The organism is Vibrio sp. R15-SG3-ISO1B, assembly GCF_059833835.1.
The window spans coordinates 1-57,671 of the sequence record NZ_JCBDGG010000055.1; the positions used below are offsets into that span (position 1 = coordinate 1).

A 57,671-nucleotide genomic window follows, 5' to 3' on the forward strand; every position below is an offset into this window, starting at 1 on the left:
AGGAACTCTCGTTTTCGAACTTTTTGACTAACCAACACGTCACGAAATATCGATAACTAGCGTTCGGAAAGCCAAGCTTGCTAAAAGCGATATTGCCTTTAACCAGCATGCTGATGGGGATATCTATCGTTAGATACAAAAAAGCCCACTCGAGGAGTGGGCTAGAAATAGGGTGAAGTTTCGGTTACTTCAGGATAGCTTCGTTACCATTTTCACGGATGTGCTTAAGCATACCTTTCACGCCACGTGCGCTTGATGCCACAACGTTGCCTGACTTCATGTACTCTGTGCCGCCTGCAAAGTCTGTCACGATTGCGCCAGCTTCACGAGCAATCAGTTCACCTGCAGCGATGTCCCAAGGTTTCAGTCCTAGCTCGAAGTAACCGTCTACGCGGCCGGCAGCCATGTAGCATAGGTCCAACGCAGCTGAGCCAGTGCGACGGAAGTCTGAACAGTCAACAAAGAGCGCTGAAAGAATTTTTAGGTAAGATTCAGAGTGCTGTTTCTGCTTGAATGGAAAACCCGTTGCAAGCACAGTGCCTTGTAGATCTTTTAGCTGTTTCACACGGATGCGCGCATTGTTGAGCTGTGCACCTGCGCCACGTTGCGCTGTAAACAGTTCATTAAGCATAGGATCGTAAACACACGCTACTTCCGTTTTACCTTTAAAACGAACAGCGATAGAAACGCAGAAATGAGGCAAACCTTTCACAAAGTTTGTGGTGCCATCCAGTGGGTCGATGATCCATTGTACGTCTTTATCTTTACCTTCAATAACCCCATTTTCTTCTGCAACAATGCAGTGCTCTGGGTATGAAGCCTTGATGGTATCGATAATGATAGCTTCTGCTTCTTTGTCGACGTTAGTGACAAAGTCGTTCGTGCCTTTCTGAGTTGATTCGATCTTCTCAGCATTTTCTAAAGATTTAGCAATATGGTTGCCAGCTTTTCGTGCAGCACGAATAGCGATATTAAGCATTGGATGCATACTAATTTCCCAACGGATGTTAAAGAACAGAAAAACGGGCGGGAGTATATCAGATTGCTCGATAAATGGAAGTGGTTATTTTTTGAACTCTTAACTTTTATGCTCTTAAGGGTCTGACCATTTTACTCAGGTATATGTTAATATCTCGCAGCGGTTTTTATCTTGGTACGGTTTGATGTTAAATAACGTTAAGGTTGTCTTAGTTGGCACCTCACATTCGGGCAATATTGGTTCTGCAGCGCGTGCGATGAAAGTCATGGGCTTATCCAACATGGTGTTGGTCGATCCTCAATGTGAAGTTGATGAACAAGCGATTGCGTTGGCGTCGGGGGCATCGGACATTGCGTTGAACGCCGAAGTGGTCAGCACCTTAGAAGAGGCAGTAAAAGAGTGTGTGCTCGTGGTGGGTTCGAGTGCCCGCTCCAGAACCCTTGAATGGCCGATGTTGACACCAAGAGAGTGCGGCAAAAAATTTGTCGCTGAAGGGCAGCAGGCACCTGTAGCCCTTGTCTTTGGGCGAGAACGAACTGGTCTAACTAACGAGGAGTTGCAAACGTGTCACTATCACGTGTGCATACCTGCTAACCCGGAGTACAGCTCTCTCAACCTCGCTATGGCAGTGCAAACCCTCAGCTACGAAGTCCGAGTGGCTTATCTCGATGCCGAGCAAGCGCAATATGCCCCATCTGAAGCTGAATACCCCAAGCATAAAGAGTTGGAAATGTTCTTTGAGCACCTTGAAAAAGTCGCGACCGAGACCCAGTTTATAAATCAGCAGCAGCCCGGTAAAGTGATGAACAAGGTTCGCCGGTTGTTCAATCGAGCGAGGCCAGAGGCCCAAGAGCTCAATATTTTACGCGGTATGTTGAGCGCTATCGAGAAGCAGCTTTCCAAAGGGTAAAGCCACAGTAAGCTTAGGGATGAATACCTGAGTAAATTAGTCAATTAAATACTTGACCATTTTGGTCAAGTATGAAAAACTTCCTACCACATAAACGATGTGGATATGGTGTTATATGAGACTTACATCTAAAGGAAGATACGCAGTGACAGCCATGTTAGATGTGGCTCTGCACTCACAACAAAATCCAGTGCCGCTTGCGGACATTTCTGAGCGTCAAGGCATCTCCTTGTCTTACTTAGAGCAACTGTTTTCTAAGCTACGTAAAGCTGGCCTAGTGGCGAGTGTACGTGGCCCTGGTGGTGGTTACCGTCTTGGTGCAGAAGCGAATACTATTGCTATTGGTACTGTTATCGCAGCGGTCGATGAGTCGGTCGATGCGACGAAATGCAATGGTAAAGGTGACTGCCAAGGTGGTACTCGCTGCCTAACTCATACGCTATGGCGTGACCTGAGTTCTCGAATTAGTGATTTCCTCAACAACATCACACTCGGTGAGTTGATGAATGACAATGAAGTATTAGAAATTTCAGACCGTCAAGATATCGATCTTGCTGTCAATCATGGGTTTACCAACAAAAATACAAGCACCGCACCCATCGGTGTCAACGTCCGCTCTTAAGCGGTCTGCCTGTTACATTGGAGTAGAGAATGAAACTGCCGATTTATTTAGATTATTCAGCGACTTGCCCAGTTGATCCACGTGTTGCTGAAAAAATGGTTCAGTACATGACAATGGACGGTACGTTTGGCAACCCTGCATCACGTTCACACCGTTACGGTTGGCAGGCTGAAGAGGCGGTAGACACGGCCCGTGAGAACATTGCAGATTTGCTCAATGCAGATCCTCGTGAAATCGTCTTTACGTCAGGCGCGACTGAATCTGACAACCTCGCTATCAAAGGTGCTGCACACTTCTATGAGAAGAAAGGTAAACATATCATTACCTGCAAAACCGAGCACAAAGCAGTTCTTGATCCTTGCCGTCAATTAGAGCGTGAAGGCTTTGAGGTGACATACCTAGAGCCAGAATCAAACGGCATCATCGATATGAATAAGCTTGAAGCGGCGATGCGTGACGACACGGTTCTTGTATCTATCATGCATGTGAACAACGAAATCGGTGTGATTCAAGATATCGCCTCTATTGGTGAGTTGTGTCGTGAGCGCAAGATTGTTTTCCACGTCGATGCAGCGCAGTCTGCGGGCAAAGTGCCTATCGATGTTCAAGAGATGAAAGTTGATCTGATTTCTCTTTCAGCGCACAAAGCGTACGGTCCTAAAGGCATTGGCGCCTTGTACGTTCGTCGTAAGCCTCGTATTCGTCTAGAAGCGCAAATGCACGGTGGTGGTCATGAACGCGGATTCCGTTCTGGCACACTGGCAACACATCAGATTGTCGGTATGGGCGAAGCCTTCCGTATCGCAAAGGAAGAGATGCAGAAAGATCACGACCATGCTTTGGCATTGCGTGAGCGTCTACTCAATGGTGTGAAAGACTTAGAAGCCGTGACCATCAATGGTGACTTAGAGCAACGTGTACCACAAAACCTAAACATCAGCTTCGCGTTTGTAGAAGGTGAATCTTTGCTTATGTCGCTGAAAGATCTTGCGGTGTCTTCAGGCAGTGCGTGTACCTCTGCTAGCCTAGAGCCATCTTATGTACTGCGCGCTCTCGGTTTAGATGATGAACTGGCACACAGCTCAATTCGCTTCTCATTTGGTCGTTTCACCACTGAAGAAGAAATTGATTACGCAATTGAACAAATTCGCGTAGCGGTAAACAAGCTACGTGACATGTCTCCTCTATGGGATATGTACAAGGAAGGGGTCGACCTAAGCACTGTTGAGTGGGCGCACCACTAATAGATAGGTTTCCCCAGGGAATGAGATAGAGGATTCGAGGTAAATATCATGGCATACAGCGAAAAAGTAATTGATCACTACGAAAACCCACGTAACGTTGGTTCGTTTGATAAAGAAGATCCATCGGTTGGTAGCGGCATGGTTGGCGCACCAGCGTGTGGTGACGTAATGAAACTGCAAATCAAAGTGACCCCAGAGGGCATTATTGAAGACGCGAAATTTAAGACTTACGGTTGTGGTAGCGCGATTGCGTCTAGCTCTCTCGTCACAGAGTGGGTAAAAGGTAAGAGCATCGATGAAGCCGCGGCGATTAAGAACGCGGAAATTGCTGAGGAGCTCGAGCTTCCACCGGTAAAAGTACACTGCTCTATTTTGGCGGAAGACGCCATTAAAGCAGCCGTTGCTGACTATAAGAAAAAACACCAACAATAAGTTACAATGGGAGGCTCGCTCTCCCATTATCATCGTCAAATAAAAAACTAAGGTGCAGTATGGCCATCACAATGACAGAGACAGCGGCAAGCCGCGTAAGAACCTTCTTAGAAAACCGAGGTAAAGGCATTGGCTTGCGCTTGGGTGTGAAAACGACAGGTTGCTCTGGTATGGCGTATGTGCTCGAGTTTGTCGATGATCTCAATGAAGAAGATGAAGTATTTGAGCATTCTGGTGTCAAAGTGATCATTGACAAGAAAAGCCTCGTTTACCTAGATGGCACCGAACTTGATTATGTTAAGGAAGGGCTCAACGAAGGTTTCGAGTTCAACAACCCGAACGCAAAAGGCGAGTGTGGTTGTGGTGAGAGCTTTAACGTTTAATTGATGATATGGGTAGGGCATGTCCCTACCGATTGACGACCAAGGACAGAATTCTTAATGAATTACTTTGAATTATTTGGGCTACCAAGTCAGTTTAATCTGGATGGTAGCCTTCTTTCTTCACAGTTCCGTGAACTCCAGAAGCGTTTTCATCCAGACAACTTTGCCAGTGGTTCTGAGCGTGATCGTTTAATGGCGGTACAGAAAGCTTCTGAGATCAATGACGCTTACCACGTGCTAAAAAATCCCATCAGCCGGGCGGAGTATATTCTGCAACAGCAAGGGGTGGACATCCGCTCGGAGCAGCAGACGATGCAGGATCCGATGTTTCTCATGGAGCAAATGGAGCTGCGTGAAGAGCTAGAAGAAATGAGCCAGAGTGGCGATGTGGAGACGGCGCTGTTTGACTTCGATGCGAAAGTCAGCCGCATGCATCAGCAGCAGTTGGAGAGTATGCAGCAGCAACTGGATGAACAACGCTGGATAGAAGCAGCGGACAGCGTCAGAAAACTTAAATTCATTGCGAAATTAAAACACGAAATTGAGCGAGTCGAAGATAACCTCCTCGGCTAGTGAGTAACAAGGATCCATCATGGCATTACTTCAAATTGCAGAGCCTGGCCAGAGTTCTGCTCCCCATGAGCACAAACTCGCGGCGGGTATTGATTTAGGTACAACCAACTCTCTGGTGGCTTCGGTACAAAGTGGCCAAGCCAAGACATTAAAAGATGAGCAAGGTCGAAGCCTATTGCCTTCGATTGTGAACTACTCGGGTGACAACATCGAAGTAGGCTATGACGCCGCTGCTCTAGCTGAGGCGGATCCGGAAAACACCATTATTTCCGTTAAACGCTTGATTGGACGCTCTTTATCCGACATCCAAACGCGTTACCCCAACTTACCTTATGAGATGCAAGCCAGTGACAATGGATTGCCAGTACTGCGCACTGCAATGGGGAACAAGAACCCAATTGAAGTTTCGGCAGATATTTTGCGCTCACTGGGTCAACGCGCAGAACAAAGCCTAGGTGGCGAACTGGCTGGCGTTGTCATTACTGTGCCAGCCTACTTTGATGATGCGCAGCGCGCGGGCACAAAAGATGCGGCAAAACTGGCTGGTCTGCATGTGCTACGTTTGCTCAATGAGCCAACCGCCGCCGCGATTGCGTATGGTTTGGACTCCGGGCAAGAAGGCGTGATCGCGGTTTACGATCTTGGTGGCGGCACTTTTGATATCTCAATTCTCCGCCTCTCTAAAGGCGTTTTTGAGGTATTGGCGACAGGCGGTGATTCTGCGTTGGGCGGCGATGATTTCGATCACTTGCTCGCTGATTATCTGATCGACAAAGCCGGGATAACCACGCGCCTTTCCAGTCATGATTACCGCGTAGCCCTTAATGTGGCCACTCGAACCAAAATTGCTTTTTCAGATCAAGAGGCCGTTGATGTCTCGCTGCTCAATTGGCAAGGTACGGTGACGCGCGCAGAATTCGAAACATTGATTCAACCGCTAGTGAAAAAAACACTGCTGACTTGTCGCCGTGCACTGAAAGATGCGCAGGTTGAAGCCAATGAAGTGCAAGAAGTCGTGATGGTTGGCGGTTCCACACGAACGTTGCTAGTGCGTGAAATGGTCGGTGAGTTCTTTAACCGCACTCCGCTGACCAGCATCAATCCAGATGAAGTGGTGGCGATTGGCGCAGGTATCCAAGCGGATGTGTTGGCAGGCAACAAACCGGACTCTGAAATGTTGCTGCTGGATGTGATTCCATTGTCGCTCGGCATCGAGACAATGGGAGGATTGGTTGAAAAAATCATTCCACGCAATACGACGATTCCTGTTGCTCGTGCGCAAGAATTTACGACTTTCAAAGATGGTCAAACAGCGATGAGTGTGCACATTGTGCAAGGTGAACGTGAAATGGTGGACGATTGTCGCTCATTAGCTCGTTTCTCCCTAAAAGGCATTCCGCCGATGGCCGCTGGTGCAGCGCACGTCCGTGTGACCTACCAAGTCGATGCAGATGGTTTGCTCTCAGTGACTGCGATGGAAAAGAGCACGGGCGTTCAGTCTGAAATTCAAGTGAAACCGTCATACGGTCTCAGTGACGATGAAGTCGCGAACATGCTACGTGACTCCATGACGCACGCCAAAGAAGACATGATGGCTCGCGCATTGGCAGAGCAGCGTGTAGAGGCTGACCGTGTGATTGAAGGTCTACTCGCCGCCATGCAAGCGGATGGCGATGAGCTACTTTCAGAACAAGAGCGCCAACAACTGTTGCACGTTATCGAGCAATTGATAGCGCTACGTAATGGTGATGATGCCGATGCGATTGAGCAAGGTATCAAAGAAACAGACAAAGCGAGCCAAGACTTCGCCTCTCGTCGTATGGACAAATCGATTCGCGCGGCACTGTCTGGTCAGTCCGTGGACGAACTATAAGAGAAACACGTTATGCCTAAGATTATTGTATTGCCTCACGAAGATTTGTGCCCTGAAGGGGTGGTGCTAGACGCCCAATCGGGCGAAACGGTACTGGATGTGGCATTAAAAAACGGAATTGGAATTGAACATGCATGCGAAAAATCGTGTGCATGCACGACGTGCCACGTTGTGATCCGTGAAGGCTTTGATTCGCTCGAAGAGAGCGATGAGCTGGAAGATGACATGCTAGATAAAGCGTGGGGTTTGGAGCCAGAATCACGCCTGGGCTGTCAAGCGAGAGTCGCGGATGAAGATTTGGTTGTGGAAATACCAAAGTACACATTGAACCACGCATCAGAAGATCATTAATCACTGTACCCCATGTGAGTTGAAACAGGAAGGTAAGCAATGAAATGGACAGATTCACGCGATATTGCCATCGAGCTGTGTGACAAATTTCCAGATACGGATCCTAAAACCGTGCGCTTTACGGATCTTCATCAGTGGATTTTAGAGCTCGATGACTTCGATGATGAGCCCAACCGCTCCAATGAAAAAATCCTCGAAGCCGTCATCTTATGCTGGATGGATGAGATGGATTAACGCGGGTTGAGAGAAAACCTTGCAGAGTTAACAAAACTTACTAAAAAAAACGGACCCTATGGTCCGTTTTTTTATCAAGTTGACACTTTAACCCTACAAAATGCTAACATCCGTCAAAGCATAGAATAAGAGCGTAGGCAGCGCTCAGATAAGACAAGGAGAAACCATGTCTACAACGATGTCTGTTTTTTTAAGCCAACAAGCCGCCGCACCACAATGGGGTGAAAAAGCCATCCTTTCATTCGTGGCGAATGGCGCAACGATCCACCTTAGCGACAGTCATGATTTAGGCGCGATTCAGCGTGCTGCGCGCAAGTTAGAAGCGCAAGGTATTCGAGAAGCTTCACTCGAGGGCGAAGGATGGGATCTAGAAAGCATTTGGGCTTTCCATCAAGGCTTCCGTGCCCCGAAGAAAACCAGCCTGCTTTCCTGGGGCGCTCTGTCAGATGCGGATCAAGCTGAGCTCGATGCGCGCATCAAAGCGACAGAGTTCACCCGAGATATAATCAATAAACCCGCTGAAGAGGTGGCACCACGTCAGCTGGCCACTATGGCGGCAGAGTTCATTAAATCCGTTGCACCAGAAGGGACAGTGACGGCACGTATTGTTAAAGACAAAGACCTTCTCGCTGAAGATTGGCAGGGTATCTATGCCGTCGGTCGTGGCTCAGAGCGCACATCCGCAATGCTGCAATTGGATTACAACCCGACCGGTGATGAGAATGCACCCGTCTTTGCTTGCCTTGTAGGTAAAGGCATCACGTTTGACTCAGGCGGCTACAGTCTAAAACCTTCGAACATGATGACGGCAATGAAGTCAGACATGGGCGGCGCTGGGACGATCACTGGCGGTCTCGCCCTCGCGATCATGCGTGGCTTGAACAAACGTGTGAAGCTTATCCTTTGCTGTGCAGAGAATATGATTTCAGGCCGAGCACTTAAACTGGGTGACATCATTACCTACAAAAATGGTAAAACCGTTGAAATCATGAATACGGACGCTGAAGGCCGTCTGGTATTGGCGGATGGTTTGATTTATGCGAGCGAGCAGCAGCCCGAGCTGATTATTGATTGCGCGACCCTCACTGGTGCAGCCAAACATGCGCTTGGTAATGACTACCATGCACTGTTTAGTTTTGACGATGAGCTAGCGCATCAAGCGCTGACCTCTGCGAAAGCAGAGAAAGAGGGATTGTGGCCGCTACCATTAGCGGACTTCCACCGTGGCATGTTGCCGTCTAACTTTGCCGATCTTTCTAACATCAGCAGTGGCGACTATGCACCAGGTGCGAGTACCGCAGCCGCGTTCTTGTCCTACTTCGTTGCTGATTACAAAAAAGGTTGGTTGCATTTTGACTGTGCGGCCACTTACCGCAAGGGTCCTACGGACAAGTGGGCCGCAGGCGCTACGGGCGTCGGCGTACGAACCTTAGCGCGTGTACTGCAAGAGCAGGCTGGCGAATAGTGACATGGCCGTAAGGCCATGTTCTATTGTGATTACACAACACCCTATATTTTCATATAACTATACTAATGACTGAAGGATGACTTATGGCTCTAGAAAGAACCTTTTCCATTATCAAGCCCGATGCGGTAGAGAGAAATCTGATTGGTGAGATTTACCATCGCATTGAAAAAGCGGGGCTTCGTATCATTGCTGCGAAAATGGTCCATTTAACCCAAGAACAGGCCAGTGGTTTTTACGCTGAACACGAAGGGAAGCCTTTTTTTCCTGCATTGAAAGAGTTTATGACTTCAGGCCCGATTATGGTTCAAGTTCTAGAAGGGGAAAATGCGATTGCCCGTTACCGTGAGCTGATGGGAACAACAAACCCTGAAGAAGCCGCTTGCGGCACGATTCGTGCTGACTATGCGCTGAGTATGCGTCACAACTCGGTTCACGGTTCTGACAGCCCTGAGTCGGCAGCGCGCGAGATCGAGTTCTTCTTCCCTCAGTCAGAAATCTGCCCACGTTAATTGTTATTCGGGCAGAAAATGATCAATGCTGTTTGCCTTGGCAAGCAGCATTTTTTATCGCGAGATATCGAATCAATCCGGTTGAGATTAGTAAGAAAGACTGAAAATTCCTGCTAAGATTGATGGGAAAAGTTTTTTTGAACACAAGTGCACACGAGGGTATCAGTCTTGACAGATTGTGATATACTCTGCGCGCAATTTATACCTTATAAACAGAGTAAGACAATGGCAGATTTATCAAAGTACAGAAACATTGGTATTTTCGCGCACGTTGATGCGGGTAAAACTACCACCACTGAGCGTATCCTTAAGCTTACTGGTAAAATCCACAAAACTGGTGAAGTACATGACGGTGAGTCTACGACTGACTTCATGGAGCAGGAAGCTGAGCGCGGTATTACTATCCAGTCTGCTGCGGTAACTTGTGAGTGGAATGGCCACCGCCTAAACGTTATCGATACTCCGGGACACGTTGACTTTACAGTTGAAGTATACCGTTCACTAAAAGTTCTTGATGGTGGTATCGGTGTTTTCTGTGGTTCTGGTGGTGTTGAGCCTCAGTCAGAAACGAACTGGCGCTACGCGAACGAATCAGAAGTATCTCGTCTGATCTTCGTAAACAAACTAGACCGTATGGGCGCAGACTTCTTCAACGTTGTTGACCAAGTTAAGAACGTTCTAGCGGCTAACCCACTAGTGATGGTTCTTCCAATCGGCCGTGAAGATGACTTCGTTGGTGTGGTTGATCTGCTATCTCGTAAAGCGTACGTATGGGATGACTCTGGTCTTCCTGAGAACTACGAAATCTTAGACGTTCCAGCTGACATGGTTGATGACGTTGAACAGTACCGTGAAGAGCTAATCGAAACGGCTGTTGAGCAAGACGACGACCTAATGGAAGCGTACATGGAAGGTGAAGAGCCTTCTATCGAAGACATCAAGCGTTGTATCCGTAAAGGTACACGTGACCTAGCATTCTTCCCTACATTCTGTGGTTCTGCATTTAAGAACAAGGGTGTTCAGCTAGTACTAGACGCAGTGGTAGATTACTTACCATCGCCAACAGAAGTGGAGCCTCAGCCTCTAACTGATCCAGAAACTGGTGAGCCAACTGGTGAAGTTGCAACAGTATCTGCAGACGAGCCTCTACGTGCTCTAGCGTTTAAGATCATGGACGACCGCTTCGGCGCACTAACCTTCATCCGTATCTACTCAGGTGTGATGAAGAAAGGTGATACGATCCTTAACGCGGCAACAGGTAAAACTGAGCGTATCGGCCGTATGTGTGAAATGCAAGCTGATGACCGTAACGAGATCACTGAAGCGCAAGCGGGTGACATCATCGCTGTTGTTGGTATGAAGAACGTTCAAACAGGTCACACTCTATGTGATCCTAAGCACGAATGTACTCTAGAGCCAATGATCTTCCCTGAGCCAGTAATCTCGATTGCTGTATCACCAAAAGACAAAGGTTCAACTGAGAAAATGGGTATCGCGATCGGTAAAATGGTTGCAGAAGATCCATCTTTCCAAGTAGAGACTGACGAAGATTCAGGCGAAACTATCCTAAAAGGTATGGGTGAACTTCACCTAGACATCAAGGTAGACATCCTTAAGCGTACTTACGGTGTTGAGCTAGAAGTCGGTGCACCGCAGGTAGCTTACCGTGAGACTATCACTCAAGCAGTTGAAGATAGCTACACGCACAAGAAGCAGTCTGGTGGTTCTGGTCAGTTCGGTAAGATTGACTACCGTATCAAACCAGGTGAGCCAAACTCTGGCTTTACGTTCAAGTCAACAGTTGTTGGTGGTAACGTACCTAAAGAATTCTGGCCTGCAGTAGAGAAAGGCTTCGCGAGCATGATGGAAACGGGTGTTCTAGCTGGCTTCCCTACGCTAGACGTAGAAGTTGAGCTATTCGACGGTGGCTTCCACGCAGTTGACTCATCAGCAATCGCTTACGAAATTGCAGCGAAAGGTGCATTCCGTCAGTCTATGCCTAAAGCAGGTGCTCAGCTTCTAGAGCCTATCATGCACGTTGACGTATTCTCACCAGATGACAACGTAGGTGATGTAATCGGTGACCTCAACCGTCGTCGTGGCATGATCAAAGATCAACAAGCTGGTGCAACAGGTGTTCGTATTAAAGCTGACGTTCCTCTATCTGAGATGTTCGGCTACATCGGTCACCTACGTACTATCACTTCTGGTCGTGGTCAGTTCTCTATGGAGTTCGCTCACTACGCACCATGTCCAGCAAACGTTGCTGAGCAAGTTATCGCTGAAGTGAAAGAGCGCAACGCTAAGAAGTAATTCTTAACCGCGTATCACTTGTGTGATGATTACAAACCTTCGATGCGAAAGCATCGGAGGTTTTTTTATGCCTATTTTTGACCACGTTTTCTCTTTAGACCAGCAGTTATCGGCGCTCGCTAAGCGATAACAAATATTGTTCATAACGATTAATTAATTTCCCTTTCAATTGATTAACAATTAAATAATTATGCACCCGAATCCCAGCGCGTTGCTGGACAGGTTGGATCGCATACCATGAAAGTGTTTTCTAAAGTAGTGGGTCTGAGCGCATTGTTACTCAGCCTTTCTTCTCACGCAGATAATAAAGTTTTGAACGTTTACGCTTGGGGTGGCTACTTGCCAGAAGCGTCATTAAAAGCGTTCGAGAAACAAGAAGGCGTAACGATTAACTATTCAACATTTGAAAATAATGAATCAATGTACACCAAGTTAAAACTGGTGAAAGGCTCAGGTTACGATGTGGTATTCGCTTCGGCCTACTTTATCGAGAAAATGGGACGTGAAGGACTACTGGCTGAGATAGATCATGCGCAAGTCCCGAATATGGGCGACGCGATGGAAGGGTTATTGGGCCAAGCTCATGATCCTGACAACCGTTACTCTTTGCCTTACATTTGGGGCGTGACGGGCATCAGCTACAATGAATCCCTTGTTGACGAGCCTGTCACCAAATGGGCACAGCTTTGGGATGCGAAATACGCACAACAGGTGATGCTGATCGACGATATTCGTGACGTATTTGGTATGGCGCTGAAATTGAACGGTCATAGCATCAACACGAAGAACGAAGACGAGATCAAGCAGGCCTACGAATCGTTAGTAGCCTTGAGAGATAACGTCCTACTCTATAACTCAGATGCACCACAAATGCCTTACGTTTCCGGTGAAGCCTCTGTTGGTATGCAGTGGAATGGTAATGCCTACCAAGGCCAAGTCGAAATGCCAGAGCTGAAGTTTGTGATGCCAGAAGAGGGCGCGGTATTGTGGATGGATAACTTTACTATTCCATCAGGCAGCCAAAACAAAGCATTGGCACACAAGTTCATTAACTTTATGTACCAAGCTGAGCAGCAAGCTGAGATCGTCAATAGCCTAGGCTATGCGTCCGCAACGAATGCAGGCCGCGCATTGCTAGCTGACGAACTTAAGAATAACCCGACGATTTTCCCAGCGGTGGAAGACATCAAGAAAGGGGAGTTCATTAACGATGTTGGTGCTGAGACCTTAGCGGTGTATGAGAAGTACTGGCAACGTCTAAGAACCCAATAATCGGGTCGGCTCTAAGCTTAAACGTAACACACCCCTAGCGAGATATCGCTGGGGGCGATGTCATTCACAAGGGGCAATTTCATTACTCAGCCAGTGGGCGAAAGCTTGAATACGATCGCGCCTTGTCGATTCTCTATCATAGAAGAGATTAAATTGAATGCCCGGGGTCATGCCGATATCGAAGGGCTTCATGAGTAGTCCACGTTCGACGTAATCAGCCGCGAGTGAGTCAGAGACTAAGCAGGCGCCATGCCCGGCCATGACGGCGTTCATTGCGTGATCGAAGGTACTGACATCCATCCAACGAACCGACTCTTTTTCCATCTTTATACCGGCTTTAGCAAACCAACTTTTCCAAGGGTAACCGCCAGACTCATAGTGAATTAACCAACTGGCGAGCAGCTGTTCGGGTTGAGTCAGGTTAATGGACTTGGCTAAGTGAGGGGAGCAAAAAGGATAAATGATCTCTTCAAACAGGAACTCTTTGTGAAGTTTCGATGGGCACTCTTCACCCAGCGTCTCACCTTGCCAAATGACCACATCCGCTTCACCTTGTTTTAAGTTTGGCGCGTCACAGCTAGTGATGATCCGAATGGGGATGTTGGGATGCTGGCTTGAGAACTTCCATAGACGTGGCAATAACCAGCGAGAGGCAAATGAAGGCGTAGAGCTGACACAGAGCAATCCTTCGACCGGCTCAGCTTGAATCTGATTGAGCCCCGAAATGATCTGTTCGAACCCATGAGAGACATGCTTATACAGCACCTTGCCTTGCTCTGTGAGACGCATTTCCCGACCATCACGCACGAACAGTTTGCATCCTAAGCCATCTTCAAGTTGACGTATTTTTTGGCTCACCGCCGCCTGACTGACGAACAGCGCTTCAGCCGCTCGACTGTAGCTGTTGTGCCTCGCCGCGACTTCGAAATACCGTAACCCCGGAAGATGATGCAGCCTTGCATCCATAGACGATCCTTTTCAATCACATTTTGCTCGTCACTATACATGACGAAAAAAAGGAGAACCATGTTCTCCTTAACTTCTCGATAAGATAGCGCGACTAGCGTTACTCTTCCCAGACAACGAGTTGACCTTTCGGCCAGTTGTGGCCCTCGTCGTGGTACTTCTGTTCCAGTACATGGCGTTTGATCTTGAGTGTGGGCGTTAGAATGCCATTTTCGATGCTCCACGGCTCTTTGATCATCAGTACCCCTTTGATTTGCTCATGCGATTCGAGCTCTTGGTTCATCCGCGCAATCACTTTTTTGGTGGTGCGTTCATAGCGAGCACGGTCAAAGTTAGGAAAGTCATGCGGGACGACGAGCAAAATCGGGGCGGGCAGACCGAGGCCAATTAAACACATCATTTCAACGCGGCTGTATTCGAACAATTTCTTCTCAATGGGCACTGGCGCGACAAATTTACCTTTGGCGGTTTTGAAGGTGTCTTTCTTGCGTCCTTGAATGGTCAAGTAGCCTTCAGCATCGATAGCGCCGATGTCGCCAGTATGTAGCCAACCTTCGCTGTCGAATGACTCCTGACTGGCAATGTCATTTTTGTAGTAGCCAGAGAACATCCCTTTACTGCGTACCATGATTTCATCATCGTCGGCAATTTTGAGTTCGATTCCGGGGCCAGCATTGCCGACACTGCCAATCTTATCAGCGCGGAACGGGTAGTTGAGTGTGCTGTAGGCAAAGGACTCAGTCATCCCCCAAGCCTCAGTAATATTGAGGCCGACACTGTGATACCAATCGAGCAAAGCAGGTGACACCGGCGCAGAGCCACAGCCGAGCACGCGTGCTTGATCTAAGCCCAAGCCATCGGCGAGCTTTTTCTTGATAAGGGAATTAACGAACGGAATCTTGAGCAGAATATTGAGCTTCCTCTGTGGCAATTTATCTTGGATACGCTGTTGGAACAGAGTCCAGAGTCTGGGAACAGAGATAAACAGAGTCGGGCGCTGCATTTTGACATCTTCGATAAAGGTATCAAGTGACTCTGGGAAGGCCGTTTGGACGCCACCCATGATGGAGGACCCAAAGATGTACACACGCTCGGTAATGTGCGCCAAAGGGAGGTAGGAGAATAGGCGATCGTTCTCTTCAATGCCGATATGATTGATCAACTGCTGCGCAGACCAACTGAATGCGCCATAAGTCAACATTGCCCCTTTCGGTAGACCCGATGTCCCTGATGTATACACCAGCGACATTAACTTATCATCGCAGTGCTCGGCACGAAAATCCGTTGGAGCATGCTGCGCCATTAAGTCGTTGAACTGATGTTGGCACTTTGGCGCAGTGTCATAGGGCAGCGCGATAGTGATCAAGCCTGCTTGACCATCAATCACTTCCTGAGTGGCGCCAGCATCATCGAGTTTGCCGCCAATCAGAGCTTTACTTTCACTATGGGTCACACAGTATTCAATCGTGTCAGCACCGGCGGTCGGGAAGATGGGCACGCTGACAAAATCGCCCAACATCATCGCCAAGTCACAAATGAACCACTCGGCGCAGTTTTTCGATACCAGTGCGACTTTGTCACGTGGTTTAAGACCTAGCGCTTGCAGTGCTGAGACTAATCTGAGCGCTTTGTCTGCAACCTCGGCGTAAGTGTATTCGACAAACTGGCGGTTGATGATCTGTTTTAGATAGACCTGATTAGGGCGTTCCTCTGCCCATTTCAAAATCATCTCGTTCGGTGGGGGGAGAGCACAGGACGGTTTGCGTAACTCGTTAGGCTGAATCATTCTCTAACTCCGTGTTATTGGCAAATGGGTACATTATTTTTATTGTTAACAGCTTGTTAACTTTAGCATGTAAATGAAAAGTGAGTGAAGCGAATCCTAGGGGGCAAACTGGTAAGATGTGATGAAACAGAGGATTTCAAGGTGAAGCGAACGGTGTAGATGTGAGCCGTCTGGCATTGTGTTGTATGTAGCGATACATTTGCGAGCGCTTTGCACGCTCGCAAACCCTGTGAGAACGACTAGAGGGTCAGGTGGCCGACCACCGCGCCTAAAAGCATAAAGAGCACCACCATCCATACAATCGGTAGTTTGTATTGTTTCATCAAGTAAATACCGAGCACGACGAGCGCCAGATCCACCGAAGATAAAACCGCGCTACTAAACACAGGTTGATACAAGGCCGCCAACAATAATCCCACCACGGCGGCATTCACGCCTTGCAACGCGCCTGACACGGCGGGCCTTTGCGCCAACGATTGCCAGTTTTTCAGTACGCCTAAGAGCAGCAGAAACCCGGGTAAGAAGACCGCGAGGGTGGCCAGTAGAGCCCCAAAAATCGGCGCGTTCGGCAGTAAGGCGTAGCCGATGTAAGTGGCAAACGTGAACATCGGACCCGGGACGGCTTGTGCGGCGGCGTACCCGGTGAGGAAGAGATCTTGTGACAGCCTATCACCGACCAACTCTTGCAGCAGTGGCAGAACCACATGACCGCCACCAAAAACCAAACTACCCGCTTGGAAAAAGTCATTAAATAGCTGCAATGCATCAGAACGTGCTGCGACTAAGGGTAAACCCATGAACAGCACAGCAAAAAATGCGAGAGGCCATAGGCTTGGAGTAAAGGCACTCGGCGGCGTTGACGTTTCGCGGCCTAAGAACTTTACGCCAATCGCAGCGGCCAGCAACAAAACCATCACTTGGGTGACAATGCTCGGCATAACGAGCAGTGCGATCGCAGTCGCCACGCAGAGGCTGACGCTTAGGCGAGTTTGGCAGAAGTTCTTGTACATCCCTAAGGTGGCATCGGCGACCACAACCACTGCCAGTAACTTCAGTCCGTGGACGATATGTTGAAACAACGTGGCATCGGTGACTTGGCTGCTAACCAATGCGAGCGCCAACATGATCACGATAGAGGGGGTGGTAAAGCCGATAAAGGCGGCAAGGGCACCAAGCAATCCGCCTTTTTTGTAGCCTAACGCGAAGCCGACTTGGCTTGAACCTGGGCCGGGTAGAAACTGACTGAGCGCGACGATTTGCGCGTATTCCTCATCACTGAGCCATCGGCGTTTTTCTACAAAGGTATGACGAAAATAACCGATATGGGCGGCAGGGCCACCAAAGCTAATCCAGCCTAGCCAAAAGAAGGTTTTGAAAATCGCTAGCATTGCTCAACGCATCCTTAGTGTGATTGAAAAACAAGGCATTATAGAGAGAGGAAGGTTGGCCTTGTCAGTAAGGGCGTCATGGTCTCAATGGAATATGTCACTTTTATGACAAAGATTGGCACTGAAAAGCTCAGTAACAAATTGGGTGAGTGAATACGAGTGACAAAGAGAGGGGATAACAAGCAAGGCCAGCCAAAGGGCTGACCTGTTCAACGTGAGGAGTTAAAACGCCTTACTCTATGCGAAGGCCTTGCTCATCGAAGAGGTGACAATCGCTCTGTTTGCAGCTTAGCGCCATAGTTTGGAATTTAGTGACCTCTTGATCGCCGGGTAGGTGCACTTTGAACCCATCAAAGCCACAAGATTGACCAAACATGTAGGTGCTGTTGCCCAACCGTTCGACTACTTCACTTTGGAACTCAATCTGCACTGGGTTGTCATTGTTGATCTCTAAATGTTCAGGACGAATACCGAGAGTGACTTTATCGCCAGCGTGCAGTGCGCGCTGCACCGCGGGCAGATGGAATACCTTGCCGTCTTGACTTACCAAGGTCAGGCCAGAGCTATTGGCTTGCTCGACTTGGGTTGGAATGAAGTTCATTTTCGGTGAGCCGATGAAGCCAGCAACAAATTCGTTTTGCGGTTTGTGGTAGAGCTCTAGCGGCGAGCCCACCTGCTCAACACGACCATCGCGCAGGACGACGATTTTATCGGCGAGCGTCATGGCTTCGACTTGATCGTGCGTTACGTAGATCATGGTGTTTTGCAGATCTTGATGCAGCTTGGCGATTTGCAGACGCATGTCGACGCGCAGTTCTGCATCGAGGTTGGAGAGGGGCTCATCAAAAAGGAACACTTTGGGGTTACGTACAATGGCGCGGCCAATAGCGACACGCTGACGCTGACCGCCAGAGAGCTCTTTTGGTTTACGCTGCAACAAGTGATCAAGCTGTAGCGTTTTCGCCGCGCCGTTCACTTGCTTGTCGATGTACTCTTTAGGGTGACCGTTCATTTTCAGGCCAAAGCCCATATTCTCTTCAACAGTCATATGAGGGTAGAGGGCGTAAGATTGGAATACCATCGCCACGCCTCGCTCGGCAGGATCAACGTCATTGACGATGTGGTTGTCGATACTGATTTCGCCTTCGGTGATCTCTTCTAAACCAGCCACAAGACGAAGCAGGGTCGATTTACCACAACCGGATGGTCCAACAAAAACCACAAACTCTCCATTGTCGATCTCAAGATCCACACCATGGATGGTTTGAACGTCACCGAAACGCTTGATGACTTTCTTTAAGCTGATGTCAGCCATAAATACTCCTTGCCCATATGGCTTAAAAATTTCGTTTTATGAGCGAATGCGCTCGTTTAACGTGAGTTGTTTTTTGTTTCTGTCTAAAACATACGCTTTTCCGCGATTTTTGTTAGTTGCTCAATGGCAATAGTTGATCCTTGTCATGGTTTTTGGAGGAAAATAGGTGAATTTTGTGGAAACGTTTACAAAATCAATTTCTCTCCCTATATAAAATAAAGTGGATGGCTAATATGTATTCGTAGATGCGATAAAACTTCATCTTTTGGTTTCTTTTTGTCTACTTTATATAAGTGAAACTTTAACGAACAGAAACGACGAGATGTGACAAGGAGTCACACAAAATGGAGCAATCTGTGAAAACGATATACCCAGAAAATCGTCTCCCCTCAGCCAGACGTAAATCTCGGGTGAGTGCCAAGCTCTCCCCTTGGCTGTTTTTAGCGCCTGCGATGGCGATTTTTGCCGTTTATGTTATCTATCCGATTCTAGACAGTATTTGGCTCAGTTTCTTTGAATGGGATGGGCTAGGTGAAAAAACATGGGTCGGCCTAGACAACTATCGTGAGTTGTTTGATTCCGATGCGTTTTACACCTCATTGAAAAACAACTTCCTTTGGCTAGTGTTCTTTATGCTCGCCCCGCCGATTGGTTTAGCTATCGCGCTCTTTCTTAACCAACAGGTGAGAGGGATTCGTGTTGTTAAATCGCTGTTCTTCTTCCCCTTTGTTATTTCGCAAGTGGTCGTCGGTTTGGTGTTTGCTTGGTTCTATGACCCGTCGTTTGGCTTGTTCAATATTGTGTTGGGTGGTCTCGGTTTCGAGCCGGTTTCTATTTTGGCCAACGAAGATTACGTCACCTACGGCATCATTGCCGCCGGTCTGTGGCCGCAGATTTCTTACTGCATGATTTTGTACCTCACGGGGTTGAACAACTTGGACCCAGAGCAGCTTGAAGCGGCGCGTCTTGACGGTGCGAAAAAGTGGCGCATGTTGTGGTACGTGGTGTTGCCGCAGCTTCGCCCTGCGACCTTCATTGCGATTGTGGTCACCGTGATTGGTGCGCTGCGCTCATTTGACTTGGTTGCCACCATGACAGCCGGTGGCCCGTGGGGCAGCTCGACGGTATTGGCTTACCAGATGTATGAAGAGTCCATTTTTAACTACCGAATGGGTTATGGCGCGGCAGTTTCCGTTGTGTTGTTCCTCATCATGGATGTGTATATCGCGTACTTCTTATGGCGTATGTTGAGGAGTGAAAAATAATGTACCCACAACCGATTCAAAAATCTGGCCGTTTTGTCAATATCAGCTATCGCGTCGCGTTGCCACTGTCGATCGTGATGTGGTTACTGCCATTGATTGCGGTGATGATGACCTCGATTCGCTCGATAGAAGACATCAACACTGGTAATTACTGGGGCTGGCCAAGCGAAATCCAGTTTCTCGAAAACTACACTCAAGTCTTTACCTCAACCGCAATGGGCCAATACCTGATCAACAGTTTGATGATCACTTTGCCTGCGGTTGCCGGGGCGGTGGCGCTGTCAACGTTGGCGGGCTTTGCTTTGGCGAAGTACAACTTCAAGGCGAACATCTGGATCTTCGCGATGTTCATCGCGGGTAACTTTGTACCCTTCCAGATCCTGATGATCCCAGTGCGCGATTTGACCATCAGCTTTGGTCTCTACGACACCCATTGGGCGCTTATTTTCTTCCATATCGCGTTTCAAGCCGGATTTTGTACCTTGTTTATGCGCAATTTCATCGTCGGTATTCCGGATGCCTTGATTGAAGCCGCGCGCGTGGAAGGGGTCACCGAATGGAAGATCTTCTGGCACGTAGTATTGCCCTTGGTTCGCCCAGCATTAGCGGCGTTGGCGGTGCTGGTTTTCACCTTCATCTGGAACGACTTCTTCTGGGCATTGGTCTTAGTGCAAAGTGATGAAGTCCGTCCGGTTACTGCGGGGCTTAGCTCACTGCAAGGTCAGTGGCTGGCGTCTTGGCAGCTGATGTCGGCAGGCGCGATCGTTGCGGCGATTCCACCTGTGGTGCTGTTTTTTACCATGCAGCGTCATTTCATCGCCGGCTTAACCCTAGGTGCGACCAAAGGATAATAGGATCAACAAATTGCTGGTGGGCGAAACCCCCATTTGGCTCACCAGCAGGTCTATGCAGTAACAGACTCTACACAGCAACAAAACAATAAATTGGACCAAGAGCCTTAGGCTCAATAACAAGGACCTGAATATGAAATACGTGAAACACCTTGCTGCTACCGCAATACTCGGTGCAACTCTTTCGACATCCGCATGGGCAGGCACTTTGGTGATCAACTCTGACGCCTCAGACCCTGCACCTAAAGAGGCGTGGGCTGAAATCATCAAGCGATTTGAGCAAGAGTACCCGGATGTCACAGTCAAATATAACCTCTACGATCATGAAGCGTACAAAACGACCATCCGCAACTGGTTGGTCACTTCGCCGCCGGATGTGGTGTTCTGGTATGCGGGTAACCGTATGAAAACCTTCGTTGATCGTGGCCTGTTTGAAGATGTGAGTGACATCTGGACAGACAACAACATGAAGCAAGACTTCACCGCTTCGGCGCCCGCGATGACGGTCAACGGCAAGCAATACGGTGTGCCTTACACTTATTACCAATGGGGTATCTACTACCGCCAAGACATCTTTGAGCAGTACGGTATTGCTGAGCCAAAAACGTGGGACGATCTACTTAAAGCCTCGGCGACATTGAAAGAGAATGGCGTGGCACCGTTCACCATCGGTACTAAATATCTTTGGACGGCGGCGGGTTGGTTTGATTACATCAACTTACGTACCAACGGCCTCGATTTCCATATCCAGTTGATGGACGGCAAAGTGCCTTACACCGATGAGCGAGTGAAGAAAACCTTCGCGAACTGGGCACAGTTGGTGGAGCCTGGTTATTTCCTAGAAAACCATGCGTCTTACTCTTGGCAAGAGGCGCAGCCGTTCCTCTACAACGGTCAGGCGGCGATGTATCTGATGGGTAACTTCATTACCCCTAACTTCCCGAAAGAGTTGGATGGCAAAATGGGCTTCTTCCAATTCCCGGTGATCGACCCTTCGGTTCCGATGGCGGAAGACGCGCCGATGGATACGATTCACATCCCATCAAAAGCGAAAAACAAAGAAGACGCACGTAAGTTCCTTCAGTTTGTTGCTCGTGCGGAAAACCAGCAATTGATCAACGAGATGTTATTGCAGATCCCAACTAACAACAAAGCGAAAGCGAAAGCGGATCCGTTCCTAGACAAAGGGGTGGAAATGCTGGCGAACGCGGAAGGTACGGCGCAGTTCTATGACCGAGATACCGATCCTGCAATGGCGAAAGAAGGGATGAAGGGTTTCCAAGAGTTCATGGTTCACCCTGATCGCATCGACGACATTTTGCAAAAACTGGATAAGGTCAGCAAACGCACCTTCAAATAAGGTTTTGATACGCTGACGGCGAGTCTATTCCCCTGTACATAGACCTGCCAGAGTCAGCCGACTGAGCGCACTGCTCCACTCGTGGCCTCTCGAGTCAGTGCGCTCTTTTTTATCACTGAGATTAAGAGTGTTGTTATGAGAACTTTTGCCGATATTCTGGCAGCGCGAGAGTGGGAAAATCATCACGTCACCCACCATCATGTTCTGCCCGCACATGCCCCTTTCCATGCTTACCAAAACGAAGACGATGCCTTGCAAGGGAGAGGGTCTGCCCAGCAAATGTGCTTGAATGGTCAATGGCAGTTTATGCTATTCTCGGCGCCGAGTGAGGTGCCAGAAGCGTGTATTGAGAAAAGTTTTGATGACAGCGCTTGGTCGCCAATCACGGTGCCATCCAACTGGCAGTTACAGCCGCAGGTTGACGATCGGCCAATTTACACCAATGTGAAATATCCGTTTGCGGACACGCCGCCAATCGTACCTAAGCACAATCCGACCGGCGTTTATCGCACCACGTTTGAGGTGTCGCCACAGCCCAATGAGTTAACGTGGATCACCTTTGATGGCGTTAACAGTGCCTTTCACCTGTGGTGCAATGGTGTGTGGGTCGGTTATTCGCAAGATGCCCGTTTGCCCGCCGAATTTGATTTAACGCCTTATCTTCAGGAGGGGCGCAACCAGTTGACGGTCATGGTGATGCGTTGGTGCGACGGTTCCTACTTGGAAGATCAAGATATGTGGTGGCTAAGCGGCATTTTCCGTGATGTCACCTTAACCCGAAAACCGCGACTGCACATTCAAGATGTGGAGATTCGCACTGAGTTGGCGCTAGGGTTTCACCAGGCCACGCTTGGTGTGACGACCACTTTATCGCAAAAAGAGGTCGCCAATCGCGTACGTGTGCGTCTGTTTGATGCCGAACAGCAGCTGGTCGCAGAGCAAGTCAGCACGGTGGGATTACAGTTTGTCGATGAAAAAGGGCCGTGGAGCGATAAAGCGCAGCATGCCCTTGACGTTCAAGCGCCGATACTGTGGAACGCAGAGCGCCCTTACTTGTATCGCGCTGTTGTCAGCTTGCTTGATGAGCATGACACGGTGATAGATTGTGAGGCGTATTCGGTCGGTTTTCGTGAGGTACGTATTGAGCACGGTCAGCTGAAAGTGAATGGCGAAGCGGTGCTGATCCGCGGCGTCAATCGTCATGAGCATCATCCAGAGCTTGGTCATGTGATGACAAGAGAAGATATGCTCCGCGACATCCAGCTGCTCAAGCAGAACAATTTCAATGCGGTACGTACCGCGCATTATCCAAACCACCCTCAGTGGTATCAACTGTGTGATGAGTATGGTCTCTATGTGGTGGATGAAGCCAACCTTGAAACCCACGGCCAGTTTCCGATGTGCCGCTTGTCCGACGACAGTGAATGGCTACCGGCCTACCTGCGCCGTATCACTCGGCTGGTGGAGCGCGATAAGAACCATGCGTGTGTCATCATTTGGTCGCTTGGCAACGAGTCGGGGATCGGGAATAACCATCATGCGATGTATCAATGGGTCAAACAGCGTGACCCTTCTCGACCTGTCCAATATGAAGGCGGCGGCGCGATGACCGCCGCGACCGATATCCTATGTCCGATGTACGCACGGGTCGATTGGGATCTGCCAGTCGTCAAGCATCAGCCACAGGTCACGCCGCGTGTCGGGATTCGTAAATCGATTGCACTGCCTGATGAGACGCGTCCCCTGATTTTATGTGAATACGCTCATGCGATGGGTAACAGCCTCGGCAGCTTTACCCACTACTGGCAAGCGTTTCGAGATAACCCGCGCTTGCAAGGGGGATTCATTTGGGATTGGGTCGATCAAGGTCTAACTAAGATAGCGCCGGATGGCCAAACGTATTGGGCTTATGGCGGGGATTTTGGTGATGAAATCAATGATCGTCAGTTTTGCATCAATGGTCTGCTATTCCCGGATAGAAGCGCGCATCCCACCCTGCAGGAAGTCAAAAAAGCGCAGCAGTTTTACCAGTTCCGCCTGCTATCGACTCAGCCACTAGTGATCGAGGTAGAGAGTGAGTACCTGTTTAGCGCCAGTGACAACGAGATACTTGATTGGAGTGTCACTTGTGAAGGAGAGGTGCTGCACCGTGGTCAGCTTGATCTCAATTTGGCGGCAAAATCGACGCAAAGCGTAACCTTGAGCGAGCAGCCCATCAGCAGTGGTCGCTGCGCCCCGTATTACCTCAACCTAGAGGTGCGCCTTCGTCAAGAGACCGCTTGGGCAAGCGCCGGCCATGTGACCGCCATCGAGCAACTGGAACTCTCAGTTGAAACGGCGCTACCGAGCCCGAACATCAAGCCTGTTGGCGCTATCAATACCTCTGACAGCGCAAAAGCCTTGCTGGTCTACAGTGATGATTTTGCGCTCGAGTTTGACAAATCAATAGGCGCGATCGGCAGTTGGAAAGTCAACGACAGCGAAAAGCTGACCGCACCGATCATCGATAACTTCTACCGGGCTCCACTTGATAATGATATTGGCACCAGTGAAGCCAACAAGCTCGACCCCAATTCTTGGTTTGCTCGTTGGCAGTCGATAGGGCTCGATTCATTGACCCGAGAGCTTGAGCAGTTTGAATGGTATCAAGCTGAGCAAGGAATTGTGGTGGTGAGTCAGCAGCGTTATTCCCATCAAGGTAAGGCGCTGATCCGCTCGACGTGGCGCTATACGGTGGCCAGTGATGGCAGTGTGAGTTTGGATGTCGATGTGACGCTTGCTCAGCATCTACCCCCACTGCCGCGTATCGGCTTAGAGGTGGCGTTGTACGATGGCGAGCATCACGAGTCTATAGAACAGGTCTCTTGGCTGGGCCGCGGCCCACATGAGAACTATCCGGACCGATTAGCGTCTGCGCACATCGGACGCTATCAACAATCGCTGGATGCGATGCACACGCCGTACATTTTCCCAAGTGACAACGGCTTGCGCTGTGATGTCACACAGGCCAAAGTGGGTGAGTTGCTTATCGAGGGGCAATTTCATTTTGCCGTCAGTCGCTACGGTTTGCGCAACTTAGCCAGTGCCAAACATACGCACGAGTTAACCAAAGGGGACACCTGTTACGTGCGAATTGATGGTGCGCATATGGGCGTGGGCGGTGACGATTCGTGGACGCCTAGCGTGCATCAGGCTTATCTTCTGAGTGATAAACGCTATCGCTATCAGGTGACACTGTCGTTGAGCCACGCTCAAGCTGACGAGGTGTAGGGGATAAATATGAATAGGGATAGCGAGCGCTATCCCTGTTGTTTAACGACGGTCTGGTTACTGATGACAAATGGTCGATCACTGAAGGGTGTAGCGTGTCCACACTTTTGAGCGCCAGCGCCTTGCCATGATGATGCCGCGAAACCACTCGTCGAGTGCAATCGCCATCCAGGCACCGAGCACGCCATAGCCCCAGTAGACGCCAAATACATAGCTCATGCCGACACCGAACCCCCACATACTGATGATGCCCATTTTAACCGGGAACTTGATGTCGCCAGCCGCTTTGAGCGCCGAGATAAAGATGAGGTTAAAGACGCGCCCCGCTTCGAGCACGATCGAACCGGCAATCAAGGTCGCGGTTAGGGCGGCGATCTCCGGCTCTGTGGTAAAGAGGGCGATGATGGGATCGCTCAGCAAGTAGACGATGACCGTCAACAGCGTCGAGACGCAAAAGCCAACCACAAAATACTTTTGCACTAGAGACAAAATCGAGTCAATCCAACCGCGGCCTATGTAGTAGCCCGCTTGAATCTGACTGCCTTGCCCGAGGGCAAGCGCAAAAGCAAAGGAGAGGCGAGCGATGTTCTGTGCGTAGGTGAAGGCGGCCAATGAGGCAGTACCCATCTGGACGATAAAAAAGGTGATGCAGATTTGCGCCATGTTGTAAGAGAGCACTTCTCCGGCATTCATGGCACCAATTTTGATGATGCGTGAGTAGATAACGCGAGGGATGGCTCGGTACTCGGCAAAAGGTATCTCGATGCCAGAGCGTTTAACCGCCGCCCAGAGGATCACGGTGCTGAGCACCTGACTAACGACAGTGGCAATTGCCACCCCTTGCACCCCATAGACCGGCAAGCCAAAAGGCTGATAGAGGGCGATGTAGTTACCGATGATATTGAGCACGCCGCACACCAAGTTGACCACCATCGGAGAGCGGGAAAAGCCGTTACTGCGCAAAATAGTGGTCAGCACGATGCCGAGGGTGACGTTAAAAGTCATCGCGCCGCTGATCAGCAGGTACTCTTGGGCGTATTGTTCGACCTGAGCTTCTAATCCATAGAGCGGCAGAAACGCGTAAGCGCCCCAGATAGACAGTCCACTCAGGCAGATACCGACCAGGGCAGAAAGAAAAATACTGGCGACGCTAACATGGGCGGAATCTTGTACACGGCCTGAACCATTGTATTGCGCAATCAAAATACCCGTGCCGCTGCTGACCATCGACGAGACGATGATCAAAAAGAACGACAGTTGAGAGATGACGCCTACCGCCGAAACGGCTTTATCAGAGAAACCACTGAGCATGAAGACATCGCTGGTATTGAGCGCTGTTCGCAGCAAGATCTCGACAAATAGCGGCCAAGTGAGTGCGACGATCTTCATGCGTTTATCTATCGTATTTGGCATGGGTGGTCCTAACTGTGGTGCCCCGGTGGCGAGTTTGCAGGGTGCGGTAGGGCTGGCAAAGGCAAAGTCGCAAATTGTCCGGTGCTGGGCTGGATATGCAAATCAGTTTCTTCGTTATGATTCTTACTTGATGAGAAAATGTCCATAATTTTTCGCTTCTGTGAAAACGTTTCACAAAGTTTAGCCAGGGATTGTGACCTTGATAGAGATATTGATGGCTTTGGCTTCCTTAGCCTGCTGCCCTCTTTCTGATGGGCTAAAGAAAAGGGTCGGATAGCAGTCAAATCCATTATTGGTGAGCAATTTGTGGAAACGTTTACACAATGAGAAATTGATCACGGAAACTAGGCGCAAATGATTGCTAGACTTTTGAGCAAGCAGAGTCATTTCTGAGCGATTGCGAACCAGAGCGAGGCAAACAGTGAAAGTATTAGTAACGGGTGGAATGGGTTACATCGGTAGCCATACATGTGTACAGATGATCGAAGCAGGCATGGAGCCTGTGATTATCGACAACCTCTGCAATGCCAATCAAGAAGTGTTGAACCGTATTGAAGCACTCACCAAGGTGAAGCCGATTTTTCATCAAGGTGATGTGCGCGATGAGGCGTTTCTCGATGGTGTTTTTGCTCAGCATGACATTGCCGCCGTGATTCATTTTGCCGGATTGAAAGCGGTCGGGGAGTCGGTAGCCAAGCCACTCGAATACTATGACAACAACGTGAATGGCTCCTTGGTGTTGGCGCGCTGCATGCGTAAAGCGGGCGTGAAAAGCTTAGTGTTTAGCTCTTCCGCGACAGTGTATGGCGACCCGGCTAGCGTTCCGATCACCGAAGAGTCACCGACAGGCGCGACGACCAACCCATACGGTCGCAGTAAGTACATGGTCGAGCAGTGCTTATCGGATCTCTTTGCGGCGGAAAACGATTGGAGCATTACCTTGCTGCGCTATTTCAATCCGGTCGGCGCCCATCCATCAGGCTCAATGGGAGAGGACCCACAAGGCATTCCAAATAATTTGATGCCTTTCATCGCTCAAGTTGCGGTGGGGCGGCGAGAGAAATTGTCGGTCTTTGGCAGTGACTACCCAACACCCGATGGCACCGGAGTGCGTGACTACATTCATGTGATGGATTTAGCGGATGGGCACATCGCAGCGTTGAAATCGGTAGGCGCGCGCGCTGGGTTGCACATTTTTAATTTGGGGACCGGCCAAGGCTCCAGTGTGCTTGAGATGGTCAATGCCTTTAGCCAAGCCTGCGGTCAGCCGATTGCGTATGAGCTGTGCCCAAGACGCCCAGGAGATATTGCCCAGTGCTTTGCCAGCACCGAGAAAGCAGAGCGAGAGCTGGGTTGGAAAGCGAGCCGCAGCGTCGCGGATATGACGGCCGATACATGGAAATGGCAGTCCACAAACCCTCAAGGTTACGGCGCGTCATAACGCGCAGCGAGCCGAGCTGGGCATGAGTTAGGCAAAGGTTAAGCAAACAGTTAAGAGTTTTTGTGTTTAAGGTTGAGTAAGTAAGATGTCGAATATTGAATTTAATCCTGTGGATCACCCACATCGTCGCTATAACCCATTGACTGGGCAGTGGATATTAGTCTCGCCTCATCGAGCAAAACGCCCTTGGAGTGGCGCGGATGAAAAGCCCGCGCAGGATGCATTGCCTCGTTACGATGCGCACTGTTTTCTTTGTCCTACCAACACTCGTATCTCTGGCGATGTGAATCCTGATTACCGCGGCACCTACGTGTTCAATAACGACTTTGCCGCTCTGATGGTTGATTCTCCTGACGCACCAGAATCTGACAATCCGCTATTTAAAACCCAAGGTGTGCGAGGCTTGAGCCGCGTGATCTGCTTCTCTCCCGATCACAGCAAAACCTTGCCGGAATTACCCGTGGCTCAAATTCGTGGGGTGATTGACACTTGGAATGAACAGATTGAAGAGTTAGGCCAAGAGTACCTCTGGGTTCAGGCGTTTGAAAACAAAGGCGAGACCATGGGCTGCTCTCAGCCACATCCACACGGTCAAATCTGGGCCAACAGCTTTCTGCCGAATGAAATCGAACGCAAAGAGCGCCACCTTAAAGCTTACTGCGAAGAGCACGGGCGCAATTTGTTGGTTGATTATGTCCAAGCAGAGTTGAAAGACGGATCACGCATTGTGGTCGATACTGAGCACTGGGTCGCTGTAGTGCCTTACTGGGCAGCTTGGCCGTTTGAGACCATGCTGTTACCCAAAGCGCACATCCGCCGCATGAGTGAACTCAGTGATGCTCAGCGTGATGATCTCGCGCTGGCGATCAAAAAGTTAACCAGTCGCTATGACAACTTATTCCAGTGCTCCTTCCCTTATTCGATGGGCTGGCATTACGCGCCATTTTTTGAACAAGGAACGGACATTGAGCACTGGCAACTGCACGCACTCTTCTACCCACCGTTGCTGCGCAGCGCCACGGTAAGAAAATTTATGGTCGGCTATGAGATGCTGGCAGAAAGCCAGCGTGACTTAACTGCAGAGCAAGCCGCGCAGCGTCTAAGAGACGTCAGTGACGTGCATTACAAAGAGGCCTAAGCCGAGTCTGTTACGCGTGAACGCCGCACGTGGCGTTGACCCACCGAATGCTATTTTTTAAGAGAAGAACCTTATGTCTGAACTGATCCAAAATGTGAAGAGCTCGTTCGAGAAGGTGCTAGGCTATGCGCCATCGCACATTATTCAAGCGCCGGGGCGCGTCAACTTGATTGGTGAGCACACCGACTACAACGACGGCTTTGTTCTCCCTTGTGCGATTAACTATCAAACGGTGGTGGCGGCGTCAAAGCGTGACGATAACCTCGTGCGCGTGGTGTCGGTTGATTACGGCAACGCCGTGGATGAGTTCGATATCACCCAAGCCATCACCTTTACGCAAGACAAAATGTGGGCCAACTACATTCGCGGTGTGGTCAAGTGTTTGTTGGCGCGAGGGTACACCTTCAACGGCGCGGACATTTCGGTCAGTGGTAATGTACCTCAAGGTGCGGGTCTCAGTTCTTCAGCCGCGTTGGAAGTGGTCATTGGTCAGACGTTTAAAGAGTTGTACAAGCTTGATATTTCTCAAGCCGAAATCGCACTCAACGGTCAGCAAGCGGAGAATGAGTTTGTGGGGTGTAACTGCGGCATCATGGATCAAATGATCTCCGCTGAAGGGCAAGAGAATCATGCGATGTTGCTAGATTGCCGTACGCTAGAGACTCAATCAGTATCGATGCCTGCAGAGATGTCAGTGGTGATCATCAACTCGAATAAAAAACGTGGGCTGGTCGATAGTGAATACAACACTCGCCGCGAGCAGTGTGAAGAGGCCGCACGTATTTTTGGTGTGCCTGCGCTGCGCGATGTCACTATTGAGGAGTTCAATTCCAAAGCATCCGAGCTTGATGCCATGGTGGCCAAACGCGCACGTCACGTCATTACCGAAAACGATCGCACTTTAGAAGCGGCACAAGCGCTGAGAAACAATGACATCAAACGCATGGGTGAGCTGATGGCCAAATCGCACGCCTCGATGCGTGACGATTTTGAAATCACCGTCAAAGAGATCGATGTGTTAGTCGAGATGGTCAAAAAGGTCATCGGTGACCAAGGCGGCGTACGGATGACCGGCGGTGGTTTTGGTGGCTGTATTGTAGCGCTTGTTCCGCCCGCGCTGGTGGGAGATGTTCGCGCCGTCGTTGAGGCGCAATACGAAGCGCAAACGGGGCTCAAAGCGTCGATCTATGTTTGCCAAGCCAAGCAAGGCTCTGGCCTGGTTACAGCGGAATAAGGAAAACCCATGACTCATGCTCTATTTGAGACCATGACGGCGCAGCCAGCCTATGATGGTGAGGCAGCGCAGTTGGTCGAATTGAACAACGCAGTGGGGACTCGCGTTGTGCTGATGGACATCGGAGCCACTTGGCTCAGTTGTCGTTTGCCTTTGGCGAGCGGGGAGCAACGTGAAGTGTTACTTGGTGTAGGGGCCATGGAAGACTTCCAGCACCAACAAGGTTACTTGGGGGTAACCGTTGGACGTTATGCGAACCGTATCGCCAATGGTTTTTTTCAGATAGAGGGTGAGTCCTATCAAGTGTCGACCAATCAAGCGGGTAATTGTCTGCATGGCGGCGCCGAAGGGTTTGATAAGCGACGCTGGCAGATCGTTGAGCGCAGCGAACAGCACGTTTTGTTTGCGTTGCACTCGAAAGATGGCGATCAAGGCTTTCCCGGCAATGTCACTGTTTCGGTGCGTTATCTGCTCAGCGACGACAATGCGCTGCACATTGACTATTTGGCGACCAGTGATAAAACCACGCCAATCAATCTCACCAATCACGGTTACTTCAATCTCAATGGCACCACTAGCGGGCTGGATGCGCGCGCGCATACCCTCTCTATTGAAGCTGACTACTACCTACCTACCACCGAGGTCGGGATTCCTTTGGGTGATCTGGTGAGCGTCGAAGGCACCAGTTTCGATTTTCGCCAACCAAAATCGGTTGCGGTAGACCTATTGGCTGACACGCAGCAGCAACAAGCCAAAGGTTACGATCACAGCTTCTTTCTCGCGCCAGAACGAGAGGTGAAGGCGCCGATCGCAACCTTAACAAGTCAAGATGAGCGCGTCAGCGTCAGTGTCATCACCACGCAGCCAGCGATTCAACTTTATACTGGCAACTGGTTAGGCGGCGCGCCAAGACGAGAAGGAGGCGAATATCAAGATTATGCGGGCATTGCGCTGGAAACTCAGTTTTTGCCTGACTCGCCCAACCACCCAGAGTGGCCGCAACCAAGTTGCTTGTTAAAGCCGAAAGAGCAGTATCGTCAGCAGACCATTTATCAGTTTATGTGTCATTAATACAACCGCCCTCAATGGAGGGCGGTCTCATAAGGTTTATCTCGCGGACAAGGTGCTGCTTATGACAGCCGCTCTACGGAATTTCTGCGCACCACCGTGGGCGAAAAAATGATGGTGTCGCTCTCTTCCGGTTCACCTTTGGCGAGTGCAAGGGCGAGCCTTGCGGCCTTCTCGGCCATCATCTGAATGGGGTAACGCACTGTCGTCAGCCTTGGATGAACATAGCGAGCAATCAAGCCATCATCGAACCCCATCATCGAAACCTGCTGCGGCACAGCAATGCCATTTTCATCGAGTACCGACAATGCGCCCGCCGCCATGTAATCGTTGTAAGCGACGACGCCAGTGATGGTCAACGACTTGGTGAGTAGGTTGGTCATTGCGATTTCACCGCCATCACTATTGGGCTCACCGTACTCAATATACGCCTTGGACAGATCGATCTTATGGTCTTTGAGCGCCGCTAAATACCCTTCAATACGTTGGCCCGAGTCTTCAATTTGATGCGAGGAGGCGATGCAGGCGATGTGTTTGTGGCCGTTACGAATCAGGTATTCCGTTGCGAGGTAGGCGCCTTTGTGGTTATCCAAAGAGATGCAACGTTCTGCGAGCGCAGGGATATGACGATTGATGATCACCATGCCTTTCACTTCTTTGGCATAGCCCTGAAGCTCTTCATCAGATAAGGCTTTTGAGTGGATGACTAACGCATCGCAGCGGTTATTGATCAAAAGCTCAATGGCTCGGCGCTCATCCTCTAAGCTGTGGTAGCCGTTGCCGACCAAGATATGCTTGCCATGCTCATGAGCAACGTTGTCGACCGCTTTGACTAACGTACCGAAAAACGGATCAGAGACATCCCCCACCAAAACGCCGACCGTATTGGTGCTTTGGCTCACTAAGGCTCTGGCTGCCGCGTTTGGGCGATAGCCCAGTTTGCTCATTGCTTGCGTGACGGCCGCGATGGAGGACTTGCTTGCTTTGGGGGATTTATTAATGACGCGTGATACCGTGGCGACCGACACACCGGCTTCTTTTGCGACGTCTTTGATTGTTGCCATCTTGAACCTCGTTTTCTGATGCGTTCATTAAACACCCATTGTGAAAATGACGCAATCATTGCGCGGTTTTAACGATGCAAATACGAGCCCTAGCGCTTGTTTTTACTGCTTTTAGGCTAGGTGTAAACGTTTCAAAATATCGCGCTTATTTCACCTGACGATAGCCACCAACGCATCGATATGCGGATGGTGCGCTTGGGTGACGCCCGCTAGGTTGCCATACTTCGGCTGGTGGCGATCATTTTCCAGTGGATGATGCCAGCCAAACGTTGAGTGGATAAACTGCTCGGCAAAGTTCTCGGAGATCTCCAAACAACCAGCCAACACGGTATCGACGTAGGTTTGCATGATGGGCATCAGTGAGCAAGGGGGGGCGGGCGCGTCTTTTATGTAGACCCAAACGCTGTCTTCGCGAGTAAGCGGTTGCGTCGTTTCAATATTGGCGTGGTGGATCGCCACGCGATGATAGCCGCGCTCACGGCGATCAAATTCGCTTATCTCGCCCGGTGAGATGGCGAGCAAAACGCCATTCACTAAGCCTTCCCCTCGATCAACCACCAAGGGGGAGAGGGTGTAACTGTCGTCCACTTTTCCCCAATAGCGTTTAAACCCGTGCACGACACTGGGAATAGCTGGAGCGGTTTTGCCTGTGAGTTGGCGTGAGGCGGAATTCATCAAACTGCCGTAACCGAAAATGTAGTGCGCCATGACTTTCTCCTCTGTTTTTTCTTTTAAGCTACCTTGCTCGCATACAAATGAAAAGCATCAATGTTGCGCATGTCCAGTTCGATTTGATGTAACTAAGACATCGTCACATGTGTCATTTAGACATCAATGATTGAGCTAATTACGTTTATCTTATTGATTCTATTAGATTGATTAAATGGTCTAATTATTGCTGTTAGTGGAGTCTTACTGATAGGGCCGCGTGTGGAGATTTAGGCTTGATTACGATTACAGATAAACAGCAGGAAGAGCGCATTACGCCCATTTGGCGCTTAGGGTTTCGTCCATTTTTTCTACTCGGCAGCGTCTACGCCATCGTGGCAATCGTTGGCTGGGTGTGGATGTTTCAGACTGGCCAGCCAGAAGCTCTGCAAGTGCCAGCTTTGTGGTGGCATGTGCATGAAATGGTGTTTGGCTTTGCAATGGCGATTGTGGCCGGTTTTCTGCTCACCGCGGTGCAAAACTGGACGGGAATCCAAGGTACAAAAGGCCCCTGCTTGATGCTACTGAGCCTACTTTGGCTTGTGCCGCGTGGCCTGTTTTGGGCGCCTGTGCCTCTGTGGTTCACTGCCACTATTGAAGCGCTATTTTTGCTGCTATTGGCCTATGAGGTCGGAAGGCGAGTGGTCAAAGCGAAAGGGTGGCGAAACTTGTTCTTTGTGCCGCTTATCGTGTTGGCGCTGGTGGCGAACTTTGCAAGTTATGCCGCAGTCAAAGGCGTTGCGCCATTTGCGTCAAGTAGCGTCTGGCAGGCGATGCTGTGGTGGTTCACCTTGCTGTTATCGGTCATGGGCGGCAGAGTGATCCCTTTCTTTACGGCGCGGCGTTTTGAGTTTACGCAAAGTGAACGTCTAGTGTGGCTAGAGTGGTGTGCCAATGGGCCACTCATAGCCCTGTTCATATTGAGCTTCTTCCCTTTAACTATGGCGCAAGTTGGTGCGCCGCTGATGGGGTTGGCCGGAGCTGCGCAGTCGATTCGGTTATACCGCTGGCGACCTTGGCGCACGTTTAGTGAGCCCTTGGTGTGGTCGCTGCATGCTGGCTACGCGTGCATACCGCTGAGCTTGTTACTGCGCGCCGCAATGGACGACCCTTTTGCCACCCATACGCTGCTGCATTTGTTTGCCATTGGCGCGCTTGGCGGCGTCATTCTGGCAATGATTGCACGCGTTGCCATGGGGCATACCGGTCGCTCGATTTATCAAGGGCCCAATATGTGCTGGGCTTTTTCTGCGCTGTTGTGCGCGGCGTTAGTGCGTGCGGTGCTGGTCGTGATATGGCCGGAGCATATGATCGGTTGGGTTAACCTCAGCGCCGGGTTATGGGTATTCGCCTTTGGGCTTTATGTGGTGAAGTTTGTGCCGATGTTACTCAAACCAAGAGTCGATGGTCACCCCGGTTGAGCGCATTCATACAAAGAGTGTGAGAATAAACAGAAGAGACGAATAGAAAAAGGGTTGGCATGGTGCCAACCCTTCATTGTCGTTGATGACCTAGTGCATCATTAGTTGTTGCTGTGCAGTTCTGAGTTAAGCTCTACCGCAGTTTTGTTGGCAAGGCACTCGATTTGACCGGTCACCGAGTTGCGGCGGAACAGCAGATCCGAAACGCCTGCGAGGTCACGAGCTTTCACCACTTCGACTTCGTTACCTTGTGAATCGAGCATGCGCACTTTAGAACCCGCCGTCACGTAAAGACCAGACTCAACCGTACAACGATCACCCAGTGGGAAACCAAGACCCGCGTTCGCGCCAAGTAGCGAGTTCTCACCAATCGAGACCACGACAGTACCGCCGCCTGATAGGGTACCCATGATAGACGCACCGCCACCGATATCCGAACCGTCACCCACAACCACACCCGCAGAGATACGGCCTTCTACCATGCTCACACCTGTGGTACCGGCGTTGAAGTTAATAAAGCCTTCGTGCATCACGGTGGTGCCTTCACCGACGTGTGCGCCAAGACGAACGCGTGAGGTGTCTGCAATACGAACGCCCGCAGGCACAACGTAATCCACCATTTTCGGGAACTTGTCGACACAATCGACCGTCAAAGTACGACCTGCTAGGCGCGCATCCATTTGACGCTCAGCCAATTCTGGTAGATCGATTGGGCCTTCGTTGGTCCATGCGATGTTGTGCAGTAGGCCAAAGATGCCATCCAGCACCGTGCCGTGCGGCTTAACTAGGCGGTGAGAAATCAGCTGTAGCTTGAGGAAACCTTCCGCCACGGATGCTGGTTTGTCATCTGTCGCAAGTACCACAAGGACCAATGGTTGGGCAGACTGTGCCGCTTTCTCTGCAAACGAGGCGTTCGCCACATCACCGTGAGCAGCAAAGGCAATGGCAAGCTCTGCACTTTGCGCCGCAGAGATTTCGATGGCCTGGTTACCTTGCTCGTAACCTGCCACGGTCGCTACTGCGTCAACCAGCGCATCCGCTGGGTTGAGCACTGGGTTTGGAAAAAACGCTTCGATGATTTTTCCGTCACGGTTTTTAGTCGCGCTACCAAACGCAAGTGAGAAGTAAGCCATGTTGAATCTCCATTGTCTAAATTAGGCATTAGCGGGGGTGCCGCTATCAATTGAATTCATCATAAAGAGAGCGACCCAGAACTTAAAGACCGAGGATCGATAAAGTCCGTAAGTCGATATTTTTTGTCTCTTTAGCGATATGTAGTCTCTTTAGAGATATATGGCTTCTTTAGCCATATAAGCTAATCCTGAATGAAAAAAGCCCACACCTAAGTGTGGGCTTGCTTTGAGACTTTACTAAACTGATTGGCGTTGCGCTTATTGCGCATTATGCGTTGTCGCTTTATATCGTCCAACCATAGCGTCCAGTGAGCTTGGACGCCGGAGGCAAAATTACTTTTTGCCTAGGTCTGAAGAGTGCTCAGATAGGAATGCTGCCACACCTTTTGGTGATGCATCCATACCTGCTTTACCTTCTTCCCATTGTGCTGGGCATACTTCACCGTGTGTTTGGTGGAAGTTTAGTGCGTCTACCATACGTAGCATTTCGTCGATGTTACGACCTAGAGGAAGATCGTTCACAACTTGGTGACGAACAAGACCGTCTTCATCGATTAGGAACGAACCACGGAAAGCCACACCTGCTTCTGGGTGCTCTACGTCGTACGCTTTACAGATTTCGTGTTTCACGTCTGCAATCAGTGGGTATTTCACCTGACCGATACCGCCATCTTCGATAGCAGTGTTACGCCATGCGTTGTGAGAGAATTGAGAATCGATAGAAACACCGATCACTTCAACGCCTTTCGCTTTGAAATCTTCGTAGCGGTTATCAAAAGCGATCAGCTCAGATGGGCAAACGAATGTGAAGTCTAGCGGGTAGAAGAAAACAACCGCTTTCTTACCTTTTGTAAACTCTGCAAAGTTGAAGTTTTCAACGATTTCACCGTTACCTAGAACAGCTGCTGCAGTAAAATCAGGGGCTTGACGACCTACTAGTACCATTTTTATTGCTCCTAAAAGTATGGTTTGTTCCAAGCATTGGAGTGGTCTCCTTTGCTTAGTCCGTGTTTTTGCGAGACAAAGTGTAGTACAAATTGTAGTATTGAAATAAATGAATTAATTAGATTAAGTTAATCGAAAAAAGCGATAATGCCAAAAGGGTTAACTGGATCAATGCCTAGCTAGAAGTTATCAATAAATCTATGAATAAGTGGCCTAGCCTCAAGCAGTTACATTATTTGGTGACTCTGCATGAAACCCGTCATTTTAGCGATGCCGCTGAAAAATGCTTCGTCAGTCAATCAACCCTAAGTAAAGGCATTCAGAATTTAGAAGATCTGATTGGCTGCCCCCTCTACGAAAAGAAAGACAAAAAAAGCCCGTTAGTGTTCACCCATGTTGGCGAGCAAGTGGTCAAGCATGCACGTGAATTGCTTGCTCGTGGCCAAGATCTCGCCGAGCTTGGCCGTCTTTGCCAAGAAGATGAGATGCATGGGCAGTTAAAAGTGGGCTGCATACCGACGATTGCGCCCTTTCTTCTCTGTGACTTGGTGCAAGAGGTCAACACACGCTTTCCCAACTTGCATCTTCTATTACGTGAAGATACCACGACCAATTTGCTTGCCGCGCTGCGTCAGGGAGAGTTGGATGTGCTGATTCTCGCCATGCCAGTGGACATTGGTGAGATGGAAAGCAAAATTGTGGGCAGCGATCCATTTCGTATGATCATCAGCCGCCATCAAGCGGACGCGATCCGCACTCCGATTAAGTACGCAGATCTGCCCGACGAATCGGTCTTCTTACTAGAACGAGAGCACTGCCTGACCGAACATGCTGTCTCTGCCTGTCAATTAACCGACAAAGAGAAGATCAATCCGTTCTCTGCCACCAGTCTACATACGTTAGTGCAGATGGTGGCGAATGGACTCGGTACTACTTTTATTCCACAAATGGCCATCGACCACGGTCTTATCGACAACCAAAACTTGGTGGTGGTGGATGCCCCTGGGCAGCAAGCCCATCGTCATATCGGGCTGGTTTGGCGCCCAAGTTCGTCACGTGTGGCGACTTTTCATCGTCTAGCTGATGTGGTTTCACAACTGCTCTAGCAAATAGTCGTAAGGCTATTGCGTTCTGTTGTTGCGATTTCTCGCTAAAATGCACACTGCTTTTTCGGGTAAAGTTAGCATTTTATTCTGTTCGTAAACTTTGACGTGTAAAATTTCACAACAAAACTTTGATGAAGCTTTCATTAAATTGTGAAATTTCACACTGTCAATTTTACAGCCCAAACAAAAGGGGCTGTTTAATCTTTGTCCTTCTAGGGCGCTCAAAGTCATCTGAGACAGGCGTTACCCCTTTCTATAAAAAATCAAACGTTCGTTTGAAACGCGTTCACATGCCTAATTTTACTGTAATTAAATTACGTAATTTGTTACGAGTTTGACACAGAAATAGGGCCTTTATCTCGATCGGGATAAAACTTTGAATTTAACGTTTTGTTTACTTTAGGTCTTTTACTCTATCCAGGTTTGGTATAGCTTAAATGCAGGCCTAGTAAGACTTATGTCTAGATTGCAAACCCAGAGAAGGTTAGTGAAAGTAGAGCCGGACAAGAAAAAATAAGCGGATAAAAACAGCAGCGACACTGAGCAAGTCGGAATGCAAAAGTGTTGTTTAATAGTTACAAATGAACATTCGCTAAGAAACGTGAATCATACAAGAGAGCAAAAATAAGGGACATCACTATGCTTGCAAACACACCAGACAGAGACACCCTATCACAGGACCCAAATGGTCAAGCTCGTCGCAATAAAATGAGCGCCCAAGAAGGCATGCTTGAGGTTACTGGCTCCCTTTCGCCACAACATCAGGCAATTTTCCCTGTTGAAGCCCAAACCCTATTATCTCTGTTGTGTGAGCAGTTTGCGCCGCGTGTGGATGAGCTGCTGGCGGCACGTGAAGTACGCCAAGCGGCCATCGATGGTGGGCAACTCCCAGACTTTTTGCCTGAGACGCAAGACATCCGTGAAGGCAGTTGGAAGATCTTAGGGATTCCTGACGATCTGCAAGATCGCCGAGTAGAAATCACCGGCCCGACAGACAGAAAAATGGTCATTAACGCTTTGAATGCCAACGTTAAAGTGTTCATGGCCGACTTCGAAGACTCTATGTCACCTGCTTGGGATAAAGTGTTGGACGGACAAATTAACTTGCGCGACGCGGTAAGAGGGGAGATCAGTTACACCAACCCTGACAATGGCAAGCACTACCAATTGAATGACGATCCAGCGGTGTTGATTTGTCGTGTACGTGGTCTCCATTTAAAAGAGAAACACGTGACGTTTAACGGCCAAATTATCCCCGGAGCTCTGTTTGATTTCGCGCTCTACTTCTACAACAACTACCAAGCGCTTCTTAAAAAAGGCAGCGGCCCTTACTTCTACATTCCCAAGTTGCAATCCCACAAAGAAGCGCAGTGGTGGAGTGAGGTGTTCCATTTCACCGAAGATTACTTTGGTCTGGATACGGGCACCATTAAGGCTACCGTTTTGATTGAAACCTTGCCTGCGGTATTCGAAATGGACGAGATCCTCTTTGCGCTCAAAGAGCACATTGTTGGCCTCAACTGTGGCCGTTGGGACTACATCTTCAGTTACATCAAAACATTGAAAAAGCACCCAGATCGCGTGTTGCCAGACCGCCAAGTGGTCACGATGGACAAGCCGTTTTTGAACGCCTACTCACGCTTGTTAGTGCGCACTTGTCACAAACGCGGTGCCTTTGCGATGGGGGGAATGGCGGCCTTTATTCCAGCCAAAGATCCAGTACAAAACCAGCGCGTGCTAGACAAAATTCAAAACGACAAATCGCTAGAGGCGAATAATGGTCACGATGGCACTTGGGTCGCTCACCCAGGTCTTGCGGATACCGCAATGGCGGTGTTTAGCCAAGTGCTTGGCGAGCGCCGAAATCAATTGGATGTCACACGAGAAGACGATGCGCCTATCACGGCAGAGCAGCTACTTGCCCCGTGTGAAGGCGAGCGCACCGAAGAAGGGATGCGACACAATATTCGCGTCGCGCTGCAATACATCGAGGCGTGGATCTCGGGCAACGGCTGCGTTCCCATCTACGGCTTAATGGAAGATGCCGCGACCGCTGAGATCTCTCGCGCCTCTATCTGGCAATGGATAGCGCACGGCAAAACTCTTGATAACGGTCAAGTGGTCACCAAAGCCTTGTTTGAACAATATCTCGCTCAAGAGATCGAGGTGGTGAAACAGGAAGTGGGCGAAGCGCGTTATCAAGCAGGGCGCTTTACCGAGGCGGCTGACTTGATGGCCAAGATGACCACCAGTGATGAGTTGGGGAATTTCCTCACCATCCCAGGCTATGACTACTTAGATTAACCACGGATTTACCCATAACTATCGTTTACCGGTAACTATCGTTTTATTAATAACAATAACGTGAATGCAGATGGCGGGTAAGGTTGTACCGCCACACCATCTAACAAAAGAAACAAAAGGATCGTGCGCCGCCCCTACCGGCAAGCACTCAAAACAAGAGGGATAGACCAATGACAAACTTAACTCGTCGCCAACAGATCGAAGCTCTAGAAAAAGACTGGGCAACCAATCCACGCTGGAAGCATGTGAAACGTCCATACACGGCTGAAGAAGTGGTCGAACTACGCGGCTCTATGGTGCCGGCTAACACCATCGCTCAGCGCGGTGCAGATAAATTGTGGTCATTGGTCAATGGCAGCGCCAAAAAAGGCTACGTGAACTGTTTGGGTGCACTGACCGGTGGTCAAGCAGTACAACAAGCCAAAGCTGGGATTGAAGCGATTTATCTCTCAGGTTGGCAGGTGGCAGCGGACAACAACACCGCGTCTACCATGTACCCAGACCAATCGCTCTACCCGGTGGATTCTGTCCCTTCAGTGGTGAAACGCATCAATAACTCGTTCCGTCGCGCTGACCAGATCCAGTGGTCAAACGGTAAATCACCCGAAGATGAAGGCGGCATTGATTACTTCTTGCCTATCGTTGCTGACGCAGAAGCTGGTTTTGGTGGTGTACTCAACGCGTATGAGTTGATGAAGTCGATGATCGATGCGGGCGCCGCGGGTGTGCACTTTGAAGACCAGCTAGCGTCAGTGAAAAAATGTGGCCATATGGGCGGTAAAGTATTAGTACCGACTCAAGAAGCGGTGCAGAAATTAGTGGCAGCGCGCCTGGCCGCCGACGTTTCGGGCACGACTACCTTAGTGATTGCCCGTACCGATGCGAACGCCGCCGATTTGTTGACCTCTGACTGTGACCCATACGATGCGGACTTTATTGTTGGAGAACGTACACAAGAAGGCTTCTACCGAGTACGCGCTGGCATCGACCAAGCGATTGCGCGTGGTCTTGCTTACGCTCCGTATGCGGATCTCATCTGGTGTGAAACCGCCACGCCGTGTCTTGAAGAAGCGCGTAAGTTTGCTGAAGCGATTCATGCCGAGTACCCAGATCAACTGTTGGCGTACAACTGCTCGCCATCATTTAACTGGGAGAAAAACTTGGATGCAGAGACCATCGCCAAGTTCCAACAAGAACTGTCGGATATGGGCTACAAGTACCAGTTCATCACTCTAGCGGGTATCCACAACATGTGGTTCAACATGTTCGAACTGGCGCACGACTATGCGAAAGGCGAAGGCATGCGCCACTACGTGGAGAAAGTGCAGCGTCCTGAGTTCCAAGCGGCAGAAAAAGGCTATACCTTCGTTGCGCACCAACAAGAAGTGGGCACCGGGTACTTTGATAAGATGACCAACACCATCCAAGGTGGTCAATCATCAGTGACTGCATTAACCGGCTCAACCGAAGAAGACCAATTCTAGTAGTCCCCACCCTTATGAGTCTTATGTGGGATAACAAAATGCAGGCTGTTATCCCCATGACTCAACTGTTTAGGCATTTGTATTGACATGCTTTTGAGCGGCCATCGGTCGCTCTTTTTTGTTTTCCATCATCAAGTCACCAGTGGTACTCTGCGCATCTTACCCCTTATCAACTGATCGTCATGGAACTCACCTTAGATATTTTCACCCTGCTGTTTTTTGTCGCGGCATTCGCTGGCTTTATTGATGCGATGGCAGGGGGAGGCGGGCTTATTACGCTTCCGGCTTTGTTGGCCGTAGGCATCACGCCAGCACAGGCGTTGGCGACCAATAAGCTACAAAGCTCATTTGGGAGTTTCTCCGCAACTTGGTATTTTGTTCGGCGCGGCATTGTTAATTTGAAAGCGATGCGCCTTGCGATTCTCTGCACCTTTGTCGGCGCTGCACTTGGCGCCCAAGTCGTGCAATACATTGATGCTGGCGTCTTAACCAGTTTGATTCCGCTGCTGCTGGTGGCGATCTCGCTCTATTTTCTTTTGATGCCAAAGACCAAGGCGCAATCGGGCGAGCCTCGACTCTCTGAAGCGATGTTTGCACTCTCGGTCGGTGGGGGCGTGGGGTTCTACGACGGTTTTTTTGGGCCGGGGACAGGTTCGATTTTTACGGTTTGCTTTGTCGCGTTAGGCCACTACTCCTTAGTGGATGCGACGGCAAGAACCAAAGTCCTGAACTTTACTTCGAACATCGCCGCGCTGTTACTATTTGTTCTGGCAGGTTTACCGATTTGGGAGCTAGGGCTAGTGATGGCGGTCGGCGGTTTTCTCGGCGCTAGATTGGGGGCGAAAGTGGTAATCGCGCAAGGTCAGAAGTGGATTCGCCCGCTGGTCATTATTATGTCGATGTTGATGGCGCTGAAGTTACTCTGGGAACAGCATCAGAGTACCATTTTGGCTTGGTTTTAGAGCGCAGAATTCAATCAAAGCACTGTGAATAGATTAGAAAAAAAAACAGTCGATTAGAGAATAAAAAACGGCGCGAGATGCGCCGTTTTTTTATGATGGTGTCGAGCTTACAAAGACTCGGTAAATGTACGAGCAATAACGTCGCGCTGCTGTTCAGGCGTCAGCGAGTTAAAACGTACTGCGTAACCAGAAACACGAATCGTTAGCTGAGGGTATTTCTCAGGGTGAGCAACGGCGTCTTCAAGGGTTTCACGCTTAAGAACGTTGACGTTTAGGTGTACCCTTGTTTATCCAGTATGACTAGAAACCTTAATTTTTTGACCTTTGAAAATTATGACTTAAATCACTGTATATGCATACATTGCCGTATAGGCTAGGTGTATCGGTTAATAACAAATGCAGTGGTCTGCCTATGGAAAGTGAAGACAATCTCTTTGGATGGGGTAATCAATACAACTACTTTATTACCAGCCTGACGTGTGACTTGTACCCAAGGCTAAAAGTAAAACTCTCTGATGATGGTGAGTTCACTCCATGCGCTCCTGCTAGGTCAACCAACAAGGTTAATGATCTTCCTCAAATTGTAAGTGCTGATGGGAGGCTGGTCTATCCCATGAACTTGTACTTAACAGTGTGTGCACGCAAAACACAGAACATTAATACAAGCGCTAAAGCACTTCTTATGTATTGTCGATGGCTTGATTTTAACAATCGGTCTTACAAGGATGTATATGCGGAACCAGAAGATGGCTCCCCTCACCTTTTTGGAAGGTTTTTGATTCGATGTATCAAAAACCGAAATAAAGATCCATATAAGCCCACATTAGCCTTGTCTACTGCCAAAACGTATATGCGAATCATCATCGATTTTTACAAGTGGATGCATAAGGAAGGGGTATTCATTTGGACTGATAACGTAAAGCCGTTCATCTTTTCATATAAGCGCATATTTAGAAACTCGAAGAAGCATGTTGACATGCTATCCCATACTAGAAGAAATCAAGAGATCGTGGTTCAAACCACACACTTAATGAAGGAGTTTCCTAAGAATGCCGAGGTGGAGGAATTCAAAAAGCTTAAGCCGCTAACAAGAGACTCGTTGGACATACTAGAGGGTTATATTCAATCTGTAGAGTTTCCAGTGAGAGATAGGTTAGTCATAGAGCTTGCCTATTATGGAGTGTAGTGGTCAACTAAATCCGGACACTTTGTTAGGCCGATTCTCGGCTTTAGCGGGCGGCAGCCCATCATTGTGCTGGTGCGGGCGCTGCCAGTTGTAGTAATCCATCAAAAACAGACCCACGTCTCGCCTCGCTTCACAAGCTGTCATGTAGCCTGTTGATGGGCTCCATTCTGTCTTTAAGCTACGGAACAAGCGCTCCATTGGCGCATTATCCCAACAGTTGCCACGGCGACTCATGCTCTGTGTTATCTGATAACGCCATAGCCGTTGTCTGAACTTCCGGCTCGCATATTGGCTGCCTTGGTCTGAGTGAAACATGACTCCACGAGGGCATCCTCGTTGCTGGTAAGCCATATCTAGGGCTTTCACAACCAAGTCTGCATCAGGCTTTTCTGACATCGCCCAACCTATGACTCGCCGGGTATGAAGGTCGATAACAGCAGCCAAGTAGTGCCAACGACTGCCAGCCCAGATATATGTGATATCCCCGCACCAGACTTTATTAGGTTTGACAACGTCGAACTCCCTTTCTAGTCGATTCGGGATATCCGGTCGTTCCATCTGCGCTGATTTATAAGAATGAGAGCCAGGTTGCTTAGACAACAACCCTGCCTCTTTCATCAGGCTACGCACTTTGAAACGACCAACCTGATATCCCAGCTCCTGCATCATTGACTTTAGCGAACGACTCCCTGCAGAACCACGACTCGCCTTGAATAGGCGACGAAGCTCACTTCGGAGTTTTAGTCGCTCAGGATCGACACTACGTTTTCGGGCCTTGTACTCATAGAAACAGGACGTGGAAATACCAAAAGCGGAGCAGACCAGTTCAGTGGACTCTTGCTCTCTTAACTGGTCTATCAGTGCGTACGTTCGAACTCGTCCGCCATCAAGAGAGCTGTTGCCTTTTTTAGAATCGCTTTTTCTCGTTCTAGCCGGTTGATGCGGGCCTCAAGCTCTTGAATCTTCTGCTGCTCAGGCGTCAAAGCCTTGCTGCTGGGAGTTTTACCATCACGCTCGGCCTGAAGTTGACTGACCCAGCGGCGGAGTACTGTCTCCCCAACATCCAAAGATCGACTGGCTTCAGCAACCGAATAGCCTTGATCCAGCACTAGGCACGCGGCCTCTAATTTAAACTCAGCAGTAAATGAGCGACGCTTTCTAGTCATTAAACACCTCTTGTTACGGTGGCAAGTTTACCACCTAAAGTGATGTCCGGGATCATTAGACCACTACATTGGGAAATCAGCGCCCTTGGACAAGGGTATCAATATCAAAGACTATTGTTTAACCACTCTACGAGAAAAGGGTTTGAGGGCTACATTCTTCCCAGAGACCTCCGTAACGAGATTAAGTGTTTTGCTGCTCTGGAGCTGCTAACCGAACAGGGGAGGTACGGTTATGCTTCCATTGTTGATACTGTAGGAAAGTTGACGCAAATAGCACTAATAGCAAGTGAAGTTGGCATATCTAGCTTCTCTCAAATAGATGAAGAAGCCATACTTATGATGATTGACCATGGTTTGAAAGTAGATGATAAAGGTAATAAAAATCTATCTGCGATCAATAGAATGGTTCAAGTTCAAGACCACTTACCAATTGATATAGAGATCAATAGAACTCTCAAACCATCCCATTTCAGCAAAGTGAGTCAACAAACTGATCAGCACTTAACAATTCCCTACAAAATCTACTTTGATTTGCTACGTGATGCGATCTCAGATATTGAGGAAGCCTTTGATGACAGAAAAAGTTTAGAGGAGGCTGTTAGAAAGTACATCCTTCATTCCAAACTAGTTAATGAAGAATGTGCACGAAGAGTTAGGTATGGAGAGCTTGAGCTTGAAAGTGTAATTCTAAGTGATGAGATAATAAAGAAACTGTCCGACGCTTTTTGTGAACATAACGTCCCAATTGTAGATAATGGCAAGAACTCGCAATGGCTCTCTGTCTGGAGTAGCTGTGAAGTCACCAGTATTCATGGTGCTCAGACAGGAGAGGTGTGGAGCAGCTTTGAAGTTAAGGTCGGTAAAAGGTTATTTACCAGCCGCGCTGATTTTGCAGAATATATCCGCAACCTTAATTCTAAGGCCGCGTTTTTGGCTATGGCTTTGAGCGCTATGAGAATTGGTGAGCTATTTGAACTTTCGCCAGTTTATGGTGCTCAAGACCACATCAAAATTGGTGCTGGCACAGTCTATTGCTTTACGACTAAGCAAGAGAAGTTGACTTTAGACTCACAGACAGCAGATGATGTTTATGTGACTAACCTTGCAGGCTTTAAGTCTTTTCATGTGCTTAATGCGATACACCGCCCCTACAGAAAAATGTTTGTAAAAGGTTCGAATAGTAAATTCTTCGCCGCCTTGTCTGAACCATATAACCCAAAACCAATAGATAAAACAGGATTGGGTAAAACTATTAATGACACCATAAAGCGCATTTACAAAGGAAAATTAACATTAACCATTGAAGATGTTGATGCTCTTAGAGTTTCAGAACCATCACACAGCAACCTACCAAGTGTTGGTGAACAATTCCCATATACTAATCACCAATGTCGTCGAAGTTTTGCGTTTTACGTAATTGGTTTAGAGCTAATGGACTTCCCACAGCTCAAACAACAATTAGGGCACATTTCTAAGGCAATGACTCGTTGGTACGCAAGGAATGCCCATTCATTTAAAACTTTGTATAGCGAACTTTCTGAAGAACGTGCAAACCGCTCATCTCGGACTCTAGCTCGTATTTACAATAGATTGGCGAACAAAGAGCGTTTGGCAGGAGGCTACGGTAAGAGCTTATCCAAAGAGGTGATTGAAAATAATAATTATTTTAGCGAGGGAGTTAATGGCAGAAAGCTGTCCGCTGAATATTGGAAGGAACAGATTCAAGCTGGAAAAGTTCATATACATGCCATAGGAAAAGGTATGTACTGTACAAAAATTTCTTGTTCAGTACGTGCAGCCATAGATTTATCAGAGTGTACAGATTGCGCATGGGACATCTTAGAAGATGCGACTGTGGCTGAGTCACTACGCATGACTGCCATGCGTAATTTATTGGTTTTGCAAGAATCAGATGAGTTGAACGGGAGTTCAGCGGCCAAGTTGGTTATGGATATACGCTCCGCTGAGAAAGTAATGTTGGATTTAGGTTTCCCTCACGAGATCTTTGTTGTACCTCAAGGGGTTGCTCAACTTATTCCTGCGACAAACGTCTAGGAGACTGTTATGGCACGTAGTAAAGAACGCTCAAATAAGGCTATGCTTGATGCAATTGAAAGGATTGTGTCTGGCACATACACCAGTCAAGACCTGAAAAAACAAAAGGTCGTGAGGCTGAATGACAAAAATGTACAGATAGAGGCGGGTCTAACTCTAGGGGCTATTCGTCATCACCCTGATATCAAGAAGAGAATTGTAGACATCAACAATGCCAGAAACGAACTGGATAAAGTCAGTGAACTACAGACGAAAGTAGATAAGCTCAAAAAGGAAAATACAAAGCTAAAAGCAGAGAATGCAGCTTTGAACTTGAAGATTAAAAGGGATGCCGACTCTTGGGAGGAAAAGTTAGCATCTCATCATCAAGCAATAACGGCGCTATTCTTCAAAATTCCTCTAGCAGATAGAGAGGAAGCAATGAAGACCATTGATATGAGCAACAAAGACAATGTTACAAATATCAATGCTAAGACTCGTAAGTAACTTGTAAGTATTGAGCTTTCCCCCTAAATTAACACCATGACTTTGATGAGACTTCTAATACACTAGAACTAATGGAGATCTCAAAATGAAAAAGCGATACACGGAAGAACAAATCATCAAGGCGATTAAACAGCATGAAGCTGGTGCTAAGGTTGACGACATCTGTCGCGACATGGGGATATCATCGGGCACTTTTTATAACTGGCGCAGCAAGTATGCAGGGCTAGAAGTGAATGAGGCCAAAAGGCTGAGAGAGCTTGAATCTGAGAACAATAAGCTTAAGCGGCTCCTCGCGGAGAAGTTGCTCGAAGTCGAAGCAATGAAGGATGTTGTGTCAAAAAAGTGGTAACGCCATCTTCTCGAAAGCTTATTGCTCGATACCTTATTGACACTCACCGACTGAGTGAAAGAGCGGCCTGTAAGCTTGCGTGTTTGAGTCGAACGGCGTTTCGATACAAAGCTAAAAACCCTGTAGATAGGGCCTTACGAGAACGTTTAAAAGCGTTAGCCGTTCAATATTCCCGTTATGGCTATCTGATGCTGCACAGTTTACTAAAAGCAGAGGGCTTAGTTGTGAATAAGAAGCACACGTATCGTATTTACACTGAGGAAGGACTGCAAGTCAGAACGAAGAAGCGCAAAAAGCTACAGCGCCCGAGACTAGTTATGAATTCACCCACAAGAGCCAATCAACGCTGGTCGATGGACTTTGTCTCTGACCAATTGAGCAATGGTAGACGTTTTCGTGTGCTCAATGTCGTTGACGATTTTTCACGAGAACTCATTGGGCAGCTGGTGTCCCTATCAATCAGTGGCCAACAAGTTGCCCGTTTTTTAACTCAACTAACCGAGGTGCGCAGCAAGCCAGATAACATTGTTTGCGACAACGGGACGGAATTTACCAGCAAAGCCATGTTCTTTTGGTCAAAGACAACGTCGGTAACACTCGCCTTTATTCAACCAGGTAAACCGACTCAAAATGCCTTTGTGGAGAGCCTAAACGGCAAGTTCAGAAATGAGTGTCTCAATCAACACTGGTTCCGCACTCTGGATGAAGCACGTTACGAAATAAATCTATGGAGAGAGCACTACAACCATATTCGACCACATAGCTCTCTAAATTATATGTCGCCAATTGATTATGCCAATCAAGTGGCGTAAACGTGGGAAACTTCATCGAGGCGGTGGTATTAATCTCGGGGAAAGGTCACTGGTAACCAGTAGTGAAGGGGCAACGTTTGGTGGTTTATATAGAAGTATTCAGTTAAGGTCGATCATCAAGCAAGCACAAGGTTCTCCTTTATACCTCTTAGCTTGTCAAGTCATTCAAGATATTGTTCTAGAACCATTGCTTGATGAAAGCAATGATATCGGTGCGGTGGCGGTTGATGACGACTACCCGAAATATGACATTTACAATCATGCTGGAGATAAGAAACTGACCCTCGGCTTCGAAGAAGTAGACGAAAGCACTTTGATCCTGATATTGATCGGCGAAGGTGAGAATATAAAGGCTACTGTAAGGTTTGTTGATTCGGAAAAGAAAAGGTTCGAGGTCGATAGAGATATGGGGGGACGCTTTACGTTAGAGTGTAAAAAAGCTATCAGCAGGCATTTAATCAGTGGGTAGTAACCGACTGATGGGCACGTCTTTCAGAATCCTACAGAGTACCTATATTTTTCGATAACCATTTATATAAGGGTAAGGTATTTAATCAAGTTCTGACATGAAAAGGCATTAAATATCAGAAGGATAGAGTGAATGACAAAAAGAACAGAACAAGAAATTTTTGATGAGCTAGAGCAACTATCTTCCAACGAAGGGTTTATCGATGTTTTATCATTTTTATGCTGGAAAGATACATTTGTCCATGGGGAAAATGGCACCTTAGACGAAGAAGCTTTTGCTAACAATTTTGATCGCTCCAAATTATGCCGCACCGAGCTAGCAACACTCTATGGCTTGATGTGCAAATCAGGGGTTTCTGGCGGCAGTTTAACACTTAGTGAAACACTTGAATATGCTAAGCAGGTTTATAGTTTGTTCGAGGAGCTGCACAGGTCATTTTACAATGTGAAAGGCATTGATAGCGCACTGGAAACGCTAGAATCATTCAAGAATATAATAAATGACTCTGCTTTCATGAGGGAGGCTATCTTCTATAGTGGGGAGAGTGTATTCAAGCACCAGTATCGTGATTTAGTAAAAATCAGATACCAAAAAGATAACGAATGGCTCAAGGAAAACAAAGGCTTTGTCATTGAGGACGCCGTAACTGTTTTGGAGACTATTGATAAGCTACAACTGATGAAGCTTAATGCCTTTGTACCTAAGACTTTCCAAAGTGAAAATCAGGCGCAGTTCTCCTCAGCTTTTTTCTTTAGTGCCGATGAATTAGATAGTCAGTCTGGGCTTAGTAAAGACGTCATTTTGAATGTTCTTTCTGCGCTGTCCTCATTACCCACTAGTGGAATGAGTGCATTCTCTAGTGCTGATGACTTTAACCATAGGAACGCTTTCCCAATTCTCAAGCTAGGTGATAATTCATTTGCTTCTTTCTTATCTTTCTCTAATTGGGAATCTTTATATGAAAGCCCCTTCTTCTGGTTCAATGCAGATAATACCTATAAAAAGATAGCGAGCGACCACAGGGGTGAGTTCACAGAAGAATTTACAGCGAATCGCCTAAGAAAAGTGTTCTCCCCTCAAAATGTATACACAAACATTGATATATACGATGGGAAAAACAAGGCGGGTGAAATTGATGTTCTGGTAGTTCATGGTAACTATGCAATCGTGGTACAAGCGAAATCAAAGAAGCTTACGATTGAGGCTAGAAAAGGAAACTCAAAGCAACTTAAGTCAGACTTCAAAGCTGCTGTTCAAGATGCGTATGACCAAAGCTACCTTTGTGCTGAACTACTTCAAAGAAAAGATGTTACGTTTAAGGACGAAGAGGGAAATGTTGTTGCTTTGACACATGACTATGAATCGATATTTCCTGTATGCATTGTTTCGGATCACTACCCTGCTTTAGCCTCCCAAGCACAGCACTTTTTGAAGCATGCCGTTACTGAAACTATTAAGCACCCATACGTAATGGATGTGTTCTTGATAGATATGATGACAGAAATGCTAAGCTCGCCATTGTATTTTTTAGATTTCTTTATCAAGAGAAGTGATTATGGTGACTCAATACAATCTAATCATGAGTTAACAACACTTTCGTGTTATATCATTCAAAATCTATATTTTGTCGAAAATCCAGATATGGTAATGCTTGATGATGACGTCTCTTCGTCACTAGAGCTAGCAATGTTAGCAAGACGTGAAGACGGTTTTGAACATATACCTAGAACACCAAGAGGAATACTCACAAATTATTCTGGAACACACATCGGTAACATCATTGATGATATCAAAGACTCATGCGACTTGGGCCTAATGAAATTAGGGTTCCACATTCTCTCGCTCAGTGAAGATTCTGGAAATATTATTAATGATGCCATTTCACAAATGGTTGCGCTTCACAGAAAAGATAACAAACATCACGATGCCACCTTACCAATATTAGAGGCAAGAAAAGGCTTAACGATCCATGTTAACAATGATGCGGATGATATATCGAGTAAACGTCTGGCAAGTCACTGTGAAAAGAGAAAGTACACATGCAAGGCTGATGAGTGGGTAGGTTTGTGCATTAATCCTGTTTCTTCGAGATTTAGATTTGCTACTTATCATCGGTCAAAATGGGAACCCTCAATTTCTATGGACAAATTGGTCGAGAGCTTACCTAAGATAAGCGAATTACATGAAGTGAAAAATGGGCGGGTTGACTTTCAAGGCAATCGGAAGACTAGGGGGAAAATAGGACGTAACTCCTTATGCCCCTGTGGTAGCGGAAAAAAATATAAGCGATGCTGTATCTAATGGGGAAGTGCAGGTAACGCCTTGCCCACTTGTGCTAACAAGTACAAAAAAGGCGCTCATTGAGCGCCTTTTTTCTCTAAACTGAACTACCTTATAGAGATTCAGTAAACGTACGTGCGATAACGTCACGTTGTTGTTCTGGAGTTAGAGAGTTGAAGCGCACAGCGTAACCAGATACACGGATTGTTAGCTGAGGGTACTCTTCTGGGTGCTTAACAGCATCTTCTAGAGTTTCACGACGGAGCACATTTACGTTCAGGTGTTGACCGCCTTCGATCTTCGGAGCCGCTTCGATTGCAACTTCACGAGACTCGTATTCACCTAGATCAGTAGCTGGAACTACTTGGTCAGCTTCGTAGCCAGAAGTTGCTGCAACACAACGAGCTTCGTTCTTTTCAGTGTCTAGCAACCAGATTGAGTTCAGTAGTGAATCGTTAGCTGCTTTTGTGATTTGAATACCTTGGATCATAGTGGTTTTCCTTTTGATTTGATTTTAAATTTTATGACTTATTCTGATCTTTACTTTGTTCTTTAGTCGAAAAATATGACTATTGAAAAGTACGATGATTTTTTACCCTTATGACTGTCAAAACCATTGTTGAGGAAGGCTTTGAAGAGTATAAGTCATACTTTTTAGTAGTCTATCTCTCCAACGTTATAGGTGCTGACCACCTTCGATCTTTGGTGCCGTTTCAATGGCTACTTCACGGCTTTCGTACTCACCCAATTCGTTAATCGCTACGACTTGGTCTGCTTCGTAGCCAGTGTTTGCCGCTACGCAGCGTGCTTCATTTTTCTCGCTGTCTAGTAGCCAGATTGAGTTAAGTAGTGCGTCGTTTGCTGCTTTAGTAATCTGAATGCCTTGAATCATTACTGTCTCCTAGTCCACTCTTGGGTGGTGAGTTGGTGTTAACTTTCGAATTTCGTTGAGCTACGTATTATATAGCGAATGTCCCTTATGATAGTATTGATTTAGGTCAAAAAATAACTAAAAACATTAATTATTTTAAGGTTAATTCTTTGCGATAAATCAATAAAACCTTTAAAAATAGTGTTTTAAAAAATATTTTAAAATATTAACTATTTTTTGAATGCTATGAATGTTGTAAATTTACTACATTTTGCATGTATTGATTGAGACGCAGACGATAAGTTGTTGTAATTCCATCCCCGAACTGAAAGTGTAAAGTGATTAAATGACAATCTCATCATCGAACAGTGATAGAAAATGGGTCGGCGCGCATGTTTCCGCCGCGGGTGGTGTCGATATGGCACCGATTCGCGCTCATGATATTGGCGCCAACGCCTTTGCTTTGTTCACCAAAAATCAACGCCAGTGGGCGGCGAAGCCACTCGACGCAGAGACCATCGCGCGTTTTAAAGCCAACTGCAAAAAGTACGGCTTTACACATGAGCAAATCTTACCGCATGACTCCTACCTGATTAATCTTGGTGCGCCTGAAGAGGAAAAGCTCGAAAAATCTAGAGTGGCATTTATTGATGAAATGTGGAGATGTCAGCAGTTAGGACTGAGCTTGTTGAATTTTCATCCTGGGAGTCATTTAAAGAAGCTTTCTGAGCAAGCGTGTTTAGCTAGGATCGCCGAGTCGATCAATCTCGCCCATCAAGCGGTGCCAGATGTTGTCGCAGTGATCGAAAATACAGCAGGCCAAGGCACGAACCTTGGTTGGCGCTTTGAGCATTTGGCGCAGATCATTGAACAGGTGGACGATAAAACTCGGGTGGGCGTTTGCCTCGATACTTGCCACACCTTTGCCGCTGGCTATGATCTTCGCAGTGTTGAGGCATGTGAAGCGACGTTTTCCGAGTTTGATCAAGTGGTCGGCATGCACTATTTACGGGCGATGCACATCAATGATTCAAAGTCGGCCTTGGGCAGCAAAGTGGATCGCCACCATGCGCTGGGCGAGGGGGAGATTGGCTGGCCATGTTTTGACTATATCGCCAATGATGCACGGTTTGATTCTATCCCTTTGATATTAGAAACAATTAAGCCTGATCTTTGGCCTGATGAAATTGCTCGTTTGCGCCGCATCGATCAAAAATCATCGGTAAATGTCTCAGCGTAACTAAAATTGGCACCAATCTTTCATAGTAAATAGTGATGTTACTCACAAGAGGGTGCCTATTATGCCTCATTCAGTTGTTACACCTGCGATCCGTTTTGCACGTTTACCTATGCCCAACCGTCATGTGAATGGTCAAGGACATCATCGTTCGCCGCAACCTAAGCGTTAAGTGAGTTTAGCTCGCCTAACAGAGGGCTTTGCTCTTATTGTAACTTTTGCGACAATCCGCTGATTGATTGGACAAAAGGAACAGACAATGACCCCTTCACTCACGTGGCAAGATGTGATTGGTGAGCAAAAGCAGCAGACCTATTTTCAAGACACTCTCGCGTTTGTTGACGCAGAGCGTGCGGCGGGCAAAGCGATTTTCCCGCCAGCGAAAGATGTCTTTAACGCGTTTCGAGCGACCGAGTTTGGCGATGTGAAAGTCGTGATCTTGGGCCAAGATCCCTATCATGGTCCTAATCAGGCGCACGGGCTGTGTTTTTCTGTCCTGCCGGGTATCAAGACGCCGCCATCGCTCGCCAATATGTACAAAGAGTTGGCGCAAGACATCGATGGCTTTCAGATTCCTCAACACGGTTATTTGCAACGCTGGGCAGAGCAAGGGGTACTGCTTCTGAATACGGTTCTGACCGTGGAGCAAGGTAAAGCGCATTCGCACGCCAAAACGGGGTGGGAGACCTTTACGGATGCCGTGATTGATGCGATCAACCGCCATCAACAAGGCGTTGTTTTCTTGTTGTGGGGCGCGCATGCGCAAAAGAAAGGCCGTTTTATTGACCGTAACCAACATCATGTATTGACGGCGCCGCACCCTTCACCGTTATCGGCGCATCGTGGCTTTTTGGGCTGTGGGCACTTTTCGGCGACCAACGAACGGCTTGTCGCGCAAGGAAAAACACCGATTGATTGGCAGCTGCCTCAAACTGTTGAGGTATAAAGCCATACAAAAATAATGGTAAAGATGTTGTTTTTTCGAACAGCATCAAAACACGCTTTGCGTTTCTCTAATACACTGTTTACGTGTCGGTGTTAAGGAGAAACGCTATGATGATTGAACGGATAAGGCGAGAGCATGGATACATGGTGCGTTTGCTCGCCATACTTCGCCATAAATTGAACCAGTTAAAAGACGAGCGTCCCGTTAATTACGCGGTTCTGCGTGAAATCGTCGATTATCTGGCGACCCACTCTGAACGGGTCCATCACCCGAAAGAAGACATTCTCTATCACTACTACCAATCGCATTATGGTCAACACCATAAGATTGATGATCTTGAACACGATCATCAGGCGCTATCAGAAAAGACCCATGATTTTTTGCAAACGGTGGATATGGTCTTGCAAGATGCAGTGATCCCGCAGCAGGTCTTCATTGACCAGTTAGAGTCGTTCCTCAATATGCAAAAACAGCACCTCGAAATGGAAGAAAAGCAGGTCTTCCCGTACTTAATGGATGTCTTTACGGTAGAGGATTGGCAGGCAGTCGAAGCTCAGTGGAGTGTGTGCGAAGACGACCCAGTGTTTGGTGAGACGATAGCAGAGCAATACCAACAGTTGGCAGAGCGCATTCATCAAACTGAGCACGAGTGTACGTGATCCTTTGCTCTTCCTAGCGCGTGAAAAGCAGAAAGAGAGGCTCAAGGCCTCTCTTTCTTAATTCTTAGTATTCGATGCTCTCCACATCGTCAAAACCGATATCCATATCCATCAGCTCTTTCTTTAGCCGTTGACGATCTTTGATTGCTTCGATTTCTCGCCACTTACGTTTAACGGGTTTAGAGCGCGCTGCTCGTGCGCGCGGCGCCTCATAGTCCATAAAGTCATCAAAATTTAAGCCTTCCATAAGCTACCTCATTTTATCGTTATGACCGTCCTAAACGGGGTAAATTCTTAATACCACTCAACGTGGAGACTAACCATGATTCGTTTCTCATTTGTTACGTTTCGATGAAGTTTTTTCTGACTTTTCTTCACTGAATCACAAAAAATCGTGCTTGAGGTGGTTGAAATTTGTTCAAACGAGTTCACGCAAACGATTAAATGCGAAAAAAGTGGATGTTAAAGGCTTGTGGAGGTGATTAGGGTTGTGCGTGTCTCTTGCCATACAAGAGTGGCATTAAACCATACTTCATTTTTTATCTTGATGCTCAGTGCATCGAGAGCCTCGCAAGCTATGCGGAGTAAGGGGTTGTCTGTTGCTTTGGCGGCATTAATAGGTCGTCATTGGCAAGACTCTGTGCGTTGTTAATTTTTTATTGAGTTGTTTTGTTGTTGTGTGGTTTTTGTGCTTGTTTGTGTTAACTGTTGGTGATTTTACGGTGAAAAATAACAAGCTTAGTCTCACTGTTGCGTATTGATTTTTGTTTGCTCAGGTTGCATTATCGCGCCGTCAAAATTTCCGCTGAGATGTAAAGGACGTGCCTTTGGGGCGTGACACGCTGAGGTTGCAGACAATGATAATATATAGTTTGAGCTACACTTTGACACTCAACAGCGCAACCCAACGTAGGCTCGGATGCCTAACCAGCGAACACTCACTATGAGGATCCTATGACAGACTTAATTAATTTGATGAATGACCTGCTGTGGGGGTCTATTCTCGTTTATCTACTGGTTGGTGTCGGCGTTTACTTCACCGTAAGACTGGGCTTTATCCAGTTCCGCCACTTTGGCCACATGTTCTCAGTGCTGAAAAACAGCCGTAAAGCCGACCAAGCGGGTATCTCCTCTTTCCAAGCCCTTTGTACCAGTTTGGCGGCGCGTGTCGGCACGGGTAACATGGCGGGTGTGGCCGTTGCACTGACTGTTGGCGGCCCTGGCGCTATTTTCTGGATGTGGTTGATTGCCATGCTAGGTATGGCAACGTCATTTGCAGAGAGCACGTTGGCACAGCTATACAAAACGAAAGACGATGACGGTAACTACCGTGGTGGTCCTGCTTATTACATGGAAAAAGGCTTGGGCATGCGCTGGATGGGCGTGATGTTCTCCATCTTCCTTATTATTGCCTTTGGTTTGGTCTTCAATGCCGTGCAAGCAAACTCGATTGCTAGCGCGATGAATACCGCGTTTGGTTGGGATACCAAAGTCGTTGGCATTGCAGTGGTATTGCTGTCTGCTGTGGTTATCTTTGGCGGTATTAAGCGTATTGCAAAAGTGGCTGAGCTTATTGTACCGGTTATGGCGCTGGCTTACTTGCTATTGGCGATGTTTATCATGCTGACCAACCTTGAGAAGTTGCCAGGCGTGCTTTCACTAATTATTAAGAGCGCATTTGGTCTGCAAGAAGCGGCGGCTGGTGGCCTAGGTTATGCGATTGCTCAAGCGATGATCAACGGCATCAAGCGTGGCCTGTTCTCGAACGAAGCGGGTATGGGTTCTGCGCCTAATGCAGCAGCTTCTGCAACGCCTTATCCACCACACCCAGCGTCACAAGGTTACGTGCAAATGTTGGGCGTATTCATGGACACCATTGTGATCTGTTCAGCAACGGTAGCGATCATCTTGATGTCGGGTGAGTACCTAGGTACTGAAACGGCGGTGACAGGTATCGAGCTGACTCAGCGCGCGCTAAGCTCACAAGTGGGTGATTGGGGTGGGATCTTTGTTGCTGTAGCAATCTTCTTCTTCGCGTTTACCTCGATCATTGCAAACTACTCATACGCAGAAACTAACCTGATCTTCCTAGAGCACAATCACAAGGCGGGCCTTGGCCTGTTCCGTATCGTGGTTCTGGGTATGGTGATGTTTGGCTCTGTGGCAGCGCTGCCAGTGGTTTGGGATATGGCCGATGCATCAATGGGCTTAATGGCACTGGTGAACCTAGTAGCGATTATCTTGCTCTCTGGTACTGTGGTTAAGCTAGCAAAAGACTACAATCGTCAGCTTAATGAAGGCAAAGTTCCGACCTTTGATGCCAATGATTTCCCAGAGTTGAAATCTCAGCTTGAAGATGGCATCTGGGAT

The 57,671-nt window shown here is 48.2% G+C and carries 49 protein-coding genes and 2 pseudogenes (1 of these 51 running past the window's edge); 36 read left to right on the top strand and 15 right to left on the bottom strand.

What is annotated here, in order from left to right:
* Nucleotides 1–184 precede the first annotated feature (184 nt).
* Nucleotides 185–988, bottom strand: a complete 804-nt coding sequence (suhB, locus tag AC6R0S_RS17340) for an inositol-1-monophosphatase (protein WP_500626970.1) — start codon at nt 986–988, stop codon at nt 185–187.
* 175 nt (nt 989–1,163) lie between these two features.
* Between suhB and trmJ the strand changes: the two genes are divergently transcribed.
* From trmJ to AC6R0S_RS17405, 13 genes are all read left to right on the top strand, one after another.
* On the top strand, nt 1,164–1,889 hold the full coding sequence (gene trmJ, locus AC6R0S_RS17345) for a tRNA (cytosine(32)/uridine(32)-2'-O)-methyltransferase TrmJ (protein ID WP_500633022.1): 726 nt from the start codon (nt 1,164–1,166) through the stop codon (nt 1,887–1,889).
* Nucleotides 1,890–2,004: 115 nt separating this feature from the next.
* On the top strand, nt 2,005–2,511 hold the full coding sequence (gene iscR / locus AC6R0S_RS17350) for a Fe-S cluster assembly transcriptional regulator IscR (RefSeq protein ID WP_334551450.1): 507 nt from the start codon (nt 2,005–2,007) through the stop codon (nt 2,509–2,511).
* Between the two features lie 29 nt (nt 2,512–2,540).
* Nucleotides 2,541–3,755, top strand: a complete 1,215-nt coding sequence (locus tag AC6R0S_RS17355; protein ID WP_334551449.1) for an IscS subfamily cysteine desulfurase — start codon at nt 2,541–2,543, stop codon at nt 3,753–3,755.
* 48 nt (nt 3,756–3,803) lie between these two features.
* Nucleotides 3,804–4,187, top strand: coding sequence for a Fe-S cluster assembly scaffold IscU (gene iscU / locus AC6R0S_RS17360; protein ID WP_138970401.1), 384 nt, complete (start codon nt 3,804–3,806; stop codon nt 4,185–4,187).
* 59 nt (nt 4,188–4,246) lie between these two features.
* Nucleotides 4,247–4,570, top strand: coding sequence for an iron-sulfur cluster assembly protein IscA (gene iscA, locus AC6R0S_RS17365; RefSeq protein ID WP_334551446.1), 324 nt, complete (start codon nt 4,247–4,249; stop codon nt 4,568–4,570).
* A gap of 57 nt (nt 4,571–4,627) precedes the next feature.
* Entirely contained in the window at nt 4,628–5,143 is a 516-nt protein-coding gene (gene hscB / locus AC6R0S_RS17370; RefSeq protein ID WP_334551445.1) for a co-chaperone HscB, read from the top strand.
* Nucleotides 5,144–5,162: 19 nt separating this feature from the next.
* Nucleotides 5,163–7,016, top strand: a complete 1,854-nt coding sequence (gene hscA / locus AC6R0S_RS17375; RefSeq protein WP_500633023.1) for a Fe-S protein assembly chaperone HscA — start codon at nt 5,163–5,165, stop codon at nt 7,014–7,016.
* A gap of 12 nt (nt 7,017–7,028) precedes the next feature.
* Complete coding sequence (fdx, locus tag AC6R0S_RS17380) at nt 7,029–7,367, top strand: ISC system 2Fe-2S type ferredoxin (RefSeq protein WP_500631702.1); 339 nt, start codon at nt 7,029–7,031, stop codon at nt 7,365–7,367.
* A gap of 39 nt (nt 7,368–7,406) precedes the next feature.
* Nucleotides 7,407–7,601: a Fe-S cluster assembly protein IscX gene (gene iscX, locus AC6R0S_RS17385; RefSeq protein WP_334551440.1), complete on the top strand. Its 195-nt coding sequence runs from the start codon at nt 7,407–7,409 to the stop codon at nt 7,599–7,601.
* A 166-nt stretch (nt 7,602–7,767) separates the two neighbouring features.
* Complete coding sequence (pepB, locus tag AC6R0S_RS17390) at nt 7,768–9,066, top strand: aminopeptidase PepB (RefSeq protein ID WP_500633024.1); 1,299 nt, start codon at nt 7,768–7,770, stop codon at nt 9,064–9,066.
* Between the two features lie 86 nt (nt 9,067–9,152).
* Nucleotides 9,153–9,578 carry a nucleoside-diphosphate kinase gene (gene ndk, locus AC6R0S_RS17395; protein WP_334551437.1) on the top strand — a complete coding sequence of 142 codons (426 nt, stop codon included), beginning with the start codon at nt 9,153–9,155 and terminating at the stop codon, nt 9,576–9,578.
* A gap of 225 nt (nt 9,579–9,803) precedes the next feature.
* Nucleotides 9,804–11,891 (top strand): elongation factor G, encoded by a 2,088-nt coding sequence (fusA, locus tag AC6R0S_RS17400; RefSeq protein ID WP_500631704.1) that lies wholly within the window; start codon nt 9,804–9,806, stop codon nt 11,889–11,891.
* Nucleotides 11,892–12,128: 237 nt separating this feature from the next.
* Nucleotides 12,129–13,163 carry an ABC transporter substrate-binding protein gene (locus tag AC6R0S_RS17405; RefSeq protein ID WP_500629193.1) on the top strand — a complete coding sequence of 345 codons (1,035 nt, stop codon included), beginning with the start codon at nt 12,129–12,131 and terminating at the stop codon, nt 13,161–13,163.
* Nucleotides 13,164–13,223: 60 nt separating this feature from the next.
* Here the strand turns inward: AC6R0S_RS17405 and AC6R0S_RS17410 are convergent, their stop codons facing one another.
* The 4 genes from AC6R0S_RS17410 to AC6R0S_RS17425 form a co-directional block, all read right to left on the bottom strand.
* Nucleotides 13,224–14,129 carry a LysR substrate-binding domain-containing protein gene (locus AC6R0S_RS17410; RefSeq protein ID WP_500633026.1) on the bottom strand — a complete coding sequence of 302 codons (906 nt, stop codon included), beginning with the start codon at nt 14,127–14,129 and terminating at the stop codon, nt 13,224–13,226.
* Between the two features lie 100 nt (nt 14,130–14,229).
* Nucleotides 14,230–15,915, bottom strand: a complete 1,686-nt coding sequence (locus AC6R0S_RS17415) for an AMP-binding protein (RefSeq protein ID WP_500633027.1) — start codon at nt 15,913–15,915, stop codon at nt 14,230–14,232.
* Nucleotides 15,916–16,154: 239 nt separating this feature from the next.
* Nucleotides 16,155–17,303, bottom strand: coding sequence for a chromate efflux transporter (chrA, locus tag AC6R0S_RS17420; RefSeq protein WP_500631707.1), 1,149 nt, complete (start codon nt 17,301–17,303; stop codon nt 16,155–16,157).
* 232 nt (nt 17,304–17,535) lie between these two features.
* Nucleotides 17,536–18,618: an ABC transporter ATP-binding protein gene (locus AC6R0S_RS17425; RefSeq protein WP_500638442.1), complete on the bottom strand. Its 1,083-nt coding sequence runs from the start codon at nt 18,616–18,618 to the stop codon at nt 17,536–17,538.
* A gap of 344 nt (nt 18,619–18,962) precedes the next feature.
* Here AC6R0S_RS17425 and AC6R0S_RS17430 point away from each other — a divergent pair, with 344 nt between their 5' ends.
* From AC6R0S_RS17430 to AC6R0S_RS17445, 4 genes are all read left to right on the top strand, one after another.
* Nucleotides 18,963–19,883 (top strand): carbohydrate ABC transporter permease, encoded by a 921-nt coding sequence (locus AC6R0S_RS17430; RefSeq protein WP_487901735.1) that lies wholly within the window; start codon nt 18,963–18,965, stop codon nt 19,881–19,883.
* Complete coding sequence (locus AC6R0S_RS17435) at nt 19,883–20,734, top strand: carbohydrate ABC transporter permease (RefSeq protein ID WP_334551427.1); 852 nt, start codon at nt 19,883–19,885, stop codon at nt 20,732–20,734. The genes AC6R0S_RS17430 and AC6R0S_RS17435 overlap by 1 nt, the downstream gene beginning before the upstream one ends.
* Nucleotides 20,735–20,867: 133 nt before the next feature.
* A complete protein-coding gene (locus AC6R0S_RS17440) occupies nt 20,868–22,094 on the top strand; it encodes an ABC transporter substrate-binding protein (RefSeq protein ID WP_487901734.1) in 1,227 nt (408 codons plus the stop codon).
* Nucleotides 22,095–22,229: 135 nt separating this feature from the next.
* A complete protein-coding gene (locus tag AC6R0S_RS17445) occupies nt 22,230–25,364 on the top strand; it encodes a beta-galactosidase (protein WP_500638443.1) in 3,135 nt (1,044 codons plus the stop codon).
* A gap of 78 nt (nt 25,365–25,442) precedes the next feature.
* Here AC6R0S_RS17445 and AC6R0S_RS17450 read toward each other — a convergent pair whose 3' ends face one another.
* Nucleotides 25,443–26,777, bottom strand: a complete 1,335-nt coding sequence (locus AC6R0S_RS17450) for an MATE family efflux transporter (protein WP_334551423.1) — start codon at nt 26,775–26,777, stop codon at nt 25,443–25,445.
* A gap of 421 nt (nt 26,778–27,198) precedes the next feature.
* On the opposite strand from AC6R0S_RS17450, the gene galE reads away from it, so the two are divergent.
* From galE to galM, 4 genes are all read left to right on the top strand, one after another.
* A complete protein-coding gene (galE, locus tag AC6R0S_RS17455; RefSeq protein WP_500633719.1) occupies nt 27,199–28,218 on the top strand; it encodes a UDP-glucose 4-epimerase GalE in 1,020 nt (339 codons plus the stop codon).
* An 85-nt stretch (nt 28,219–28,303) separates the two neighbouring features.
* Nucleotides 28,304–29,356 carry a UDP-glucose--hexose-1-phosphate uridylyltransferase gene (locus tag AC6R0S_RS17460; RefSeq protein WP_500638444.1) on the top strand — a complete coding sequence of 351 codons (1,053 nt, stop codon included), beginning with the start codon at nt 28,304–28,306 and terminating at the stop codon, nt 29,354–29,356.
* A gap of 73 nt (nt 29,357–29,429) precedes the next feature.
* A complete protein-coding gene (gene galK, locus AC6R0S_RS17465) occupies nt 29,430–30,590 on the top strand; it encodes a galactokinase (protein WP_500638445.1) in 1,161 nt (386 codons plus the stop codon).
* Between the two features lie 9 nt (nt 30,591–30,599).
* The gene (gene galM / locus AC6R0S_RS17470; protein ID WP_500638446.1) at nt 30,600–31,661 is read left to right on the top strand and encodes a galactose-1-epimerase; all 1,062 of its coding nucleotides are present in this window, start codon (nt 30,600–30,602) and stop codon (nt 31,659–31,661) included.
* Nucleotides 31,662–31,720: 59 nt separating this feature from the next.
* Here galM and AC6R0S_RS17475 read toward each other — a convergent pair whose 3' ends face one another.
* Both AC6R0S_RS17475 and AC6R0S_RS17480 read right to left on the bottom strand, forming a co-directional pair.
* Nucleotides 31,721–32,722, bottom strand: coding sequence for a substrate-binding domain-containing protein (locus AC6R0S_RS17475; RefSeq protein ID WP_500631541.1), 1,002 nt, complete (start codon nt 32,720–32,722; stop codon nt 31,721–31,723).
* A gap of 150 nt (nt 32,723–32,872) precedes the next feature.
* Nucleotides 32,873–33,430 (bottom strand): gamma-glutamylcyclotransferase family protein, encoded by a 558-nt coding sequence (locus AC6R0S_RS17480; protein WP_500631540.1) that lies wholly within the window; start codon nt 33,428–33,430, stop codon nt 32,873–32,875.
* Nucleotides 33,431–33,666: 236 nt separating this feature from the next.
* Between AC6R0S_RS17480 and AC6R0S_RS17485 the strand changes: the two genes are divergently transcribed.
* Nucleotides 33,667–34,851, top strand: coding sequence for an NnrS family protein (locus AC6R0S_RS17485; RefSeq protein ID WP_500638447.1), 1,185 nt, complete (start codon nt 33,667–33,669; stop codon nt 34,849–34,851).
* A gap of 101 nt (nt 34,852–34,952) precedes the next feature.
* Here AC6R0S_RS17485 and dapD read toward each other — a convergent pair whose 3' ends face one another.
* Entirely contained in the window at nt 34,953–35,984 is a 1,032-nt protein-coding gene (dapD, locus tag AC6R0S_RS17490; protein WP_334551414.1) for a 2,3,4,5-tetrahydropyridine-2,6-dicarboxylate N-succinyltransferase, read from the bottom strand.
* A gap of 333 nt (nt 35,985–36,317) precedes the next feature.
* The gene (locus AC6R0S_RS17495) at nt 36,318–36,929 is read right to left on the bottom strand and encodes a peroxiredoxin C (RefSeq protein WP_487901725.1); all 612 of its coding nucleotides are present in this window, start codon (nt 36,927–36,929) and stop codon (nt 36,318–36,320) included.
* Between the two features lie 200 nt (nt 36,930–37,129).
* On the opposite strand from AC6R0S_RS17495, the gene AC6R0S_RS17500 reads away from it, so the two are divergent.
* The 4 genes from AC6R0S_RS17500 (at nt 37,130) to AC6R0S_RS17515 (ending at nt 42,785) form a co-directional block, all read left to right on the top strand.
* Nucleotides 37,130–38,035 (top strand): hydrogen peroxide-inducible genes activator, encoded by a 906-nt coding sequence (locus AC6R0S_RS17500; protein WP_334551412.1) that lies wholly within the window; start codon nt 37,130–37,132, stop codon nt 38,033–38,035.
* Nucleotides 38,036–38,674: 639 nt separating this feature from the next.
* On the top strand, nt 38,675–40,339 hold the full coding sequence (gene aceB, locus AC6R0S_RS17505) for a malate synthase A (RefSeq protein WP_500638448.1): 1,665 nt from the start codon (nt 38,675–38,677) through the stop codon (nt 40,337–40,339).
* Nucleotides 40,340–40,509: 170 nt separating this feature from the next.
* The gene (gene aceA, locus AC6R0S_RS17510; RefSeq protein WP_487901723.1) at nt 40,510–41,823 is read left to right on the top strand and encodes an isocitrate lyase; all 1,314 of its coding nucleotides are present in this window, start codon (nt 40,510–40,512) and stop codon (nt 41,821–41,823) included.
* Between the two features lie 182 nt (nt 41,824–42,005).
* Entirely contained in the window at nt 42,006–42,785 is a 780-nt protein-coding gene (locus AC6R0S_RS17515; protein ID WP_500633726.1) for a TSUP family transporter, read from the top strand.
* 107 nt (nt 42,786–42,892) lie between these two features.
* Here the strand turns inward: AC6R0S_RS17515 and AC6R0S_RS17520 are convergent.
* Nucleotides 42,893–43,063, bottom strand: a pseudogene (locus AC6R0S_RS17520) (autonomous glycyl radical cofactor GrcA); the annotation flags it as partial.
* A 134-nt stretch (nt 43,064–43,197) separates the two neighbouring features.
* Here AC6R0S_RS17520 and AC6R0S_RS17525 point away from each other — a divergent pair.
* Nucleotides 43,198–43,971, top strand: a complete 774-nt coding sequence (locus AC6R0S_RS17525) for a hypothetical protein (protein WP_500638449.1) — start codon at nt 43,198–43,200, stop codon at nt 43,969–43,971.
* 3 nt (nt 43,972–43,974) lie between these two features.
* Here the strand turns inward: AC6R0S_RS17525 and AC6R0S_RS17530 are convergent.
* Nucleotides 43,975–45,137, bottom strand: a protein-coding gene (locus AC6R0S_RS17530; protein ID WP_500638074.1) for an IS3 family transposase whose coding sequence is annotated in 2 segments (ribosomal slippage) — nt 43,975–44,882 and nt 44,882–45,137 — 1,164 coding nt in all. Because the reading frame shifts where the segments join, the coding sequence is not laid out codon by codon here.
* An 18-nt stretch (nt 45,138–45,155) separates the two neighbouring features.
* Between AC6R0S_RS17530 and AC6R0S_RS17535 the strand changes: the two genes are divergently transcribed.
* The 5 genes from AC6R0S_RS17535 to AC6R0S_RS17555 all read left to right on the top strand — a co-directional run bounded on the left by AC6R0S_RS17535 (nt 45,156) and on the right by AC6R0S_RS17555 (nt 51,609).
* Nucleotides 45,156–47,192: a site-specific integrase gene (locus tag AC6R0S_RS17535; RefSeq protein ID WP_500638450.1), complete on the top strand. Its 2,037-nt coding sequence runs from the start codon at nt 45,156–45,158 to the stop codon at nt 47,190–47,192.
* A 9-nt stretch (nt 47,193–47,201) separates the two neighbouring features.
* A complete protein-coding gene (locus AC6R0S_RS17540) occupies nt 47,202–47,678 on the top strand; it encodes a hypothetical protein (protein ID WP_500638451.1) in 477 nt (158 codons plus the stop codon).
* Nucleotides 47,679–47,763: 85 nt separating this feature from the next.
* A protein-coding gene (locus tag AC6R0S_RS17545) for an IS3 family transposase (protein WP_500638452.1) occupies nt 47,764–48,839 on the top strand; the annotation gives its coding sequence in 2 pieces (ribosomal slippage) (nt 47,764–48,013 and nt 48,013–48,839; 1,077 coding nt in all).
* Complete coding sequence (locus AC6R0S_RS17550; protein ID WP_500638453.1) at nt 48,820–49,308, top strand: hypothetical protein; 489 nt, start codon at nt 48,820–48,822, stop codon at nt 49,306–49,308. The genes AC6R0S_RS17545 and AC6R0S_RS17550 overlap by 20 nt, the downstream gene beginning before the upstream one ends.
* A gap of 132 nt (nt 49,309–49,440) precedes the next feature.
* Nucleotides 49,441–51,609 carry an NERD domain-containing protein gene (locus AC6R0S_RS17555; RefSeq protein WP_500638454.1) on the top strand — a complete coding sequence of 723 codons (2,169 nt, stop codon included), beginning with the start codon at nt 49,441–49,443 and terminating at the stop codon, nt 51,607–51,609.
* Nucleotides 51,610–51,700: 91 nt separating this feature from the next.
* Here AC6R0S_RS17555 and grcA read toward each other — a convergent pair whose 3' ends face one another.
* Entirely contained in the window at nt 51,701–52,078 is a 378-nt protein-coding gene (grcA, locus tag AC6R0S_RS17560; protein ID WP_488537678.1) for an autonomous glycyl radical cofactor GrcA, read from the bottom strand.
* A gap of 189 nt (nt 52,079–52,267) precedes the next feature.
* A pseudogene (locus AC6R0S_RS17565) lies at nt 52,268–52,480 on the bottom strand (autonomous glycyl radical cofactor GrcA); the annotation flags it as partial.
* 325 nt (nt 52,481–52,805) lie between these two features.
* Between AC6R0S_RS17565 and nfo the strand changes: the two are divergent.
* From nfo to AC6R0S_RS17580, 3 genes are all read left to right on the top strand, one after another.
* Nucleotides 52,806–53,699, top strand: a complete 894-nt coding sequence (nfo, locus tag AC6R0S_RS17570) for a deoxyribonuclease IV (RefSeq protein ID WP_500631534.1) — start codon at nt 52,806–52,808, stop codon at nt 53,697–53,699.
* Between the two features lie 256 nt (nt 53,700–53,955).
* Nucleotides 53,956–54,642, top strand: a complete 687-nt coding sequence (gene ung / locus AC6R0S_RS17575; protein WP_500629204.1) for a uracil-DNA glycosylase — start codon at nt 53,956–53,958, stop codon at nt 54,640–54,642.
* A 107-nt stretch (nt 54,643–54,749) separates the two neighbouring features.
* Nucleotides 54,750–55,301: a hemerythrin domain-containing protein gene (locus AC6R0S_RS17580; protein ID WP_334551402.1), complete on the top strand. Its 552-nt coding sequence runs from the start codon at nt 54,750–54,752 to the stop codon at nt 55,299–55,301.
* Nucleotides 55,302–55,365: 64 nt separating this feature from the next.
* Here the strand turns inward: AC6R0S_RS17580 and AC6R0S_RS17585 are convergent, their stop codons facing one another.
* Nucleotides 55,366–55,548, bottom strand: coding sequence for a DUF3545 family protein (locus AC6R0S_RS17585; RefSeq protein ID WP_500626993.1), 183 nt, complete (start codon nt 55,546–55,548; stop codon nt 55,366–55,368).
* Nucleotides 55,549–56,255: 707 nt separating this feature from the next.
* Here AC6R0S_RS17585 and AC6R0S_RS17590 point away from each other — a divergent pair.
* Nucleotides 56,256–57,671: the 5' portion of an alanine/glycine:cation symporter family protein gene (locus AC6R0S_RS17590; protein ID WP_500638455.1), read on the top strand. 18 nt of this gene lie beyond the right edge of the window; only the first 1,416 of its 1,434 coding nucleotides appear in the window; its start codon is at nt 56,256–56,258; its stop codon lies beyond the right edge, outside the window.

Coding starts and splice junctions, on each gene's coding strand:
- suhB (WP_500626970.1), bottom strand. CDS start 988: ATGCATCCAATGCTTAATATCGCTATTCGTGCTGCACGAAAAGCTGGC.
- trmJ (WP_500633022.1), top strand. CDS start 1,164: ATGTTAAATAACGTTAAGGTTGTCTTAGTTGGCACCTCACATTCGGGC.
- iscR (WP_334551450.1), top strand. CDS start 2,005: ATGAGACTTACATCTAAAGGAAGATACGCAGTGACAGCCATGTTAGAT.
- AC6R0S_RS17355 (WP_334551449.1), top strand. CDS start 2,541: ATGAAACTGCCGATTTATTTAGATTATTCAGCGACTTGCCCAGTTGAT.
- iscU (WP_138970401.1), top strand. CDS start 3,804: ATGGCATACAGCGAAAAAGTAATTGATCACTACGAAAACCCACGTAAC.
- iscA (WP_334551446.1), top strand. CDS start 4,247: ATGGCCATCACAATGACAGAGACAGCGGCAAGCCGCGTAAGAACCTTC.
- hscB (WP_334551445.1), top strand. CDS start 4,628: ATGAATTACTTTGAATTATTTGGGCTACCAAGTCAGTTTAATCTGGAT.
- hscA (WP_500633023.1), top strand. CDS start 5,163: ATGGCATTACTTCAAATTGCAGAGCCTGGCCAGAGTTCTGCTCCCCAT.
- fdx (WP_500631702.1), top strand. CDS start 7,029: ATGCCTAAGATTATTGTATTGCCTCACGAAGATTTGTGCCCTGAAGGG.
- iscX (WP_334551440.1), top strand. CDS start 7,407: ATGAAATGGACAGATTCACGCGATATTGCCATCGAGCTGTGTGACAAA.
- pepB (WP_500633024.1), top strand. CDS start 7,768: ATGTCTACAACGATGTCTGTTTTTTTAAGCCAACAAGCCGCCGCACCA.
- ndk (WP_334551437.1), top strand. CDS start 9,153: ATGGCTCTAGAAAGAACCTTTTCCATTATCAAGCCCGATGCGGTAGAG.
- fusA (WP_500631704.1), top strand. CDS start 9,804: ATGGCAGATTTATCAAAGTACAGAAACATTGGTATTTTCGCGCACGTT.
- AC6R0S_RS17405 (WP_500629193.1), top strand. CDS start 12,129: ATGAAAGTGTTTTCTAAAGTAGTGGGTCTGAGCGCATTGTTACTCAGC.
- AC6R0S_RS17410 (WP_500633026.1), bottom strand. CDS start 14,129: ATGGATGCAAGGCTGCATCATCTTCCGGGGTTACGGTATTTCGAAGTC.
- AC6R0S_RS17415 (WP_500633027.1), bottom strand. CDS start 15,915: ATGATTCAGCCTAACGAGTTACGCAAACCGTCCTGTGCTCTCCCCCCA.
- chrA (WP_500631707.1), bottom strand. CDS start 17,303: ATGCTAGCGATTTTCAAAACCTTCTTTTGGCTAGGCTGGATTAGCTTT.
- AC6R0S_RS17425 (WP_500638442.1), bottom strand. CDS start 18,618: ATGGCTGACATCAGCTTAAAGAAAGTCATCAAGCGTTTCGGTGACGTT.
- AC6R0S_RS17430 (WP_487901735.1), top strand. CDS start 18,963: ATGGAGCAATCTGTGAAAACGATATACCCAGAAAATCGTCTCCCCTCA.
- AC6R0S_RS17435 (WP_334551427.1), top strand. CDS start 19,883: ATGTACCCACAACCGATTCAAAAATCTGGCCGTTTTGTCAATATCAGC.
- AC6R0S_RS17440 (WP_487901734.1), top strand. CDS start 20,868: ATGAAATACGTGAAACACCTTGCTGCTACCGCAATACTCGGTGCAACT.
- AC6R0S_RS17445 (WP_500638443.1), top strand. CDS start 22,230: ATGAGAACTTTTGCCGATATTCTGGCAGCGCGAGAGTGGGAAAATCAT.
- AC6R0S_RS17450 (WP_334551423.1), bottom strand. CDS start 26,777: ATGCCAAATACGATAGATAAACGCATGAAGATCGTCGCACTCACTTGG.
- AC6R0S_RS17460 (WP_500638444.1), top strand. CDS start 28,304: ATGTCGAATATTGAATTTAATCCTGTGGATCACCCACATCGTCGCTAT.
- galK (WP_500638445.1), top strand. CDS start 29,430: ATGTCTGAACTGATCCAAAATGTGAAGAGCTCGTTCGAGAAGGTGCTA.
- galM (WP_500638446.1), top strand. CDS start 30,600: ATGACTCATGCTCTATTTGAGACCATGACGGCGCAGCCAGCCTATGAT.
- AC6R0S_RS17475 (WP_500631541.1), bottom strand. CDS start 32,722: ATGGCAACAATCAAAGACGTCGCAAAAGAAGCCGGTGTGTCGGTCGCC.
- AC6R0S_RS17480 (WP_500631540.1), bottom strand. CDS start 33,430: ATGGCGCACTACATTTTCGGTTACGGCAGTTTGATGAATTCCGCCTCA.
- dapD (WP_334551414.1), bottom strand. CDS start 35,984: ATGGCTTACTTCTCACTTGCGTTTGGTAGCGCGACTAAAAACCGTGAC.
- AC6R0S_RS17495 (WP_487901725.1), bottom strand. CDS start 36,929: ATGGTACTAGTAGGTCGTCAAGCCCCTGATTTTACTGCAGCAGCTGTT.
- AC6R0S_RS17500 (WP_334551412.1), top strand. CDS start 37,130: ATGAATAAGTGGCCTAGCCTCAAGCAGTTACATTATTTGGTGACTCTG.
- aceB (WP_500638448.1), top strand. CDS start 38,675: ATGCTTGCAAACACACCAGACAGAGACACCCTATCACAGGACCCAAAT.
- aceA (WP_487901723.1), top strand. CDS start 40,510: ATGACAAACTTAACTCGTCGCCAACAGATCGAAGCTCTAGAAAAAGAC.
- AC6R0S_RS17515 (WP_500633726.1), top strand. CDS start 42,006: ATGGAACTCACCTTAGATATTTTCACCCTGCTGTTTTTTGTCGCGGCA.
- AC6R0S_RS17525 (WP_500638449.1), top strand. CDS start 43,198: ATGGAAAGTGAAGACAATCTCTTTGGATGGGGTAATCAATACAACTAC.
- AC6R0S_RS17540 (WP_500638451.1), top strand. CDS start 47,202: ATGGCACGTAGTAAAGAACGCTCAAATAAGGCTATGCTTGATGCAATT.
- AC6R0S_RS17550 (WP_500638453.1), top strand. CDS start 48,820: ATGCCAATCAAGTGGCGTAAACGTGGGAAACTTCATCGAGGCGGTGGT.
- AC6R0S_RS17555 (WP_500638454.1), top strand. CDS start 49,441: ATGACAAAAAGAACAGAACAAGAAATTTTTGATGAGCTAGAGCAACTA.
- grcA (WP_488537678.1), bottom strand. CDS start 52,078: ATGATCCAAGGTATTCAAATCACAAAAGCAGCTAACGATTCACTACTG.
- nfo (WP_500631534.1), top strand. CDS start 52,806: ATGACAATCTCATCATCGAACAGTGATAGAAAATGGGTCGGCGCGCAT.
- ung (WP_500629204.1), top strand. CDS start 53,956: ATGACCCCTTCACTCACGTGGCAAGATGTGATTGGTGAGCAAAAGCAG.
- AC6R0S_RS17580 (WP_334551402.1), top strand. CDS start 54,750: ATGATGATTGAACGGATAAGGCGAGAGCATGGATACATGGTGCGTTTG.
- AC6R0S_RS17585 (WP_500626993.1), bottom strand. CDS start 55,548: ATGGAAGGCTTAAATTTTGATGACTTTATGGACTATGAGGCGCCGCGC.